Source organism: Pseudomonas juntendi, from assembly GCF_009932375.1.
In the GTDB taxonomy this organism is placed as follows: Bacteria; Pseudomonadota; Gammaproteobacteria; order Pseudomonadales; family Pseudomonadaceae; genus Aquipseudomonas; species Aquipseudomonas juntendi.
Genome location: NZ_BLJG01000078.1, coordinates 1 through 56881, shown reverse-complemented (window position 1 = coordinate 56881; position 56881 = coordinate 1). Strand labels below are relative to the sequence as shown.

Genomic DNA, 56881 nt, shown 5'->3' with positions numbered 1-56881 from the left:
AGCATGCAGAACGCCGCCGGCCGCCGGGTGGCCTTGGGCAGCCTGCTGTACAAGCTGATCGGCCTGGTGTTGATCATTCCCGTACTGCACCCGCTGGTAGGCTGGATGGACTCGCTGAGCTTCAGCCCGCAAGAGTTGGTCATCGGCTTCCACCTGCTCTACAACACCTCCCGTTGCTTGCTGATGCTACCCACGGTCAACCCCATGGGTCGGTTGTGCAATGTGCTGCTGCCCGAGCGGGAACACAGCAACGGCCAGATCCGTGCGCGCCACCTCGACGCGTCCGCACTGGAGACCCCCAGCCTGGCCCTGGCCAATGCCGCACGGGAAACCCTGCGCCTGGGCGACATCGTCGACAGCCTGCTCGAAGCCATGCTGGGGGCCCTGCGGGGCACCCAGACGGCGCTGCCCCAGCAGGTACGCGCCCTGGGCGAAGATGCCGACGCCCTGTACAGCGCGATCAAGCTGTACCTGGCGCAGATGACACGCGAGGACCTCAGCGAGCAAGACAACCGTCGCTGGGCGGAAATCATCGAAGTGGCTATCAACCTCAAGCTGGCCTGCGACCTCATCGAGCGCATGCTGCGCAAGGTCCAGCAGCAGAAGACCAGCCAGCGCCGTGAGTTTTCCCAGGTCGGCCTGGAAGAACTGACCGGCCTGCAGGAACAATTGCTGGCCAACCTGCGCCTGGGCTTGTCGGTGTTCCTCAGCGCCGACCCGGAAAGCGCCCGCTTGCTGCTGCGTGAAAAACGCCGGTTCCGGGCCCAGGAGCGGCGCCTGGCCCACGCCCACGTCAGCCGCCTGCAGCGCAAAGTCATGCAAAGCCTCGAGACCAGTTCGCTACACTTGGAGCTGATCGCCGACATGAAGCGTTTGAACTCTTTGTTCTGTAGCAGTGCCTATGTGGTACTGGGCGGCTCGGACACCGGCGGGTTGATGCTCGACAGTGTGCCAGACGAAGCCAGCCATGATTCTGCCTAGCTGAGGACCCTAGCTCGCCCATGCGTTGCCTGATGTTCGTTTGCATCCTGATCTGCAGCCTGCCCACTTTCGCCCTCGACCGGTCGCGGGTGGAAGGCTACCTGTTGCCCAACGGCCTGCAGGTGATTCTGAAAAATGGCTACGAGCGTGACCATGTGGCGATACGCCTGGTGGTCGGGGTTGGGCTGGATGATTTCGATTGCGAGCAGAAAGAGCTGCCGCACCTGCTTGAGCACCTGCTGTTCAGCGGCATCGATGAAACCGGCGAAGGCGGCCTGGAAGAGCGCCTGCAGGCGCTGGGCGGGGAATGGAACGCCTTTACCAGCAGTGCCGATACCACTTTCGTCATCGAAGCACCGGCGCGCAACCAGCGCAAGGTACTCGACCTGTTGCTGGCGGTCATCCGCGATACCCACATCGATGCCAAGGCCCTGGCCACCGCCAAACGCATCATCGAACGCGAGGATGGCGGCCACTACGGCCACCTGCAGCGCTGGCTCGACCGCCAGGACATCGGCCACCCCGCCAGCGACCAACTGGCCACCGAGCTGGGCCTGAAGTGCCCAGAGCGCTCCAACGTCGACGACATGACCCTGGAACAGGTCCAGGCCCTGCGCGACCGCTGGTACGCCGCCAACAACATGACCCTGATCATGGTCGGTGGCCTGGACCGCCTGTTGCCAGCCTATCTGGAACGCTCGTTTGGCGAGCTGCCGGCCACCGAGCCAGAAGAGCGCCGCAATCTGGATAGCATCACCCAGCAAGCCGAGCAGCGCCGCGATCTGACCCGTGGCTGGCTCGGTGACAGCGTGAAACTGCACTGGCTTTTCATCGAGCCGGTACTGGACAACGACCACCAGGCCACCCTCGACCTGCTGGCACGCTACCTGGACTGGGCCATCTACGACCAGCTGCGCCTGCGCAATGGCTTGTCCTATGGGCCCTCGGTGCAGCGCGAAAGCTTCGGTGACACCGGCCTGCTCAGCGTCAATGCCGACCTGGAGCGCGATGACATCGACAAGGCCGTAGCGGTCATGCAGCGGTTGTTCAAGCACCTGCGCAAAGAGGGGCTGGACCCGGATACGTTCGCCCGCATCAAGGATGCCAGTGTCGCCAAGGAAAGCTGGAGCACCCAAGGCAACAGTGCCTTGGCCGACTACTACTGGGGAGCGCTGAACGACTACACCGACGGCCGCTTCACCAACCCGGTGCGCAAACTGCGCCAGGTCACCCTGGAGCAAGCCAACCAGGCGTTGCGGGAATTGCTCAAGGAAGACGGCTACGTACGCATTGAAAAGCCGCTGCTGGGTTATGACGAATTCTATGGGCTGGGTGCCCTGTTGGTAGGGCTGATCGTGGCCGCGGGACTGTTGCGCTGGCGGCGGCATGGCCCACAGCGGCCGAGCGGTGCTACACGCCGGCGGTGAATCAGCGGTATTCTTTTGCCAGTACTGGCCTCTTCGCGGGTAAACCCGCTCCTACAGGGACCCCACTGTTGCAGAAGCTGTGGTGATCCTGTGGGAGCGGGTTTACCCGCGAAGCGGCCGGCACAGCCACCCAACTCTCTCCCGTTGTAGAGCCAATGCCCCAGATCCCCCGCATCGTCCAGCGCATCATCGAACTGCTCAAACGCTATCCCGGCATCATCGCGCTTGGGGGGTTTCTTTCAGGTATCGGCAGCTTCATCCTGGTCGACCGCCAGGCCGGCCTGGCCAGTTGGGTTGCCGTGCTGATGCTGGTGAGCTGGGTGTGGCTGATGCTGGAAAACACACTCACCGGCCTGTTCGCGCGCACGTTCAACCGCGAAATCCCGCAGCCACTGCTGCGCTACGCCACGCAGATGATCCACCAGGAAACACTGTTCTTCGTTTTGCCCTTCTTCTTCATCACCACGACCTGGAACAGCGGCCAGCTGGTGTTCACGGGCCTGCTCGGCGCTGCCGGCCTGGTGTCGATCATCGACCCGCTGTACTACAAATGGCTGGCTCCGCGGCGCTGGCTGTTCCTGGCGCTGCATACCCTGACCCTGTTCGCTGCGTTGCTCACGGCGCTGCCGATCATCGTCCACCTGACCACCGCGCAAAGCTTCAAGCTGGCGCTGATCATCGCCATGGCGCTGTCGTTTCCCAGCTTGGCCAGCAGTTTTCCGATCAACAACTGGCGCCGGGCTGTGGCCTTGTTGCTGGTCACGCTGTCGGTGGGTGCTGGCGGCTGGTTGTTGCGCTCCTGGGTACCGCCGGCAACCCTGTGGATGACCGAGGTGGCGGTGAGCACCGAAGTGCTGAACCGCCAGCCAGGCGAGTCGCTGCACGAAATTGCCGCCAGCAGCATTCGCAGCAGCGGCTTGTACGCCTATACCGCCATCAACGCACCACGCGGCCTGAATGAGCGGATCTACCACGTGTGGCAGAAGGACGGCCAGGAGGTGGACCGCATTGCCCTCGACATCCACGGTGGGCGCAAGGAAGGCTACCGGGCCTGGACGCACAAGCAGAACTTCCCACCCAACCCGGTGGGCAGGTGGCAGGTACGGGTTCTGACCGAGGATGGCCAAGTGATTGGCGTACTGCGCTTCAAGGTGGTCGACGATGCGCCAGCCGGGTAATCAACACCTGCTGGTACACAGCACATAATCACCAAACAGCCCCGGCCTGCTGCGCTATGATCAGCCCCTGAGCCTTAGCGCCGAGTCAGTTGCATGGAGCCTATGACCACCCCCAGCCTCACTCTGGATACCAGCAGTCAACCGGCCTGCCTGCGCATTGCCGGTGACTGGACCTTGGCGCACTACGCCAGCCTGAAACGCGACAGCGAGCGGCTGCGTGCGCAATACACCCCCGACACCGTCGCCGACCTCAGCCAGCTGGGGCGCCTGGACACGGCCGGTGCGTCGCTGCTGGCCGAACTGCTCGGCACCGAGCGTCTGTCGCGCTGCACCCACGACCTGCCGGAAGCCAGCCGGGCGCTGCTGAAGAATGTCTACCAATCGGTCCAGGACTACTGCATCCCGGTGAAGGAGCCCGAGCGCAACGTGCTGCTGTTGCTGCTGGAGCGTATAGGCTGCGCCGTCGGCACCCTGTGGCAAGACAGCATGCAACTGCTCGGTTTCATCGGCGTCATCCTCGAAACGCTGCTACGCCGTGCCCTACAGCCACACCGCTGGCGCATCACCCCGATCGTCGCCCACATCGAACAGACAGGGCTGGATGCCGCGCCAATCGTGGCCTTGCTGACCTTTCTGGTGGGTGCCGTGGTGGCCTTCCTTGGCGCCACGGTGCTGGCTGACTTCGGCGCAACGGTGTTCACCGTCGACCTGGTGGCGTTCTCGTTCCTGCGCGAGTTCGCCGTGTTGCTCACCGCCATCCTCATGGCCGGCCGCACCGCCAGCGCATTTACCGCGCAGATCGGCTCGATGAAAGCCAATGAGGAAATAGACGCGATCCGCACCCTGGGCCTCAACCCCATGGAACTGCTGGTGGTACCCCGGGTGCTGGCCCTGCTGATTACCCTGCCGCTGCTCACGTTCGTCGCCATGCTTTGCGGCATCGTCGGCGGGGCCGTGGTGTGCGCCCTGTCGCTGGGCATTTCGCCGGCCATGTTCCTGTCATTGCTGCAAAGCGATATTGGCGTGCAGCACTTTCTGGTCGGCCTGGCCAAGGCGCCGTTCTTTGCCTTTCTGATTGCCGCCATTGGCTGCCTGGAAGGCTTCAAGGTCAGCGGCAGCGCCGAGTCGGTCGGTGCACACACGACTTCGGCCGTGGTGCAATCGATCTTCGTGGTTATCGTGCTCGACGCGGTGGCCGCGCTGTTCTTCATGGAGATGGGCTGGTGAACCGACGTGAGAGCGTGATCGAAGCCCGCGGCATCTGTAACCGCTTTGGCCGGCAAGTGGTGCATGAAAACCTCGACCTGGACCTGTACCGCGGCGAAATCCTTGCCGTGGTGGGCGGCTCTGGCAGCGGCAAGTCCGTGCTGCTGCGCAGTATCATAGGCCTGCGCCGCCCCAACGAAGGGCAGATCAAGGTGTTCGGCCAGGACCTGGCCGGCCTGCGCGAAACGCAGCGCTCATTGGTCGAACGGCGTTTTGGCGTACTGTTCCAGAAGGGCGCGCTGTTCTCTTCCCTGACAGTGACCGAGAACGTTGCCCTGCCACTGATCGAGCATGCCGGGTTATCCCGCGCCGATGCCGAGCACCTGGCCGGGGTAAAGCTGGCATTGGCCGGGCTGCCGACCTCGGCAGCCGACAAGTACCCTGCTTCTTTGTCGGGGGGCATGATCAAGCGCGCAGCGCTGGCCCGGGCCCTGGCCCTGGACCCGGACATACTGTTCCTCGACGAGCCGACCGCAGGCCTGGACCCGATCGGCGCTGCGGCCTTCGACCAGTTGATCCTCACCCTGCGCGATGCGCTCGGCCTGTCGGTGTTCCTGATCACCCACGACCTTGACACCCTGTACACCATCACCGACCGCATCGCCGTACTGTCGCAGAAAAAGGTCCTGGTGGCCGGCCCATTGGCCGAGGTCGAACAGACCAACGACGCCTGGATCCAAGAATACTTTCACGGCCCACGCGGGCGCGCAGCCGAACAGGCCGCCACCCGCACTGGCCAGGAGCGCTGAGCAATGGAAACCCGAGCCCATCACGTTCTTATCGGCCTGGTCACCGTCCTGGTGGTAGCCGGTGCCATGCTGTTCGGCCTGTGGCTGACCAAGTCCAGCGTCGACGATGCGTTCAAGGACTACGAAGTCGTGTTCAACGAGGCAGTTTCCGGCCTGTCTCGTGGCAGCCCGGTGCAGTACAACGGGATCAAGGTGGGTGACGTTTCCACCCTGCGCCTGGACCCTAAAGACCCGCGTCGGGTATTGGCACGGGTGCGCCTTAGCGGCGACACCCCAGTCAAAGAAGACACCCAGGCCAAGCTGACCCTGGCCGGCGTGACAGGCAACTCGTTCATCCAGCTCAGCGGCGGTACCCCACAGAGCCCCGAGCTGAAAGGCAAAGACGGCAAGCTGCCGGTGATCATCGCCTCGCCATCGCCCATCTCGCGCCTGCTCAATGACAGCAGCGACCTGGTGACCAACATCAACTTGCTGCTGCACAACGCCAACCAGATGTTCTCCGAGGGCAACATCGACCACCTCAGCAATACCTTGGCCAACCTCGACAAGACCACCGGCGCCTTCGCCGGGGAGCATGGCAGCATCAGCCAGGCGATCGAGCAACTGGTCCAGGTAGGCAAGCAGGCCAGCGCGACCCTGGCCGAAACCCAGGTGCTGATGCGCAATGCCAATGGCTTGCTGGGCACCGAGGGCAAGCAGGCCATCGGCAGCGCCGAGCAAGCCATGCAGTCGTTGGCGCAGAGCACTGCCACCATCAACAGCCTGCTGAAGGACAACAGCGAAGCCATCGGCGACGGCGCCCAGGGCCTGAACCAGCTGACCCCGGCCATCCGCGAACTGCGCGAAACCCTCAACGCACTCAAAGGCATTTCCCGGCAACTGGAAGCAGACCCCAGCGGCTACCTGCTCGGCCGCGACAACAACAAGGAGTTCCAGCCATGAAATCGTCGCTGCGCTTAGTGGCTTTGGCGGTCACGCTTGGGCTGGCCAGCGCCTGCTCGATCCTGCCCACGAGCGAGCCTGTGGACCTGTATCGCTTGCCGGTCAACCAGATCAGCCGCAGCGCGCCGCCGCTGGATTGGTCATTGCGCCTGAACAAACCGCTGGCCAGCGAGGTATTGGCCGGGCCACGGATTGCGGTCATCCCGCAGGGCAATGTGGTCAGCAGCTACAAGGGCGCGCGCTGGAGCGATCCGGCCCCGATGCTGCTGCGCAACCGGCTGCTCGACGGCTTTCAGCGCGACGGCCAGGTGCAGCGCCTGAGCGCCGACGACAGCAATTTGCAGGCTGACTACGAGCTGGCTGGCGAGTTGCAGGCGTTCCAGAGCGAATACCGCGCGGACGGCACCGTGGAGGTGGTGATCCGCTATGACGCACGGCTGGTGCAAGGCCGCACTCAGCGCATTCTCGCCAGCAAGCGCTTCGAAGTCCGCCAGCCGCTGGCAGACAAGCAAGTAGCCGGGGTAGTGGCCGGGTTTGGCCAAGCGTGCGACCTACTCACCGGGCAGGTGGTGGACTGGGCGATTGCCCAGGCTGGCAGCGGCTCAACCCGCTAGGGTTTACCCGTTGATGCGGTGCAGGCCTGCAGATCGTTCAGGCAAAGAACCAGTAACACACGCAGATGGCTGCCACTACACCAGAGAACTCGGCCAGCAGCGCACACCCCACCGCATGCCGCACACGCTGGATGCCCACCGCGCCGAAATACACCGCCAGCACATAGAAAGTGGTCTCGGTACTGCCCTGGATGGTTGCCGCCACCAGGGCAGGGAAGCTGTCCACCCCTTGGCTCTGCATGGTCTCGATCAGCATTGCCCGCGCCGCGCTCCCGGAGAACGGCTTGACCAACGCTGTCGGCAGGCCTTCGACGAAGCGCGTGTCCAGGCCCAACCAGTTGACCGCATGGCGAATACCGTCCAACGCCAATTCCAGCGCGCCCGAGGCCCTCAGCACGCCCACAGCCACCAGCATGGCCACCAGGTAGGGCAGCAGGTTCTTGGCGACGTCAAAGCCCTCTTTGGCGCCCTCGACAAAGGCTTCGTACACCTTCACCTGCCGCAACGCACCGATCACCACGAACAGCAGGATCACGCCAAACAGCGTCAAGTTACCCAGGATCGACGACAAGCTGGCCAGTGCCGCTGCCGACAATGTGCCCAGGAAGGCCATGAAGCCACCCAGCAGCAGCGCACCGGGGATGAAGTAGGCAAGTACGACCGGGTCCCACAAACGCAGGCGTTGCATGACGGCCACCGACAACAGCCCGACCAGGGTCGAGACACTGGTGGCCAGCAGGATCGGCAGGAACACCATGGTCGGGTCGGGCGCGCCTTGCTGGGCGCGGTACATGAAGATGGTCACAGGCAGCAGGGTCAACGAAGAGGCGTTGAGCACCAGGAACAGGATCTGCGCGTTGCTCGCCGTGGTGCTGCTGGGGTTCAGCTCCTGCAACGCGCGCATGGCTTTGAGGCCAATCGGTGTGGCGGCGTTGTCCAGCCCCAGGCCGTTGGCCGCGAAGTTCATGGTGATCAGGCCCAGTGCCGGGTGGCCGGGTGGTACTTCCGGCATCAAGCGCGCAAACAACGGGCCCAGTACCTTGGCCAGCCATTCGACGATGCCGGCCTTTTCGGCAATTTTGAGAAAGCCGAGCCACAGGGTCAGAGTGCCAAACAGCAGCACCATCACCTCGACAGAGAGCTTGGCCATGGCAAAGATGCTCTCGACCATGGTCGCAAAAATGCCCGCGTTGCCGCCTATCAGCCATTGGGCCAGGGCGGACACCGCCGCCACCAGGAAAAAGCCGAGCCAAAGGCCATTGAGCATCCGTGTGTTCCCCCAGAAAAGTGCCCGAATGATAGCGTATCGGGGCGCAAGGCTGCAGACCGCGGCCGCGCAACATCACAGACAACAAAAAGCCCCGACGGGTCGGGGCTTTTTGTCCAGCGGGGTATGAACTCAGCGCTTGGCCGCTTCGCCAACCACCGCAGTTTGCTGTTTGTCAGCCATGAGCGAGGCGTAGTACTGCTCGCCCTTGGCCGCATCGTACATGCCTTCCCAACGCGAGATGACCAATGCCGCCAGTGCGTTGCCGATCACGTTCAGCGCGGTGCGGGCCATGTCCATGATGCGGTCGACGCCGGCGATGAAGGCCAGGCCTTCCAGCGGAATGCCCACGCTGCCGAGGGTGGCCAGCAGTACCACGAACGAAACGCCCGGCACACCAGCAATACCTTTGGACGTGACCATCAGGGTCAGCACCAGCAGCAGCTGCTGGCTCCACGACAGGTCGATACCGTACAGCTGGGCAATGAAGATCGCCGCAATGCTCTGGTACAGGGTAGAACCGTCGAGGTTGAAGGAGTAGCCGGTCGGTACCACGAACGAGCAGATCGACTTCGGTGCACCGTACTTCTCCATTTTCTCGATCACCCGTGGCAGCACGGTTTCCGAACTGGAAGTGGAGTAGGCCAGGATCAGCTCATCTTTCATGATGCGCATGATCTTGATCACCGAGAAGCCAAACAGGCGAGCCACCAGGCCCAGTACCATGAAGGCGAAGAAGGCAATGGCGAAGTACACCAGCAGCACCAGCTTGGCCAGCGGCAGCAGCGAGCTGAAGCCGAAGTTGGCGACAGTCACGGCGATCAGGGCGAACACACCGATCGGCGCGTAGTTCATGATCATGTGGGTGACCTTGAACATGGTTTCCGATACGGCCTGGAAGGTCCGTACCAGCGGGTCGCGCAGCTCTGCCTGCAGGCTCGACAGCCCAAGGCCGAACATGACCGAGAAGAAGATGATCGGCAGCATTTCGCCACGCATCAGCGCTGCGAAGATGTTCGACGGGATCAGGTTGAGCAGGGTCTCGATGAAGGCGTGCTCATGCTGCACTTCGGCCGCGGTCGCCTGATACTTGGAGATATCCACGGTACCCAGCGTGCTCATGTCGATACCGGCACCGGGGTGGAACAGGTTTGCCAGCACCAAGCCGACGACGATGGCGATCGTGGTCACCACCTCGAAGTAGATGATGGTCTTCAGGCCAATGCTGCCCAGTTTCTTCGCATCGCCAACCCCGGCGATACCCACGATCAGCGACGAAATCACGATCGGGACGACGATCATCTTGATCAGGCGAATGAAGATGTCACCGGCGGGCTGGAGGACGTTACTGATCCACCAGGCCTTTTCTGCACTGAAGTGGTTCAGCAGCGCGCCGATTGCAACACCCAGCACCAGACCGATGACGATCTGCCAGGCGAGGCTCAGTTTTGCCTTCTTCATGTCTTTACCCTTTGTTCTAGTGGTCATGACACCGGGTGGAAACAGGCGTGACAGAGCCCTTGGCCAAGTCACACGCAATAACGGTTTCTGTCCGGCGACGTTATGTAAGGACACCGCAGGCGAGCGACAGGGCGCCCTGGCCAGCGAAAAAGGCGGCAACTATTGCGATGGCAGGGGGGGAAATCTAATGCCGGAAACGCATACCCCATGCAGGTTATGCATACCGTTTTCGACCGACGAGGTAGGTTTGCAAGTCATTGATTTATAACGTTCGGAATCCCGAACAAGACGAGACAGCCATATTCAGGCGGAACTGGCACTCTCAAAAGAAGCGACAAATATGTCGTGTTCGACAATCCGAATGGCCGAAATGCCACTTGTGAGGGAGTCGATGCGGAGGGAAAAAATTTGATGTACGGTCGAGACAAAATGTGTCTCGGGGAAGAAAACGCGCAAGGAAAGAGGCGTTTCCTACGTGGCTCCTCGGAAGTCAGGTCGGCTTGGGTATCCCAGCGATACCGCCGACCTGAGGCTTCCGATTCCGCCGTTCCTGACCCGACCCAACGCTGGAGGCACTCCCTGTACCCCTAGGCCACTCCGATCATGTCTCAACCAGAACAGCCCGGCCCCTTGGTCATGTGCAACCCCTCCTCGGGGCGGCGCATCATAGAAGGCTGAACGCTACAAAGGTTCAGCTTCTATTTCGTGTCAGTGGGTGACCACTCACCAGCACTGGCAACCACGGCTCAGTACCAATTCGGGTCACGCTTGAGCTGCTCCTGCAGCATCGTCTTCATGCCGTCATCCGGCTTGCCCAGCCAGCGGTACTGCGCATGTCGGGTTGGCGACTTGTCCTTGGGCAAGCCTTCAGGCACCTCCACGAGCATGCCGTAGGCATCATCCTTGTCCCAGCTGAACGCAACGATCAGGCGCTTGTAGGTGCACTTGTCCTGGGCCTCGCACAGGGGGCCGACCAAGTACTTGTCGCCATCTTCCGTAACAGCAGACATTTGCTGCTCCGAGCTGCCGGTGAGGTTGACCACCCAATCGGGCAGGCGCTCCTCGCCTTTGATCGTGTCCTGCCAGGTTTCCCGATATTCCGGGTCCGAACCCAGCAGCTGGTTGGCACGGACCTGGCCATCATTGGCAGCCAGTGCCGCTGCACTGCTACCCATCAGCAGGGCAGCAGCCAGGGCAGTGTGTAGCTTCCTGCTCATTGTCAACCTCGACCGCGTCCAAAGAAGAAGGAGGCTACAAACAGGACCAGGAAGACAATGAACAGGATCTTCGCAATACCTGTAGCAGCGCCGGCGATACCACCGAAGCCCAGAACGGCAGCGACAATGGCGATGATGAGGAAAGTGATAGCCCAGCTCAGCATGGTGTTTCTCCTTTCTTTTTCAGAACTTCAAACGGTCCGCCTTAGAACACCCAGCGGTCTTGAGGCACGACATGTTCCAGAGTGGCCGGCGACGCCGCCTTGCCCTGGGAGGGCAACGGGTCCGCCGCCTTGACGAAACTGTTGGCCCGGGTCGACTGGATCTGGCTCAGCAGCGCGGTCTGTGCAGCCACCTGGTCGGCCAGACGCGCTGTTTGCCAGCTGTAGTAGAAGAGGCCGGCAGCCAAGGTCAAAACCAGTGCGATCCCTACCGACACCAGGTGGCGCAGTGACAGGGTGGCGACTTGCGAGTGGTTGACGGACTGGCGATTCATGCCGGCTCCTCCTGCTGTAATTTTTGTTCAAACCTGAACAGGTAATTGCAGCCTGCATGCCAGCCTCATAAATAAATAAAAATCCTTTAAAAACAATAACTTAACTATTTAGCCGCGGGCGTGTCAGGACGTATCCTGCACGATGGCCATGCTGGGGTCGTGCGAATTGCACGATCAGCCTTCAACCTTGGTCGCGACCTTCAGCAGATCGGCATCCACCCCCCGCACGCCAATGATCTGCCGGGCTATTTCCACGGCAATGGTTTTTTGCTCCGCACTGACCACTTCGCCGGACAACCGCACCATGCCCTCTTCACTGGCCACTTTAAGGTTCAGCCCATCGAGGTTGCGGCTGTAGCGGTAGCTACTCTGGATCTTGTCGATGATCCAGGGGTCGCTTGGCTGCGGGCCGCTTGGTGTTCCCACAGCGGTTTCCCGCGCTTTGGCCATGGCAGCGCTGTCGAGGCTGACAAGATTGTTCACCAGGTGCACGCCATCGGTTGTGCGCGCCACCACGCCCGCCAGCTCCTTGGCCTCGGCGCTGTCGACTTTACCCCGCAAGGTCACCACGCCCTCGCTGCTTTGCACTTCGATTGCAGCCTTTTCGGTGGTGCGGCTCCACAGCAACCGCGCACGGATCACCGCTGCCAGGGTGGCGTCCTCCAGGCGCTGGGCATAGGCCCGTAGCTCGAGCGGGCGCTCGACCAGTTCAGCGTTGACCTGCAGCTGGTTATCGACCTGCTCGACACCTCGGGTAGCCAAGGCCACGTCTTCGGCCAACCGGCGCTCCACCTCGTTTTCTACCTCGCCGGAAAGCCGCGCCTGTTTGCCGTCTACCTCGACTTTGATACGGAACGGGTTGAGCATGCGGTTCAGCGACAACGCCGTTTGCAGCGCCCCTTCAAGCCGGGCGTCATGCACGGGGTCCGCGAGAGCGGGGGTGAACACGGGAAGCAAAGCGGCTGCTAACACAGCGCTGCGTAGGGCAAAGGTCATGGCGTTACCTCCTTCTGTAGGCAAAAGCTGAAAATCATCGCAACCAATGTGCCACCCTATGCCTCTAAGCAAAGCACCGGGAAATGGGGCCTGAAGGCGTCGTTTAGCCATTGGCTAGCATGCAAAGGACAGAATCCTTCAGAATTGACCATGCAACTTGCCCGATTTTTCCCACACTAAATAAAGATCTACCCTTAAGGAGCGCAGGAAATGGAATCAGCCCAGGACAACCAAGGCCGCATTCTGCTGGTGGATGACGAGTCCGCGATCCTGCGCACTTTCCGCTATTGCCTGGAGGACGAGGGCTACAGCGTGGCCACCGCCAATAGCGCCGCCCAGGCAGAGAGCCTGCTGCAGCGCCAGGTGTTCGACCTGTGCTTCCTGGATTTGCGCCTGGGTGAGGACAACGGGCTTGATGTACTGGCGCAGATGCGCATTCAGGCGCCCTGGATGCGCGTGGTGATCGTTACCGCGCACTCGGCAATCGACACGGCAGTGGACGCCATCCAGGCGGGTGCCGCCGACTATCTGGTCAAGCCCTGCAGCCCAGACCAACTGCGCCTGGCCACCGCCAAGCAACTGGAAGTGCGGCAACTCTCGGCTCGCCTCGAAGCGCTGGAAGGTGAAGTGCGCAAACCCAAGGACGGCCTCGACTCACACAGCCCGGCGATGATGGCCGTGCTGGAAACCGCCCGCCAGGTCGCGACCACTGACGCCAACATCCTCATCCTCGGCGAGTCCGGCACCGGTAAAGGCGAGCTGGCCCGCGCCATTCATGGCTGGAGCAAGCGTGCACGCAAAGCCTGTGTGACCATCAACTGCCCGTCGCTGAATGCGGAGCTGATGGAGAGCGAGCTGTTCGGCCATACCCGCGGCGCCTTCACCGGCGCCAGTGAAAGCACGCTTGGGCGGGTGAGCCAGGCTGACGGCGGCACGCTGTTCCTCGACGAGATCGGCGACTTCCCACTGACCTTGCAGCCCAAGCTGCTGCGTTTTATTCAGGACAAGGAATACGAGCGCGTGGGTGACCCGGTTACCCGCCGGGCGGACGTGCGCATCCTGGCTGCCACCAACCTCAACCTAGAAGAGATGGTGCGCGAAAGCCGCTTCCGCGAAGACCTGCTCTACCGCCTGAACGTCATCACCCTGCACCTGCCGCCCCTGCGCGAGCGCAGCGAGGACATTCTGACCCTCGCCGACCGCTTCCTCGCCCGCTTCGTCAAGGAGTACTCGCGGCCAGCACGCGGCTTCAGTGAAGAAGCCCGCGCGGCGCTGCTCAACTACCGCTGGCCCGGCAACATTCGCGAATTGCGCAACGTAGTGGAAAGAGCCAGCATCATATGCCCGCAAGAGCGGGTAGAAATCAGCCACCTGGGCATGGGTGAGCAGCCGGCTGGCAACGCCCCACGCGTTGGCGCCGCGCTTAGCCTCGACGAGTTGGAGCGTGCGCACATCGGTGCCGTACTGGCCGCCAGCGACACCCTGGACCAGGCCGCGAAGACCTTGGGCATCGACGCCTCCACCCTGTACCGCAAACGCAAGCAATACAACTTATGAAATGGCCACCCATGAAGCTGCGCACGCGGCTTTTCCTCAGTATCTCGGCACTGGTCACCGTGGCGCTGCTCGGTCTGCTGCTGGGCTTGGTCAGTGTTCTGCAGATGGCCACGATGCAACAGCAACTGGTGCGCGACACCACCCACTCATTGGAGGTGGGGCTCAAGCTGCGGCAGAACCTTGGCGAGCAGTTGAACCTGATTCTGGATGACGACACCGCCCCGGAAAACCTGCGATCGCTGCAGGACAACTTCCAGTCCCTTCTGGCCAAGGGGCTGGAGCAAGGCGGCGAGCGCACCGGTTTCAGCAAAGCCAACAGCAACTATCAGGCCTTCCTCCAGGCTTACCGCGACAGCCCGGCCCCTGCCCGCAGCATGGGTGTGGACCAGCCGCTGGGCGCCGCATTCAATCAGGTCCGCACCGACCTGATCGACTCCCACAGGCAGGCCCTGGACCTGATTACCCGCAGCGAGGAGCGCAGCCGTGACCGCGCCTTGCTGGTCAGCGGTGTGCTGGGCTTGATGGGCCTGGTGGTGCTGGTACTCGGCTTTATCAGTGCGCACAACATCGCCCGGCGCTTCGGCCAGCCGATCGAGGCGCTGGCCACGGCAGCCGACCAGTTGGGCAAGGGCAATTTCGACGTCACCCTGCCAGTCACCCAGGCGGCCGAACTCAACCAGCTCACCCGCCGCTTCGGCTTGATGGCCGATGCCTTGCGCAAGCACCAGGCGACCAACGTCGACGAGCTGCTGGCCGGCCAGCAACGCTTGCAGGCGGTGCTGGACAGCATCGACGATGGCCTGTTGATCATCGACCGCCAGGGCCGGCTGGAACACCTCAACCCGGTAGCCCAGCGCCAGCTGGGCTGGAATGACAGCCGGGTAGGCAGCAGCCTTGCCGAAGCGTTGCAACGGCCAGAGCTGGAACAGCAGCTGCGCCAAGTGCTGCGGGGCGGCAGCCTGGACCGGCCACCAGACGACCTGAACATGGAGGTGGATGAAGAATCGCGCCTGCTTACCTACAGCCTGACCCCGGTCAGCCACCCGCAGGGGCCGATTCTTGGCGCAGTGATGGTGCTGCACGACGTAACCGAGCAGCGCGCCTTCGAACGTGTGCGCAGTGAATTCGTGCTGCGCGCCTCCCATGAGTTGCGTACGCCCGTTACCGGCATGCACATGGCCTTCGGCCTGTTGCGCGAGCGCGTCAAGTTCCCGCCAGAAGCGCGGGAGAATGACTTGCTGGAAACCATCGGCGAAGAAATGCAGCGCCTTACCCAGCTGATCAACGACCTGCTTAACTTCTCGCGCTATCAAAGCGGGCTACAGAAACTGGAGCTGGCTCCCTGTGCCATCGACGAACTGGTGGAGCGGGCACGACTGCGGGTTGCCGACCAGGCTGCGCACAAGCAGATCGAGTTGGTGAGCGACCTGGAGCAGCCACTGCCGCGCATCCAGGCCGACCCCGCGCAACTCGATCGGGTGCTGGACAACCTGCTGCACAACGCCATCCGCCATACCCCCAAGGGCGGGCGCATCCGCTTGCACGCCCGCCGCCATGCGGAGCGGGTGATCATCAGTGTCGAGGATAACGGCGAAGGCATCGCCTACGGCCAGCAAGGGCGCATTTTCGAGCCCTTCGTGCAGGTTGGCCGCAAAAAAGGTGGGGCGGGGCTGGGCTTGGCGCTGTGCAAGGAGATCGTGCAACTTCATGGCGGGCGCATGGGCGTGTTTTCGCGGCCGGGGCAGGGCACGCAGTTCTATATGGCATTGCCAGTCTGACGCACGCCTACACCCTACGCGGGTCGTCGCGGCTGATGCCCGCGTGTGACCATCTGGGCAAACTGCCTGGCCGTCAACGGCCGGGCAAATAGCCAGCCCTGGCCGTAGTTGACCCCTTCACCGCGCAACAGCGCCGCTTGGTCCTCACTCTCGATACCTTCGGCAATCACCCGCAGGTGGAGGTCGTGGGCCATGCGAATGATGTGTGGGGCAACGCCACTGCTGGCGGCATCATGGCCAAGAGCGTCTATGAACGCCTTGTCGATCTTCAGGCAGTCCACCGGCAACGTCTGCAGGTAAGCCAGGCTGCAATAGCCAGTACCAAAATCGTCGATCAGCACCTGATGCCCTGCGGCGCGCAGTGCCTGCAGATTTTCGCGGGCCACTACCACGTCGATCAAACCCCGCTCGGTCACCTCGAAGGCAATCTGGCTGGGCGCCACCCGGTGCAACGCCAGCAAGCGCGCCGATACTCGGCCGATGCGCGGCTCCATCACATCGCAAGCCGCCAGGTTGATCGAGATATAAAGGTTGGGGTGCGAACGCAGCAACGGCCCAAGTTGTTCAAGCACACGTTGCAGCACGAAGTCCGTGATCTGGCGGATCTGCCCGGTGTCTTCCGCCAGCGGTATGAACAGGTCGGGGCTGGTCAAGGTACCGTCCGGGCGGCGCCAGCGCACCAGCGCCTCGGCGCCCACGCAACGCCGGCTGCCAAGCTCGATGATCGGTTGGTAGAGCACCTGCAGCTCGCCACGGCGCAGCGCACCCTGCAGCTCTGAGCTCATCGAGCGCCGCTGCAAGATCAGCTGCAACACCAGCCAGCCGATGAAGCAGGCGGCCAATACGCTACCCGGGAACAACAGCCAGAGCATGCCGTTCATGCGCAGGGGCAAGCTGACACGCGGGGCGATCAGCACCAGTTGGTAGTCAGGCGACTTGGTTGGCATGCGGTAGATCAGGCGGTCACTGAGTTCGAGCAGCGACTTGTGGCTATTCGACCAGGCCGAGGGCGGCGGCCATACCGGTGGCGGGCCCAGGACCGGAATGGCGCGGGCACCGTTGTCGAGTACTACCACCAGGCTGCCACCCGGTGGCAGGTCGACCACATCGGTCAGGTGCCCACGTGAGGTCGAGACCAGGAACCTGCCCCGGCCGAGCATCAGCGCGGCGAGGTTCTCGTTCGGCTCGGTGGTGGTGTTGAGCCAGTAGCTGTAGACCGGCCCCTTGATGTCCGGCGGCCGCAAGGGCACGAACGCGCGCTCGTTACCCCGGTTCGAGCAGGCGACATTGCCGTCCACGTAGGCCGCTTCGTAAATGAAGCGCGAACTCAAGCCCACCTGCTGCAAGGCCGCCAACATGGCCGGGCTGCATCCACGCAGCGGCTGTGCCTGCAACAGGTCGACACCCTCGCGCAGCTGGCCGAATACCTGCTCCAGGCGCTCGAGAAAACGCTCGCCCTGGGCGTTCATCTGCTCGGTTTCGCTCTGTTTCAGCTGCTGCAGGGCGATGCCGATGCTGGCAGAAAGCAACAGGGCGGCGCTGGCCAGTGCTGCCAGCGTGGCGAGCATCCAGGGACGGTAGAAAATTTGACGCAGCAAGCCAATGGCAGACGACATGGACGGCATCCAGTTGATAACTAAGGTATAGCAACTGAATCAATAATCACCTGCGCCGTTTAGCGCTTCGCTTGCCCATGCCAGGCCCCGGCCAGCACGGGCAACGCCCCTGTCACCGCGCGCGGCCTGGTGACAGTCAACGGGTCCGGTTGAGCACCTGCAGCATGGCCGCCGTCTGCGCATCGGGCATGCCGTCGAAACGTTGCGGGCGGAAGCGCATCTGGAAGGCAGCGATGACATGCCGGGTGGCTACATCGAGCACGCCTGTTTGCTCGATCTGATAACCAAACCGCGCCAGCTCCTGCTGATACCAGCCAACGCTGGGCGGGTTGACGTTGAAGTATGCTTGTTGCTGCGCCACGGCGTTGGCATCTGGCCAGACCCCCAACCCAGCATCGGCCAGGCGTTTCCACGGGAACAAAGGGCCCGGGTCAAGCTTGCGCAATGGGGCGATATCGCTGTGGCCAATGATATGCCGGGGCTCGATATTGTTACGTTTGACGATGTCCTTGAGCAACGCGATCAGCGCCTGGATCTGCGCCTCGCTATAGGGGTACCAGACCCGCCCGTTGGGTGTATCGGCAAAGCCTGGGTTGACGATTTCGATGCCGATGGACGACGAATTCAGCCATGTGCGCCCCTGCCACTGGCTGTCACCGGCATGCCAGGCGCGACGGCTCTCGTCCACCAACTGGTACACCGTCGCCGGGCCATCACCAATCAGGTAATGGCTACTGACCTCACCGTGGGTGAGCAATGCCAGCGAGCGTTCCAGCGAGGCATTGGTGTAATGCAAAACAACGAACTGGATACGGTTGTCCTGGTTCGCCGAAGGGTGGCTGCGGTCGATGCGCAGGCCCGTGGAGCAACCTGCGACGGTGAACAGCAGAAAGGTGATCAGGGTTTTTTTCAGCGTGGAAAGCACGTCGGAGGCCTCGGCGTAAGAGCGCTACAGTATAACGTGCTCGCCAGCAGCAATGTTTGCCGCGAGTCAGTGGCTGCCCATCAGTTTTGTTCCACGCGATTGCGCCCGAGTTCCTTGGCCCGGTACAACGCGGTGTCGGCGCGCTTGAGCACCTGGTCTGCGCGCTCGCCAGCGCGGAACGCCGCCAACCCGATGGAGGTGGTGATCACCACCCGTTCACCCTTGAAGTGGAACGGGCAGGCTTCGATGGTCGCCCGCAGCAGTTCAGCGGCTTGCGCAGCCGCCGGCGGGGCCGTCTGCGGCAGCAACAGGACAAACTCTTCGCCGCCGAACCGGGCTATGAAGTCACGGCCGCGCAAGCACTTGCGCAACTGGTCGGCAACGATCTTCAGCACTTTGTCCCCGGCCAGGTGCCCATAGCTGTCATTGATGCGCTTGAAATGGTCCAGGTCGAGGATCGCCATTGCCAGATGGCCGCCCTGGGCCTGCCATTCGAGCATTTCCCGGTCCACCCGCTCACTCCAGGCCGCCCGGTTGGGCAGACCGGTGAGCGGGTCGAGCAGGGCCTTTTGCCGCTGCTCTTCCAGGTGTTCACGGTAACCGAGTGCCTCGTGCTCCATGCTTGCCACACGCTCCGACAACCCCTGCAGGCGGTTGGCCAGTTCCTGCTCGCGGCGATCACGCTGGTGCTTGTGCTCGTCCATGGTCACCAACAAGCCTTCCAGGCGGTTCTCCAGGATGTGCTTGAGGCTGTCGACATCGGCGGCACCTTGCACGCTGCTCTGCAACCCGTCTACGTGCTCGCGCAATTGGGTGTCCAGCGCGCGGGCGGCACTGCTGTTGTCGGCATGGCCGGCGCTGGCTTCATGCAGATGGCTCTGGAACCCTTCCAGGCGCTCGTTGAGCTGCTGCAAGTAGGTTTCAAATTCATGCTGCCCACTGTCGGTGATCGCCAGCATCAGCACTGCAAGGTCGTCCAGTACCGGGATCAGCTCATACCAGTTCAGGCCGCGGGCCACCCGCGCACGCATTTCCAAAGCCTGGGCCTTGTGCCGCTCGGGCAGGCTGAGGTCGTCGAGCAGGCCAAGCAAGGTTTGCTCGATGTGTGCAGCGACCTGACTGTACGGCGGTTCCACCGCATCGGGGAGGGCATAAGGGCCGTCTTCGCCGAACGTTGGTTCAAGCTCCGCTAAGGGTGCAGGCGCCGGCAGCGGCTGACTGACCCCGTGTTCGGCGGCCGGCCCTTCACCTGGCTGCGGCACTGGCGATGCGGGTACTTCGGCCGCTTCGATCAGCGCCGGGCCAGCTGCATCTGGCGCTGGCTCTGGCTCGGGCGCTGCGGGCAGCTCGGCGGGCGGTGCAGCAGGTGCTGGCAACGGTTGCAACGCATCGATATCAACATGCGGGTCGGCGTCGGGGCTGGGTGGCGCTGCGTGCGGTGGAGCCTGGGCACCCGGCACCGCTTCGGGCACAAGCGCCGGCTCCGCTTGGGCATCGTCATCGCGGCTGCCGAACAACCGCTGCAGAAAACCAGGGCGGGTTTCTTCACCCGGCTTGCCCAAGGCGGCCAGCGCACGCCCCTGCAAACCGCTCAGCTCACCCAGCAATGGCGGCAGGTCGCGTGACTGGGTAACGCCCCCATCGAGCTTCTTCGCCAGCTTTTTCAGCGGCCGGGCAATATCACCAGGCAGCGGCAGGTTCTGTAATTGGCCCACCAGTGCAGCCAAGGCATCGCCAACCTGGTTCATGCGGTTTTCGCGGCGCTGTTCCGAATCCAGCACCGCCTTCTCCAGGCGCGGAATCAGCCCGGCAAGGCCAGCATCCATGTTGTCGCTGCGAATGACCTCGCGCATTTCTTTCATGCACGCGTCGACCACCTTGTCACTGCCTTCGGCAGCCAGGGTACTGCGCACCAGGCCACGGCGCAGCAAGTCGAGACGGGCGTCCCAACGACGTTCGAGCTTTTCTTGCTGCTCGATGGCTTTGAGGTATTTTTCTTTCCAGCGCTCGGCTTCTTCGGTCATGCCTGGATCCGCGACGGGTGATACATCTGGGGCTGTCTGATTACACGCTGTCGGCGCGCACGCCCAACACTTGAGGGCGTGCGACGCCTTGGCTGATTCAGCTCAAGGCCGGCAGCGTATCCACAGTCAATGCATCAGGCAATCGGATCTCTACCGCCACCGGAAGGTGGTCGGAAATAGGCTGGGCCAACACCTCGACACGCTCCAGTGTAAGGCTGGAACTGAGCAGAATGTGGTCCAGGCACCGCTGGGGTCGCCAACTGGGGAAGGTAGCTTCGACCTGCGGGGCCACCAGGCCCAGGTCACGCAGGGGTGAGTGCTCGAGCAGGTCGGTGGCATGGGTGTTCATGTCGCCCATCAGCACCTGGTGGCGGTAGCCGCCAATCAGCTCGCGGATATAGCCCAACTGCAGGGCGCGGGTCTTGGCGCCGAGGGCCAGGTGCATCATCACCACGATCAGCGCATCCTCGCCTTCGCCGAACCGCACCAGAATTGCCCCGCGCCCGGCGGGGCCCGGTAACGGGTGGTCTTCGAGCAATTGCGGCTTCAGGCGGCTGAGCACGCCGTTACTGTGCTGGGCAAAACGCCCAAGGTTGCGGTTGAGCTGTTGGTACCAGTAGGGGAAGGCACCCAGCTGGGCCAGATGCTCGACCTGGTTCACGAACCCGGAACGCAGGCTGCCACCATCGGCCTCCTGCAGGGCCACCAGGTCGAAGTCGCTCAACAGCTTGCCGATCTTCTGCAGGTTGCCGGCGCGCCCGTTATGCGGCAGCAGGTGCTGCCAGCTACGGGTCAGGTAATGCCGATAGCGTTCGGTGCTGATGCCGACCTGAATGTTGAAGCTGAGCAGCCGCAGGCGACCATCGTCCGGCAGGCCGGGTGCCTGCAGGTGATGCTCGTTGACCTGCGGCTGGTGCAGGCCAATGCCACGCGTAGCTCTGAAGCGGGGCATGGGATACGCCGCTTACTTAGCGGCGCGCTCCTTGGCGATCAGTTGGTCGGCGACATTCAGCACGCCTTCGGGCCCACCTGCGGTACCCAAGTCGAAGCGGTACTTACCGTTGACGACCATGCTCGGTACCCCAGTGATTTCGTACTTCTTCGCCAGTTCCTTGTCCTTGTTGAACTGGCCCTTGACGGCGAAAGAGTCGAAGGTGGACAGGAACTTGTCCTTGTCCACGCCCTGGGTGGCGAGGAAGTCGGCCATGTCTTTCTTGTCGGTCAGGCGCATGTGCTGGTTCTGGATAGCGTCGAACACCGCTGCGTGCACTTTCTGCTCAACGCCCATGGCTTCGAGGGTCAGGAACATCTGGCCGTGGGCATCCCATGGGCCACCGAACAGGGCGGGTACGCGCTTGAAGTTGACATCCTTGGGCAGTTTTTCGACCCAGGGGTTGAGCGTCGGCTCGAAATGGTAGCAGTGAGGGCAGCCGTACCAGAACAGCTCAACCACTTCGATCTTGCCAGGCTCGGAAACCGGAACAGGGTTGCTCAGCTCGATATATTCCTTGCCGGCAGTGGCGGGCTCTGCGGCCTGCACCGCTGTCATACCGAATACGCTGGCGGCGACCAGCGCAGCGCTGAGAATCAGTTTACGCATGCTTTACTCCTGAGCAATCATGGGTCGCCACTACGCGACCTGCCTTGAGACAGGCCGGGAAGGGCTTGAGTTCTGTAGTGTACCGGCTACGCACTGAAAAAAGGGTAGCCCAGCCACCCTTTCATCATTGGCCTGCAACATTAACTGAAAGTTAATGCGAAGCCCCTGAAGGCATGTGCAGCACCTGCAGGACCGCGCCGCCAGTCAGTGCAGGCCCTGGATATAGCTGGCCAATGCCTCGATATCGTGGTTGCTCAGCTTGCCGGCAATGGTGCGCATGGTCATGGCATCGCCGTCGTTGGTGCGGTTGCCTTCACGGAAGTCGGTCAACTGCTTGGTCACGTACTGGGCATGCTGCCCACTCAAGTGCGGGAAACCGGCCAGGGCGATACCCGCGCCATTGGGCGAGTGGCAGCCGGTGCAGGCGGGCATGCCTTTTTCCAGGTCGCCGCCGTTGAACAGCGCGCGGCCGCGCTCGACCAGTTTGGGGTCGGCAGCCCCCACGCTGCCTTTCTGGCTGGCGAAGTAGGCGGCGATATCGGCCAGGTCCTGGTCATTGAAAGCAGCCAGCATGCCGGTCATTTCCAGCACGGTACGTTTGCCCGACTTGATGTCGTGCAGTTGTTTTTCCAGGTAGCGCTGGCCCTGGCCAGCCAGTTTCGGGAAGTTGGGTGCCAGGCTGTTGCCGTCGGGGTTGTGGCAGGCGCCACAGACGGCCGTCTTGGCCTGGCCGGCAGCGGCATCGCCTTTGATAGGTTGCGCAGCAGTGGCCGCACCTGCGACACCCAGGGTCAACAGCAGACTCACGACTAGTTTGTTCATCAGCTAATCCAACACGGCTAAGGGTGAAATGTTATGTATCGGGACTGCCACTCATCCAAAGGATGACCAAACGGTAGTCCTCGGCACTGCAGTCCATGCACAATCCACGCGGCGGCATAGCCTTGAAACCCTGGGTCACATGCCGGACGAGTACATCCATACCTTGCGCCAGCCTTGGCTCCCAGGCTGCCCGGTCACCCTTCCTGGGTGCCTGGGGCAATTGCCCGGTGTGGCAAGCCGCACACGTGCGGTTGTACAACACCTCGGCATCCTGTGTAGCCTGTGCGCTGAAATACGGCAGGAACATACCGACAGCTAGCAGCCATTTCGCCAGGCGAAACGACCTGACAGGGTTGGGGGACGCGCTGCGTTCTGATGCGCAAGCTATAGTTCGGCACCCCATGCCCGTTCCCCTTCGCTGGGAGAATGGGCACACAAAAACTGGGGCATTATATACTTCTGTCAGCCAAACGGAAACGACACCGCTTGCCGGCCTAGGCTTTGGCAACACCCACATCGGATATCCCATGCAAGTCAAGAACCCCATCCTCGGCCTCTGCCAGAAAGCCAAATTCGCCCTCAGCGCAGCCAAGGTCGAACAATGCCCGGACGATCAGGGCTACGAGGTGGCCTTTGCGGGCCGTTCCAACGCCGGCAAATCCAGCGCCCTCAACACCCTGACTCACGCCAGCCTGGCGCGCACCTCGAAAACCCCGGGGCGCACCCAGCTGTTGAATTTCTTCAGTCTGGACGATGAACGGCGTTTGGTCGACCTGCCAGGTTACGGTTATGCCAAGGTGCCGATTCCGCTCAAGCAGCACTGGCAGAAGCACCTGGAAGCTTATCTGGGCAGCCGTGAGTGCCTGCGCGGCATCATCCTGATGATGGACGTGCGCCACCCCATGACCGATTTCGACAAGATGATGCTCGACTGGGCCAAGGCCAGCGGCATGCCGATGCACATTCTGCTGACCAAGGCCGACAAGCTGACCCACGGCGCGGGCAAGAACACCTTGTTGAAGGTGCAATCGGAAATTCGCAAGGGCTGGGGCGACGGTGTCACCATCCAGCTGTTCTCGGCGCCCAAGCGCCTGGGCGTGGAAGAGGCCTATCGGGTGCTGGCGGGCTGGATGGAGCTGGAAGACAAGCCAGTGGCCTGAAGCCTGCAGCGCGGAGCATGGCCTGGGCTTCGCCCAGGCTCAGGCCAAATTGCGGGCAAAAAAAACCCCGGACTTCGTATGGGGAGGGGGAAGTTCGGGGTCCAAGTCCGGACCGCTAGGGCGGGGTCCAGATATCTGCCAACACTTAACACAACATAGGAGCATCGAAAGGCTTCACCAGCCATTCAGTTACTCTGAGTTCCGCTTCACTGGTTTAGTTCCGAAGCCCTGAAAACTATTTGCGATAGTTTCATGAAAGCCCAGCCCCGCGCGCGCCAGCGCTGCCAGGATCCGCGTCACCACGTCGCAGATCCTACACAGCTTTTCCGGTTCAATCAGTGAGCTTCGTCCCAGTTTGCACCAATTCCTGCTTCTACCAGCAGCGGCACATCCAGCTGCGCCGCCTTGCTCATGTGCTGGCGAATTTCATCTTTGACCTGTTCAACCAGGTCCTCGCGCACCTCAAGCACCAGTTCGTCGTGAACCTGCAGGATCACCCGCGCGTCCAGGCCGCTCTCGCTCAGCCAGTTATCCACGTTGACCATGGCGCGCTTGATGATGTCGGCGGCGGTCCCCTGCATGGGCGCGTTGATGGCGGTACGCTCGGCGCCCTTGCGCAGGGCCGGGTTCTTGGCGTTGATGTCTGGCAGGTAGAGGCGGCGGCCAAACAGGGTTTCGACGAAACCTTGCTCGGCAGCCTGGGTACGGGTGCGCTCCATGTAGGCCAGCACCCCGGGGTAGCGGGCGAAGTAGCGGTCGATATAGTCCTGCGACTGCTTGCGGTCGACGCCGATCTGCTTGGCCAGGCCAAATGCGCTCATGCCGTAGATCAGGCCGAAGTTGATTGCCTTGGCTTTGCGACGCTGATCGACGGTGACGTTTTCCAGGGCTACACCAAAGACCTCCGCCGCCGTGGCACGGTGCACGTCCAGGTCATTGCGGAAGGCGTGCAGCAAGCCTTCGTCCTTGGCCAGGTGGGCCATGATGCGCAACTCGATCTGCGAGTAGTCGGCCGCCAGCAGCTTGTAGCCTGGGCTGGCGATGAACGCCTGGCGGATTCGGCGGCCCTCGGCGGTACGGATCGGAATGTTCTGCAGGTTCGGGTCGCTGGACGACAGCCGGCCAGTCGCCGCCACCGCTTGCTGGTAAGAGGTGTGAATACGCCCGGTACGCGGGTTGATCTGCCCCGGCAGCTTGTCGGTGTAAGTGCTCTTGAGCTTGCTCAGGCTGCGATACTGCATCAGTACTTCAGGCAGTGGGTAACCCAGCTCCGCAAGCTCGTCGAGCACCGCTTCGGCGGTAGACGGCTGGCCTTTGGCGGTCTTGCTCAGCACCGGCATGCCCAGCTTGTCGTACAGGATCGCCCCCAGTTGCTTGGGCGAGCCCAGGTTGAACTCCTCGCCCGCCAGCTCGTAGGCGCGCCGTTCCAGTTCGGCCATTTTCTCACCCAGCTCACCGCTCTGGACGTGCAGCAGGGCTGCATCGACCAGTGCGCCCTGGCGTTCGATCTTGGCCAGTACCGGCACCAGCGGCATCTCGATGTCCATCAGCACCGGCTCCAGGCTTGGGGTCTGGGCCAGGCGGGCCTGCAACGCATGGTGCAGGCGCAGGGTGATGTCGGCGTCTTCGGCAGCGTAGGGGCCCGCCTTGTCCAGGTCGATCTGGTTGAACGTCAGCTGCTTGGCGCCCTTGCCGGCGATATCCTCGAAGGCGATGGTAGTGTGGTCCAGATACTTTTGCGCCAGGCTGTCCATGTCATGCCGGGTGGCCGTGGAGTTCAGCACGTAGGACTCGAGCATGGTGTCATAGGCAACACCACGCATCGCGATGGCGGGCGAGCCGTTGGCGAGGATGTTGATATCGTATTTGGCATTCTGCCCGACCTTGGCCTTGGCCGGGTCTTCCAGCAGGGGCTTCAAGGCCAGCAGCACGGCGTCGCGGTCCAGCTGGGCCGGCGCGCCCTCGTAGTCGTGGGCCAGCGGAACGTAGGCCGCTTCATGGGGCGCCACCGCGAACGACAGGCCGACCAATTGGGCCTTCTGGGCGTCCAGGCCGGTGGTTTCGGTGTCGAACGCGAACAGCGGCGCCTGGCGCAGCTTCTCCAGCCAGGCATCGAAGCGTGCCTGGTCGAGGATGGTTTCGTACTTCGGCTCGACCTTGGCCACCGGCTCCGCGACCGGCGCAACGTCATCACCCACCCTGGCAGCCTCCCGCTGCACGTCGGCAACCCAGCTCTTGAACTCCATCTCGGTGTACAGCGCCAGCAGCGCATCGCGGTCAGGCTCGCCGCATACCAGCGCCTCGACCTCGACGTCCAGCGGCACGTCGACCTTGATGGTAGCCAGCTCATACGACAGGAAGGCCGCGTCGCGGTGCTCTTCCAGCTTGGCCGGCAGGGTCTTGGCACCGCGAATGGCCAGTGCCGGCACCTTGTCGAGGTTGGCGTACAGGTCGCTGAGGCCGCCACCAATACCGGTCAGCAGGCCCACGGCGGTTTTCTCGCCCACACCGGGCACCCCGGGGATGTTGTCGACCTTGTCGCCCATCAGGGCCAGGAAGTCGATGATGTGCTCCGGGCCGACGCCAAACTTCTCATGCACGCCCGCCACGTCCAGCACGCTACCGGTCATGGTGTTGACCAAGGTAATGTGGCCATCCACCAGCTGCGCCATGTCCTTGTCACCGGTCGAGATGATGACCGGGCGGCCCAACGCGGCGCTGCTGCGCGCCAAGGTGCCGATCACGTCGTCGGCCTCGACCCCTTCGACGCACAACAGCGGGTAGCCAAGGGCCTTGACGCTGGCGTGCAGCGGCTCGATCTGCACCCGCAGGTCGTCGGGCATGCTCGGCCGGTTGGCCTTGTATTCGGCGAACATGGCGTCACGGAACGTGCCACCCTTGGCGTCGAACACCACGGCAAAGAGGCTGTCGGGGTATTGCTTGCGCAGGCTCTTGAGCATGTTCAGCACACCCTTCACCGCACCGGTCGGCATGCCCTTGGACGTGGTCAGCGGCGGCAGCGCGTGAAAGGCGCGGTACAGGTAGGAGGAACCGTCCACCAGGACGAGGGGCGCTTGGCTCATGAGCAGAATCAACCTTTTCGACGGGTCCGGCGCTAGAATAGCCAGAATCATTGACGACAAAGGGACTAGGTTATCATGCGTACACTCAATCGCCTGTTACTGCTCGGCCTGTTGGCAACCACGCCGGTCGTCACCCTGGCGGCGGAAGACGCTCCCTCGGCCGATCCCGAGGTGACCATTCGCACGGAAGGCGACAAGACCATCCAGGAATACCGGCAGAACGGCTTCCTGTATGCGATCAAGATCACACCGAAAAACGGCAAGCCTTATTTCCTGGTACGCGCCGATGGCACCGATGCCAACTTCATTCGATCCGACCAGCCGGACATGCTGATTCCGTCCTGGAAGATCTTCGAGTGGTAATCTGACGCGCACCGTTCACATCAACCTGGCACTTCCCGGCGGAAGTGCCCGTATGGGCAATTTTTCATCATGTCAGTCTTCACCCCCGTGACCCGGCCTGAGCTGGAAACCTTTCTGGCACCGTACGCGCTGGGCCGCCTGCTCGACTTCCAGGGCATAGCCGCCGGCACCGAGAACAGCAATTTCTTCGTCAGCCTCGAACAGGGGGAGTTCGTGCTGACGTTGATCGAACGCGGGCCCAGCGAGGACATGCCGTTCTTCATCGAGCTGCTCGACACCCTGCACGCAGCCGACATGCCGGTGCCCTATGCCGTTCGTGACCGCGACGGCAACGGCCTGCGCGAGCTGTGCGGCAAGCCTGCACTGCTGCAGCCAAGGCTCTCAGGCAAGCACATCAAGGCGCCCAACGCGCAGCACTGCGCCCAGGTGGGTGAGCTGCTGGCGCATATACACCTGGCCACCCGCGGCCGCATCATCGAGCGCCGCACCGACCGTGGCCTGGACTGGATGCTGGCTTCAGGCGCCGAGCTGCTGCCACGCCTGACTGCCGAGCAAGCCGCGCTGCTGCAACCGGCCCTGAACGAAATCAACGCGCACAAGGCGCAGATCCTGGCGCTGCCGCGGGCCAACCTGCATGCCGACCTGTTCCGCGACAACGTGATGTTCGAAGGCACCCACCTGACTGGCGTGATCGACTTCTACAACGCCTGCTCTGGGCCGATGCTGTATGACATCGCCATCACCGTGAACGATTGGTGCCTGGATGAGCAGGGCGCAATCGACATGCCGCGTGCCCAGGCGCTGCTGGCGGCCTATGCCGCACTGCGGCCGTTCACCGCTGCCGAGGCCGAGCTGTGGCCTGAGATGTTGCGGGTAGGCTGCGTGCGCTTCTGGCTGTCGCGGCTGATTGCGGCAGAATCGTTTGCCGGGATGGATGTGATGATCCATGACCCGAGCGAGTTCGAAGTGCGTTTGGCACAGCGCCAGCAGGTGGCTTTGCACCTGCCATTTGCCCTCTAGCCCTTTTCAGCCTCTTCGCGGGCACCTGTGGGAACGGGCGTGCCCGCGAAGAGGCCGGAACAGGCTTACAACTGCTCCAGGCACCCAGCCAAGTCGCCACCCAGCTTCTCCAGCAAGCGCTCATAGCCCTTGCCATCCACAGGGTCAGTACCACCCAGCGCATCCAGCTCGGCCAGACGCACCGGCAACCCTGCAGTCAAGGTCTCGGCCAGGCGCGGGCGCAGTGGCGGCTCGCTGAACACACAGGTCTTGCCCACTTCCTGCAGGCGCTTGCGCATGGCGGCCACATGCTGAGCCCCCGGCTGCACCTCGGACGCCACGCTGAACACGCCAGTGTGCTTCAGGCCATATTCCGCCTCGAAGTAGTCGAACGCCTCGTGGAACACGAAATACGGCTTGCCAGCGATACCCGCCACCCGCGCTTTGATTCGCTCATCCAGCGCATCCATACGGTCTGAAAAGACCTTCAGGTTGTGCTGGTAGCGCGCCGCATTGGCGGGATCGGCCTGAGCCAGGTCCGCAGCCATTTTCCCCGCGATTACCCGCGCGTTGACCGACGATAGCCACAGGTGCGCATCCAGGCTACCTGGGCGGTGGTCATGGTCATGCTCATCGTGGTCCGCTTCCTCATGGGAATGGCTGTCTTCGCCAAAGTGGCGCAGCTTCATGCCTGGCAGCGACTGCACGGCCACGGTTGCCTTGCTGCGACTGCCCAATACGCGTGGCAGGAAGCTCTCCATGTCCGGGCCGATCCAGTACAGCAGGTCGGCATCGCCCACCCGCCGTACGTCGGATGGGCGCAGGGCATAGTGGTGCGGCGAAGCACCTGGCGGCAGCAATACCTCAGGGCTGCCAACACCCTCCTGCACGGCAGCGGCAATCTGTTGCAGCGGCTTGATGCTGGTCAGCACACGGACATCGGCCTGGGCCGAACAGGCGATGAATGCGACAAAAAGGACTAGAAATCGGGACACGGTGAATACTCGAGTCGTGAGAAACGGGTAACATAATAACGTCTCCATACAGAATCGTCGCTGCCCATGTCCATCACGCCGCTGGCCAACCGTCCCCATGATCACTCCCACTGCGTGCATAGCGCACTGGCTGAAGCTGATGCCTTGTGCACCCGCCAGGGCCTGCGCCTGACCGCGCTGCGCCGCCGGGTGCTGGAGCTGGTATGGCAAAGCCACAAGCCGCTGGGTGCCTACGATATCCTTGCCGTGCTCAGCGAGCAGGACGGCCGCCGCGCTGCACCGCCCACGGTGTACCGCGCACTGGACTTCCTGCTGGAAAACGGCCTGGTGCACCGCATTGCCTCGCTCAACGCGTTCATCGGCTGCAGCCACCCCGAGCACGTGCATCAAGGCCAGTTCCTGATCTGCCGTGCATGCCACGTCGCCATCGAGTTGGAGCAACACAGCATCAGCGAGGCCATCATCGACAGCGCCAAGGGCGTGGGCTTCACGGTCGAGACCCAAACCGTGGAAGTGGTCGGCCTGTGCGGCAATTGCCGGAGCGCGGCATGAGCGATGCCCTGATCCGCCTGGAACAGGTGGGCGTCAGCTATGGCGGCGAGGCGGTGCTCGACAGCATCGACCTGTCGGTGGCGCCCCGCCAGATCGTCACCCTGATAGGCCCCAATGGCGCGGGCAAGACCACCTTGGTGCGCGCCGTGCTCGGGCTGCTCAAGCCGCACCGCGGCACGGTATGGCGCAAGCCCAGGCTGCGTATCGGCTACATGCCGCAAAAAATCCAGGTCGATGCCACCCTGCCGCTTTCCGTGCTGCGCTTCCTGCGCCTGGTGCCGGGGGTAGACCGGGCAGCAGCCGTATCGGCCCTGCAGGAAGTGGGCGCCGAACAGGTTATCGACAGCCCGATCCAGACCATCTCCGGTGGCGAGATGCAGCGCGTCCTGCTGGCGCGTGCCTTGTTGCGTGCGCCGCAGTTGCTGGTACTCGACGAGCCGGTGCAAGGGGTGGATGTGGTCGGCCAGACCGAGCTGTACAACCTCATCACCCGGCTGCGCGACCGCCATGGTTGCGGCGTGTTGATGGTGTCGCACGACCTGCACCTGGTCATGAGCGCCACCGACCAGGTGGTGTGCCTGAACCGCCATGTCTGCTGCTCGGGTCACCCGGAACAGGTCAGCAACGACCCAGCCTTTGTCGAACTGTTCGGGCAGAACGCACCTAGCCTGGCTGTTTATCATCACCATCACGACCACAGCCACGACCTGCATGGCTCGGTGGTCGCCCCCAGCCCCCACGTTCACGGAGAGCACTGCAAGCATGGCTGATTTTCTTCTTTACGCCTTGCTTGCAGGCCTGTCCCTGGCCGTTGTCGCGGGCCCGCTCGGCTCTTTCGTGGTATGGCGGCGCATGGCGTATTTCGGCGACACCCTGTCCCATGCCGCATTGCTGGGCGTGGCCATGGGTTTCGCCCTGGATGTAAGCCCGGCCCTGGCCGTCACCGTTGGCTGCCTGTTGCTGGCGGTGCTGCTGGTGACCTTGCAGCAACGCCAGCCGCTGGCCTCCGACACCCTGCTCGGCATCCTCGCCCCCAGCACCTTGTCACTGGGCCTGGTGGTGCTCAGCTTCATGCACGATGTGCGTATCGACCTGATGGCCTACCTGTTCGGCGACCTGCTGGCCATCAGCACCACCGACCTGGCCTGGATCCTCGGCGGCAGTGCGCTGGTGCTGCTGTTGCTGGGCGTGCTCTGGCGGCCGCTGTTGGCGGTTACCGTGCATGAGGAACTGGCCATGGTCGAAGGCCTCCCCGTAGCCGGCCTGCGCCTGGCGCTGATGCTGCTGATTGCGGTGGTGATCGCCGTGGCCATGAAGATCGTCGGCGTGCTGCTGATCACCTCGCTGTTGATCATCCCCGCTGCTGCGGCGCAGCGCCACGCCCGCTCGCCCGAGCAGATGGCGCTGGGTGCCAGCCTGCTGGGCATCACCGCGGTCTGCGGTGGCCTGGCCATGTCCTGGTTCAAGGACACCCCCGCCGGGCCGTCGATCGTGGTCTGTGCAGCGGTGCTATTCTTGCTGAGCCTGGCCCTGCCAAAGCGCTGATTACAGGGCGTGCTCAGGCACGCCTTGCAACCTTTTCCCGGGTAAAGGGTCTGTAAGACCTGTTTTCGAGCGTGCGCACCTGGGTGTAGACTTGCTCGCTTTTTGCGCAAATAGAGAATCGCAGGAATGAAGCCGTTCGCCTCCCGTTATCTGCTTGTTGCCGCGTTTTCACTGTTCCTGGCTGCCTGTTCCAGTGCGCCGGTGGAACAGGCCACCGCACCTGCCCAAGCCGATGCCTGGCAGCAGTTGCAACAAAACATCGCCAGCAACGAGCTGGCCACCGCCGAAGACCAGCTGGCTGCCCTGCAGGCCCAGGCGCCCGACGACGCACGCCTGGAGCAATACCAGCGCCAACTGGCCGAAGCCTACCTGCAGCGTAGCCAGATCGTGCTGCAAAAAGGTGACGTGAATGCCGCTGCAACGGCCTTGGCCCGTGCCCGGGCGCTGATGCCGCAAGCCCCTGCGGTGACCGGGGGCGACGCCGTGAGCCAGGCGCGCAAGGCCGAGCTGGCCAAAGCCGAAGCGGCGCTGAAGGCCGCCGAGGCCAAGCCCAAGGCGCTGATCATCGACCCGACCGCACCCAGCACCGTGGTGGCCCTGAAAACCACCGACAGCCGCGCCATGCGCCGCCAACTGGATGACATTGCGGCAGACGTGGTGAGCTATGACTGTGAAGTGGTGTTCCAGGTGCCGCGCACCCACGACGCGCCCTGGCTGAAAACCTTGCTGGAGAAGCGCGTGCGCAAGATCGACAGCGGGTTTGAGCTGAAGCAGAAGCATGAAATTCAGCGCTCACTGCCGGCGCAGGTGGTTCTGGTGCCGCATCAGCGCTGAAAACGCTGGGGCGCTGGGGCTGCGTTGCAGCCCTTCGCGGGCACGCCCGCTCCCACAGGGGATCGCGCATTTCTTGAGCTCAGCGCCAAACGTGTGGGAGCGGGCGTGCCCGCGAAGGGCCGCAAAGCGGCCCCAAATTACTTAATTGCCTGCTATTAGGCCGGCACAGCCTCCGCAGCAGCCTCCCGCTCCCAAACCCGATGCCCCTCTACCGCCTTGACGAAGGCATCCATCACTTTCTGGTCATCCCCCACCAGCAGGCCCTTGTCCTCCTTGAGCCCCAGGCCGCTGACCAGGTCTTTGGTCAGCACCATTGCCTTGAGGTGCTTATAGCCTTCCAGCAGGAAGTGCTTGGCCAGGCCGCTGGCCGCCAGCGCATCGGTAGAGGCCTTGCCCGCCGGCACCACAACCCCGTCGAACATGACCGACGGCATACCTTCCATCGACGCATCCACCGGTAGCTGTTTGCCGTCGGCCGCCTTCACCGGCGCCGACGTCGGCCCCAGCAGCATGGGCCGTGCACTGTGGGCCTCCAGCGCTTTCACCAGCTTGTCGACACTGGCCGCGTCCACGCCATCGGCCACCAGCACTGCAATCTTGCGGCCTTTGATGCCTACCGAACCAGGGTGGTTCATTTGGCTCAACGCCTTGGACTGCGCCAGCTTGCTACCTTTCACCTGGACCGTACCCTGCTTGGGTGCGGGCAGCCCCAGGTTCGCCGCGACAGCCGCCGCCAGTTTCAGGTCGATATTGGCAAGAATCTCATTCACTTCCCGCTGGCGAATGCTTTCACGCTCCACCTTGCCCAGCTCGAAGCTGTAGGCCTTGATGATGTGCTGTTGCTCGGTAGGGCTCATGCTCTGGAAGAACAGCCGCGCCTGCGAGAAGTGGTCGCCAAACGAATCGCTGCGCTGGCGGATCTTGTGCGCATCGATGCGCTCCTGGTAGCTCTCGAAGCCACCATCCTGCGCAGCAGGTGGGGTTTCCTTCGGCCAGCCGCCATCGATTGAGTTGGGCTCATACGAAGCACGGCCCTTGTCGATGGTCATGCGGTGCATGGCGTCGCGCTGGCCACTGTGATTGGGCGCCACCGGCCGGTTGATCGGGATTTCATGGAAATTCGGCCCACCCAGGCGGCTGATCTGTGTATCGGTGTACGAGAACAGCCGGCCCTGCAGCAGCGGATCGTTGGTGAAGTCGATACCGGGCACGATATGCCCCGGGCAGAACGCCACCTGCTCGGTTTCGGCGAAGAAGTTGTCCGGGTTGCGGTTGAGCACCATCTTGCCCAGCAGCGTCACGGGCACCAACTCTTCAGGGATGAGCTTGGTAGGATCGAGCAGGTCGAAGTCGAACTTGTGCTCGTCTGCCTCGGGCACGATCTGCACGCCCAATTCCCACTCTGGGTAGTCACCGGTCTCGATAGCTTCCCACAGGTCGCGGCGGTGGTAGTCGGTGTCTTTGCCGGCCAGTTTCTGCGCTTCGTCCCACAGCACCGAATGCACGCCCTGGCGCGGTTTCCAGTGAAACTTGACGAAGCTGGCCACGCCTTCGGCGTTGATCAGGCGGAAGGTGTGTACACCAAAGCCTTCCATCATGCGCAGGCTACGGGGAATGGCGCGGTCGGACATCGCCCAGATCACCATGTGCGCCGATTCGGGCACCAGCGAAACGAAATCCCAGAACGTGTCATGGGCCGAGCCACCGGTCGGCATTTCGTTGTGCGGCTCAGGCTTCACGGCATGCACGAAATCCGGGAACTTGATCGCGTCCTGGATGAAGAAAACCGGCATGTTGTTGCCAACCAAGTCGAAATTGCCTTCATCGGTGTAGAACTTCACGGCAAAGCCGCGCACATCACGCACCGTGTCACCCGAGCCGCGTGGCCCCTGCACAGTGGAAAAGCGCACGAACACCGGGGTGATCTTTTCCGGGTCCTGCAGGAAACCCGCCTTGGTCAGTTCGGCATGGCAGCCATAGCTCTGAAAATACCCGTGCGCCCCGGTACCGCGGGCGTGCACGATACGCTCCGGGATACGCTCATGGTCGAAATGGGTGATCTTCTCGCGCATGATGAAGTCTTCAAGCAGCGAAGGCCCGCGCGCACCCGCCTTCAGGCTGTTCTGGTTGTCGGCGATCTTCACCCCTTGGTTGGTGCGCAACGCCTGGCCGGTAGCATCGCTACGGAACGGCTCCAGGCTCTGCAGCTTGGCATTGGTGTTGGCCCGGTCGGGGGTCTGGGTGCCGGCGGCCTCACTGTGCTTGGGCGCGTCCGTTTTCTTGCTGGGCATGGGTCGGCTCTCCTCGTCAGTCTTCAGGCATGCCCGTTCGGGCTTGTTCTGGTAGTGACTGGAGGGGAGCGGCGAGCGTTCAATCAGGTTTACCGATTGTCGCCATATACCCGAAGGATTGGTGCCTGACGAAATAAATGCTAAGAACAGCCAGGGGAAAAGGCTAAAATGCGCCACCCCAGCTAACCGCTGACCCAAATTCCATGCGCCCCACAAGGTTCGCTACGTGATCGAGTTCCAACAGGTACACAAGACCTACCGCGTTGCCGGTAGGGAAATCCCCGCATTGAATCCGACCAGCCTTACCATCGAAGATGGCCAGGTGTTCGGCCTTATCGGCCACTCCGGCGCCGGCAAGAGCACCATGCTGCGTTTGATCAACCGCCTTGAAGAGCCTTCCGGCGGCAAGATCATCGTCGATGGCCAAGACGTTACCGCGTTCAACGCCAGCCAGCTGCGCGGCTTCCGCCAGCAGGTCGGGATGATTTTCCAGCACTTCAACCTGCTGGCTTCCAAAACCGTCGCCGACAACGTGGCACTGCCACTGACCCTGGCCGGCGAGCTGTCGCGCAGCGAAATCGACAAGCGCGTCACCGAACTGCTGGCCCGCGTCGGGCTCTCGGACCACGCCAAAAAGTACCCGGCGCAGTTGTCGGGTGGCCAGAAGCAGCGCGTCGGTATCGCCCGCGCCCTGTCTACCAACCCCAAGATCCTGCTGTGCGACGAGGCCACCAGCGCCCTCGACCCGCAAACCACGGCTTCGGTCCTGCAATTGCTCGCCGAAATCAACCGTGAGCTGAAGCTGACCATCGTGCTGATCACCCACGAAATGGACGTGATCCGCCGGGTCTGCGACCGCGTGGCGGTGATGGATGCAGGCCAGATCGTCGAGCAGGGCTCGGTGGCCGAGGTATTCCTGCACCCGCAGCACGCCACTACCAAGCGCTTCGTCCAGGAAGACGAGCAGGTCGACGAAGGCGAGCAACGCGACGATTTCGCCCACGTCCCGGGCCGCATCGTGCGCCTGACCTTCCAGGGCGATGCCACCTACGCACCGCTGCTGGGCACCGTGGCCCGTGAAACCGGTGTGGACTACAGCATCCTTGCCGGGCGTATCGACCGCATCAAGGATATCCCCTATGGCCAGCTCACCCTCGCCCTGATCGGCGGTGACATGGAAGCGGCGTTCGCCCACTTCAAGGCAGCTGACGTACATATGGAGGTACTGCGTTGATGGACGCCCTGAATTTCTTTGCCAACGTCGACTGGGCCGAAATCTGGCTGGCCACCGTCGATACCATGATCATGCTGTTCGGCTCGCTGTTCTTCACCGTGCTGCTCGGCTTGCCCTTGGGCGTGCTGCTGTTCCTCTGCGGCCCGAAGCAGATGTTCGAACAGAAGGGCGTGTATGCGCTGCTGTCGCTGGTGGTGAACATTCTGCGCTCGCTGCCGTTCATCATCCTGCTGATCGTGATGATCCCGATCACGGTGCTGATCACCGGCACCTCGCTGGGTGTCGCCGGCGCCATTCCGCCGTTGGTGGTGGGTGCTACGCCGTTCTTCGCACGGCTGGTGGAAACTGCCCTGCGGGAAGTGGACCGCGGCATCATCGAGGCGACCCAGTCGATGGGCGCCACCACCCGCCAGATCATCACCAGCGCGCTGCTGCCTGAGGCCCGTCCGGGTATCTTCGCGGCCATCACCGTCACCGCCATTACCCTGGTTTCGTACACCGCCATGGCCGGTGTAGTCGGTGCCGGTGGCCTCGGCGACCTGGCGATCCGCTTCGGTTACCAGCGTTTCCAGACCGACGTGATGGTGGTCACCGTGGTACTGCTGCTGGTACTGGTGCAAGTGCTGCAAAGCGTGGGCGACAAACTGGTCGTACATTTTTCCCGTAAGTAACCCCAATGGGGTCGGCCTGGCCGACCCGTTCGGGGGCCGTCGCGGCCCTCACAAGGAGTGATCAATGAAGAAGCTGCTTGCTGTTGTCGCCGCTGTCGCGGCCTTCTCGGCCAATGCTGCCGAAACCCTGACCGTCGCCGCTACCCCGGTGCCACACGCCGAAATCCTCAACTTCGTCAAACCGGCGCTGGCCAAAGAGGGCGTGGAACTGAAGGTCAAGGAGTTCACCGACTACATTCAGCCGAACGTGCAGGTGGCGGAAAAGCGCCTGGACGCCAACTTCTTCCAGCACCAGCCGTACCTGGATGAATTCAACAAGGCCAAGGGCACCGACCTGGTAAGCGTGGTAGGCGTGCACATCGAGCCGCTGGGCGTGTACTCGACCAAGATCAAGAAACTGGACGAACTGCCTTCCGGGGCTACCGTGGTCATCCCGAATGATGCCACCAACGGCGGCCGCGCCCTGTTGCTGCTGGACAAGGCCGGCGTGATCAAGCTCAAGGACAACAAGAACATCCTGTCGACGGTGAAGGACGTTGCCGAGAACCCGAAGAACATCAAGTTCCGTGAACTGGAAGCCGCCACCATCCCGCGCGTGCTGACCCAGGTGGACGCGGCCCTGATCAACACCAACTACGCGCTGGAAGCCAAGCTGAACCCCGAGAAAGATGCCCTGGCCATCGAAGGCAGCGATTCGCCCTATGTGAACATCCTGGTTGCCCGCCCGGACAACAAGGACTCGGACGCGATGAAAAAGCTGGCAACGGCGCTGCACTCGCCTGAGGTGAAGCAGTTCATTACCGAGAAGTACAAAGGCGCTGTGGTTCCGGCGTTTTAAGCCTCGCAATCGCGCTGGCTTCTTCGCGGGCACGCCCGCTCCCACAGGGACATCGCTAGCCTCAGGCCTTGTGATATCCCTGTGGGAGCGGGCGTGCCCGCGAAGCTTTCAATACCCCATCAATCCCTTTTGACCAACCCAGGCAACTGCGCCACCAGCTTCTGGTTGTTGAACGGCGCCCGAATGAACCCGCGCTGACGCCCGTCCGGCCCGACGACCGCCAGGTTGCCGCTGTGGTCCACGGTGTAGCCCGGCTTGCTGGTATCTGCCGGAATGAATGGAATGCTCAGGGCATTGGCCAGCTTCTGGGTATCTTCGATCGACCCCGCCACCCCAATGAAGTCCTTGTCGAAATAAGCCAGGTACTGCTTCAGCTGGTTCGGCGTGTCGCGGTTCGGGTCGACGCTCACCAACACCACCTGCAACCGGTCGACAGCATCCTTGGGCAGCTCGCTCTTCACCTGGCGCAATTGGGCCAGGGTAGTCGGGCAGATGTCCGGGCAGTAGGTGTAGCCAAAGAACAGCAGCGACCACTTGCCTTTCAGTTCATCCAACTGCACCGGCTGGCCATCCTGGTTGGTCATGGTTACATCTGCCACGGCGCGGCTTTGCGGCAACAGGATGATACCGGCATCGATCAGCTCGGCAGGGTTGGGCTGGTCGCGACCCTTGAGCACTTTGTTGACGGTAAGGCCCATGATCAGCGCGACCAGGGCAACGAGGACAAAGACGGTTTTCTGGGTTCGGGTCATAGGTTCAGCAACAGGTAGTGGTCGAGAAGCAACGCGATGAACAGCGCGAACAGGTACACGATAGAGTACTTGAAGGTGCCGATCGCTGCGTGCGGCCGGCTGCCACGGTACAACACCCAGGCCCATCGCAGGAAGCGCAGGCCCAGAGCCAGGGCACAGGCCAGGTACAGCGGGCCGCTCATGTGGATGGCGTAGGGCAACAGGCTCACCGCCAGCAATATCAGGGTGTACAGCAGGATGTGCAGCTTGGTGTAGCGCTCACCGTGGGTCACCGGCAGCATCGGAATGTCGGCCTTGGCGTATTCCTCCTTGCGGTGGATGGCCAGGGCCCAGAAGTGCGGTGGGGTCCAGGCGAAGATGATCAGCACCAGCAGCAACGGCTCGGCACTGACCTGGCCGCTGACCGCGACCCAGCCCAGAAGGGGCGGGGCAGCGCCGGCCAGGCCGCCAATCACGATATTCTGCGGCGTGGCACGCTTTAAAAAACCGGTGTAGAGCACCGCATAGCCAAGCAGCGAGGCCAGGGTCAGCCAGGCAGTGAGGGCATTGGTGAAAATCAGCAACAGGGCCATGCCCAGCAGCGCCAGCGCCAGGGCAAACAGCAACGCCGGCAAGGGCTCGACACGGCCTTGGGCCAGCGGCCGCTTGCGGGTACGCGCCATCAGCGCATCGATGCGCCGGTCGACCACATGGTTGACCACTGCCGCGCCACCCGCGCACAGGCCGATACCCAGGTTGCCGAACACCAACACACTCCAGCCCACCCCCGCACGGGTGGCAAGGAACATGCCCGCCAACGAGGTGATCAACATCAGCACGACCACCTTGGGCTTGGTCAACTCCAGGTAATCGCGCCAACTGGCCCGCTGGGTGCTCAGAAGCGTCGCCACGACTCGTTCCTCATATGATGGGAAATGCCAACGCCGTTCACTGGCCGCAGGCGCCAGCCTTGGCCGACACCCACGCGTACCTTGTCGACCACCCGAATGCGGTAGTTCACCAGCACCATGCACAGCAACAGCAAAGCCCCACCGGCGTTGTGCGCCACCGCTATGGCCAGCGGCAGGTGCAGCAGCACATTGCCGATGCCCAGGCCCACCTGCACGGCCAACGCCAACAACACCAGCCGGGCCAGGCCGCCCAAACCACAGCGCTGCAGTTTCCAGCTGAGCATCAGCAGCACGCAGGTGACCACCAACGCACCCAGCCGGTGGCTGACATGGATGGCCGTGCGCGCATCACTGTCCAGCTGCCCCCCCAGGTAGTTGGGGCCAACGTGCTGGGTCAGGTGGAAACCATTGCTGAAGTCCGCCGCCGGCCACCACTGGCCATGGCAGGTGGGCAGGTCGATACAGGCAACCGCTGCGTAGTTGGCACTGACCCAGCCACCCAAGGCGATCTGCCCGATCACCACCAGCAAGGCCAGCGCAGCGACCCGCCGCAGGCTGAGCGGCAATTTGGGCAACGGCGCAAAGGCCCGGGAAAGCCGCAGGGTTAACAGGAACAGCAGGCTCAGCGTGGTAAAGCCGCCCAGCAAGTGGGCCGTGACGACCTGCGGCCAAAGCTTCAGGGTGACCGTCCACATGCCGAACGCCGCCTGGGCCAGCACCACACCCAGCAACAGCACAGGCAGGCGATAGGGTTGCCCGTCGCTGTGGTGCCGGCGCACTGCCTGCAAGGCGAGCAAGGCGATGACCACGGCAAGGCTGCCCGCGAAGTAACGATGAACCATTTCGGCCCAACCCTTGGCCGCCTCTACCGGGTGTTCGGGAAAGTGCAGTTCGGCATGGGCCAGCTGCGCTTCGCTTTTGGGCACGCTGATGAAACCGTAGCAACCGGGCCAGTCGGGGCAACCGAGGCCGGCGTGGGTCAGGCGGGTATAGGCACCGAGCAGCACGACCAGCAGTGCCAGCAGGGTGGCGCACACAGCAAGGCGGAATCCGGGTCTGGCCATGGCAGGCTCCTAGCCGATATTGGACAGCTTGAGCAGATGGCGCAGGTCATCCAGCACATGCTTGCCGTTGACCTTGGCGCCGTAGCGCAGCACCAGGTTGCCGTGCGGATCGACGATCCACAGCTGCGGGGCAACCTCGCCGACCTGCTTGAGGTAGCGCGGCGCATCCAGCGGGTAGCGTTGCAATTGCGGGTATTCGCGCCCGAGCAGGGCCTGGTAGTCGGCGCTCAGCGGCTGGGCGGCGGCCAGCGCATGGCTGGCCCGCCTGGCATCACGGCCCAGGCCGACCTGGATCTGCCGGGCCAGGTACACCAGCCGCTGGCATTCCTCGGCACAGGCCTGCGGCGCGCTGACCAGCAACTGCCAGCGCCCGTCTTCGCCGGCCACGCCCAGGTCGGCACGGCTCTCACCGTTGCCGATCATGGCGCCGTGGTAACTGCGGCCCTCCGGCACCCAGAAGTTGAGTTTGTACATGCTGGTGGCCAGGACCATCGGGCCAAGCACCACCAGAAGAATCAGCAACAGCTGCAAACGCCCGCGGGCTTTGGGTTTGCTACGTTCAGGCACGTCCAGTGGAGTGGCGGTGGCCATGGCTTTTCTCCTTGTTTTGGCGCCAGCCGAAATAGAGGTAGAGCAGCACCAGGGCGATCGCCAGGGCAAACCACTGCACGGCGTAACCCATGTGTTTTTCCGGGCCCATGGCCACGATGGGCCAGCCCAGGCGGTAGCTTGCCGGGCCAGGTTCCAGGCGCAGTTCGTGGGCGAACCCCTCACGCCCGAGCTGCGCCCACAGTTGTGCCGCGTCGATGGCGGTCAACAGGTGCGGCCACTGGCCGCCGACGGGGTCCGGGTGCAGCTGGAATGTGTTGCCGGGTACCACATACACCGAGGCGTCGAGGGCCAAGGCCTGGGCGGGGGTATCGAAGTGCACCGGTACGCGGCGGTCCGGCCAGGGAAGCCAGCCGCGATTGACCAGCAGCCACAGGCCGCTGGCCTGGTCGTGGAAGGGTTGCAGCAATTCGACACCGGCCTGACCGTCGCGCATGCGGTTGTCCAGCAGCACACTGTGCTCGGCGTCGAAGCGGCCATAAAGGTGCACGCGGCGCAAGGCGTTGTCTTCGTTGCCATTCAGCTGGCTGGTCGCCAGCGGCGTTTCGATACGTCGCTCGGCGTAGCTGGCCAGCAATGCGCGCTTTTCCTCGGCCCGGCCGAGTTGCCAGCAGCCAAGCGCGATCAGCCCCGGTAGCAGTGCAAGTACCACCAAGGTGGGTACCCAGCCTGGGCGAAACGGCCTCACGGGCGCCTCGCTATACTTATCCACATCACCGCATCTCCCGGGAGTAGCGCCATGCTCAAGGCCGCGATTGTCCTGATGCTGTTGGCCACGATCGCCAGTCTGTTCAGTGGCCTGGTGTTTCTGGTCAAAGATGATGAAAACTCGACCCGCCTGCTGAAAGCGCTGACGGTGCGGGTGACCCTGGCGGCGCTGACCATAGGGCTGGTCGCCTGGGGCTTCATCAGTGGTCAGCTCGTATCTCACGCCCCTTTCTGAGGTTTTCACCTCGCCCTGGGGGAGCGGGCATGCCCGCGAATGCGATGTTGAATGCACCGGCGCATTCGCGGGCGCGCCCGCTCCCACAGGGTTCGCTAGTCACAGCACATACACAAAGATGAAGAGCCCCACCCACACCACATCCACGAAGTGCCAGTACCAGCTGGCCGCTTCGAAGCCGAAGTGTTTCTGCGGGTTGAAGTGGCCACGCAGAATACGCACGAACATCACAATGAGGATGATCGTGCCCAAGGTCACGTGCGCGCCGTGGAAACCCGTAAGCATGAAGAACGTAGCGCCATAGATGCCCGAGCCCAGCGTCAGCCCCAGCTTGGTATAGGCCTCGTGGTACTCGAAGGCCTGCAGCGCGATGAAGCTGATGCCCAACACGATGGTCAGCGCCATCCAGCCTTTCAGCGCCCCGCGGTGGTCGCGGCGCAACGCATGGTGGGCCAGGGTGATGGTCACGCTGGAGCTGACCAGCAACAGGGTATTGATCAGCGGCAGGTGCCACGGGTCGATCACTTCCTTGGGCGGCGGGAACAGCTTCGGGTCCGGCGTGTGCAACAGCGGCCAGGTGAACTCGAAGCCGGGCCAGAGCATATGGGCAACACCCTTGGCCCCTTCGCCACCCAGCCACGGCCCCGCCAGCACGCGCACGTAGAACAGCGCGCCGAAGAAGGCCAGGAAAAACATCACTTCCGAGAAGATGAACCAGCTCATGCCCCAGCGGAAAGAGCGGTCCAGCTGCGCGCTGTATAGCCCTGCACGGCTTTCCTTGACCACCGCCCCGAACCAGCCGAACAACATGTAGGCCAGAAACAGAGCACCCACGAAGAAAATCAACGGCCCGTGCGACTCCGGGTGCCCGGCCTTCATGTCGTTGAACCAGGTACCCAGGCCGAACACGCTGATGAACATGCCGAGGGTAGCGATGATCGGCCACTTGCTCTGCGCCGGAACATAGTAATGCTCATGACTTGCCATTGCTGTTCTCCTTCCCTTAACGGGCGCCCTGGACGGCCTGGGCCGCAACTTGAGCGACCGGCGGGTGGCGAGCGGTGATGTCGAACAAGGTGTAGGCCAGCGTCAGGTGCTTCACGCTGGCCGGCAGGTCGCGGTCGACGATGAAGCGCACCGGCATTTCGATGCGTTGGCCGGGTTGCAGCACCTGCTGCGTAAAGCAGAAGCACTCGGTCTTGTGGAAGTACGCCGCGGCTTCGGCGGGGGTGATGCTGGGTATCGCCTGGGCACTCATCGGCCGGTCGGTCGGGTTATGGGCAATGAAGATCATCTGGTTGACCGCACCGGGGTGGACCTCCAGCTGATCGGCGCTGGAGTAGAAGTCCCAGACCATGTCGCTGGCGTTGGTCGACATGAACTGCACCCGGACCGACCGCGAGGGGTCACTGACCTGGCTGCCCTCGTACTGCCCGCCGGTCTTGCCATTGATGCCGAAGGCCTTGCACATCACGTCGTAGATCGGCACCAGGGCAAAGCCGAAGGCGAACATCACCACCGTCAGCATCAGCAGGCGCGTTACCAGGCGCTTCAGCGAAAGGCCTGTCATGGCGGCGCTCCTACTTCACTTCCGGCGGTGTCTGGAAGGTGTGGTAGGGCGCAGGCGAGGGGATGGACCACTCCAGGCCTTCAGCGCCGTCCCAGGGTTTGGCCGGCGCAGGGGCGCCGCCACGGATGCACTTAATGACGATGAACAGGAAGAAGATCTGCGTGGCACCGAACATGAACGCGCCGATCGAAGACACCATGTTGAAATCGGCGAACTGCAGGTTGTAGTCGGGTATGCGCCGCGGCATACCGGCCAGCCCCACGAAATGCATGGGGAAGAAGGCCAGGTTCATGCCGACGAACGACAGCCAGAAATGCAGCCTGCCGAGGGTTTCGTCATACATGTGGCCGGTCCACTTCGGCAGCCAGTAGTAGGCCGAGGCGAAGATGCCAAAGATCGCCCCCGGCACCAGCACATAGTGGAAGTGCGCCACCACGAAGTAGGTGTCGTGGTACTGGAAGTCGGCCGGTGCAATCGCCAGCATCAGCCCACTGAAGCCGCCGATGGTAAACAGGATGACGAAGGCGATGGCGAACAGCATCGGGGTTTCGAAGGTCAACGAGCCTTCCCACATGGTGCTGACCCAGTTGAACACTTTCACGCCGGTGGGCACCGCAATCAGCATGGTGGCGTACATGAAGAACAGCTCGCCGACCACCGGAATACCGACCACGAACATGTGGTGCGCCCACACGATGAACGACAGGAAGGCGATGGCCCCGGTGGCGTACACCATCGAGGTGTAGCCAAACAGGGGCTTGCGCGAGAATGCCGGGATGATCGAGCTGACCGCGCCAAAGGCGGGCAGGATCATGATGTACACCTCGGGGTGGCCGAAGAACCAGAACACATGCTGGAACAGCACCGGGTCACCACCGCCAGCCGCACTGAAGAAACTGGTGCCGAAGTGGATGTCCATCAACATCATGGTCACCACCCCTGCCAGCACCGGCATCACTGCAATCAGCAGGAACGCAGTGATCAACCAGGTCCAGACGAACAGTGGCATTTTCATCAAGGTCATGCCGGGGGCACGCAGGTTCAGGATGGTCGCGATCACGTTGATCGCCCCCATGATCGAGCTGACACCCATCAGGTGGATGGCGAAGATGAAGAAGGTGACGCTGGCCGGGGCATAGGTCGTCGACAGCGGGGCGTAGAAGGTCCAGCCGAAATTCGGCCCGCCACCGGGGCTGAACAAGGTTGAAACCAGCAGCAGGAACGCCGCCGGCAACAACCAGAAGCTGAAGTTGTTCATGCGCGGCAGGGCCATGTCCGGCGCGCCGATCATCAGCGGGATCATCCAGTTGGCCAAGCCGACGAAGGCCGGCATCACGGCGCCGAAGACCATGATCAACCCGTGCATGGTGGTCATCTGGTTGAAAAACGCCGGTTCGACGATCTGCAGCCCCGGCTGGAACAGCTCGGCGCGGATCACCATGGCGAACGAGCCACCCAACAGGAACATGAGGAAGGCGAACCACAGGTACAGGGTGCCGATATCCTTGTGGTTGGTGGTCAGCACCCAGCGCATCAGGCCCTTGGCCGGGCCGTGCGCATGGTCATGGCCGTGGGCGTGGTCGTCGATCACTGCACTCATGTCCTGTCTCCTGCAATCCACTGATTGCCGCGAGTAACCCGGTTCACTTGGCTTCTGCCTGCTTCAGCGCCAGCACGTCCTTCGGCGTGACCATGTCGCCCTTGTTGTTGCCCCAGGCGTTGCGTTCGTAGGTCACCACGGCAGCGATATCGACCTCCGACAGTTGCTTGCCGAAGGCGGCCATGGCGGTACCGGGTTTGCCGTGGAAAACGATGCTCAAGTGACCTTCCTTCGGCCCGGTAGCGATCTTCGAGCCTTTCAGCGCCGGGAACATCGGCGGCAGGCCCTGGCCTTCGGCCTGGTGACAGGCCACGCAGGTGGTGTGGTAGACCTTGTCGCCGCGCGCCACCAGCTCGTCAAGGGTCCATTCCTTGCTGGTCAGCTCCTTGAGCTTGGCCGCCTCTGCCTTGCGCTCGCCAAGCCAGGTGTCGTAGTCGGCCTGGGACTTGACCTCGACGACCACGGGCATGAAACCGTGGTCCTTGCCGCACAACTCGGTACACTGGCCGCGGTAGATGCCTGGCTTCTCGATGCGCGTCCAGGCTTCGTTGACGAAGCCGGGAATGGCGTCGCGCTTGACCGCGAAGGCGGGCACCCACCACGAGTGAATCACATCGGCCGCCGTCACCAGGAAGCGCACCTTGGCACCCACCGGCAACACCAGCGGTTGGTCGACCTCCAGCAGGTAGTGCTCGTCTTTGGGCGCCTGGTTGTGAATCTGCTCGGCGGGGGTGGCCAGGTTGCTGAAGAACTCCACGTCCTGGCCCAGGTATTTGTAATGCCACTTCCACTGGTAGCCGGTGACCTGGATGTCGATATCCGACTCGCTGGCGTCATAGATGTCGATCAGGGTCTTGGTGGCCGGTATGGCCATGGCCACAAGGATCAGGAACGGGACCACGGTCCAGAGGATTTCCACCCAGGTATGCTCGTGGAAATGCGCGGCTTGCTGGCCGGTGGAGCGGCGGTGGATGACCATGGACCAGAACATCGCGCCGAACACCACGATGCCGATGACCACGCAGATCCAGAAGATGGTCATGTGCAGATCGAAGACGGCGTTGGAGACTTCCGTCGCCCCCGGGTGCATGTTCACGGTCCAGGCAGCGTTGGCCTGACCCAGAACCGACCACAACAGCAGGCCCATCCAGACAGGTGGATGTCGCATCATTGCGGGTTCCCCTTCTCGTTCTTGTTTTCCCGGAGGCGTGGCCTGCGGCAAGAGGGAACGGCGGTCAAGACTGCCTGGCTTCAACGACCGAGCCCCTGCTAAAAGCAGTCGGGCCTCATCAACGAATCACGTTCACCGGGAGTATAGACAGCGACCAATACCGCGCAACGAAGGCAATGAAATGAACTTCACGAAACAGCTATACCCCCTGAAAACCGCAGGCTTGAGGGGGTATGGCCAAATAGTGGCCATGCTATATTCCAGGTAACGCAGAAGTTGAACTCATCTATAACAAATTCGTCTTAGGTATGCCGTATACCGAGCTAATTTAGTGTCTTCCGTTTGAAACGTAATGTCCCTGGAGTTGTCATGAACATCGCTGCTGTACGCGAGCAGGTAAGCCAAGCCCATCAACATGAAGGCCAGACTGGCCAATTGAAACAGCGTCTCGAGCTGCAACTGCCCCACCTGCACCCCTCGATCCAACTGCCTGAGCAGGACGCACAGGGTACTTTGGCGCGCTTCGTCAGCGCCTACATCGAACAGGTTCCGGAACTGCTGGAGGCGGCCCATGAAGTCGCCCTCGAGGCCGGCATCGAGTCGCAGATCAAGCCTGTATTGAAAATTGCCGAGGCTTACTTCCTGCAGCCACCCGAGGTCATGAACGGGCATGTGGGGCTGGACTGCCTGCTAGATGAGGCGTACCTGGCGCACCGCCTGGTGGAGGAGGTGAATGACTTGTACATCCGTCACTTCCAGCAGCCGCTGATCCCGGTCGACACCACCGTCGCCAACCTGATTGCCCACCAGTTGATCGGCGAAGAATTTGCCAACCAGCTGGATGAAGTGGTGCACCACTCGGTGGATGAGATGCTCAACGACGCAAGCTTTGCGGCTGAGTCGGTGGAAGCCTACCGCGAGACGCTGACTAGCCCGGCAACCGGTGAAGCGTGGAAGCGCTGGCCGTGCCTGTCGCGTCAGCTGGGTGTCGAGCTGGGTCAGCCGACCTGATAATCCTGTGCCTGCCTCTTCGCGGGTTCACCCGCGAAAAGGCCAGTTCAGGCACTACAGAACTTCAACCTCAGGCCCCCACACCCGCCGTAGTCCGTAACCGCCCCTCGATTCGCCGCTTCAACCGCCGCTGTTCGATCAGCAACCGCGAGCCATTGGCAGCATTGCTGCGCCCCCAGTCCTCCAGCAATTCAAGGCACGAGTGGTCGATATAGCTCAGGTTACCCAGTGGCACATGCAACGTGGTGCCCGCCGGCACGCCATCGAGCACCTGGGTCAATGCCGGTACCTTGAGGAAGGTCGCGGCGCCACTGAGCCGCAATTCCATGTGCCCAGGCTTTGCCAGATCGACCAGGTTGATCTTCAACCGTGCCGCCCTGAATGCCAGCTTCAGCAAGGTCAGGGCAAAGCCGAGCAACACGCCAGTCAGCAGGTCGGTAAAGATGATCGCCAGCGCCGTCGCCGCATAGGTGAACATCGGCATGCGGCCATAACGGCCCAACCCACGGAACGCCTTGAAGTCGACCAGCTTGATCCCCGTGAACACCAGCACACCTGCCAGGCTGGCTACCGGTATCTGCTGCAGCACACTGCTCAACGCCACCACGAAAGCCAGCAGCCACAAGCCATGGAAAATGGCCGATGCGCGTGTTTGCGCACCTGCCTGCACGTTGGCCGAGCTACGTACGATCACCCCGGTCATCGGCAGTGCACCCAGCACCCCGCAGAGCATGTTGCCAATGCCCTGTGCGGACAGCTCACGGTCGAAGTCCGAACGCTGGCCACTGTGCATGCGGTCGACCGCAGCCGCGGACAGCAAGGTTTCGGCACTGGCAATGAATGCCAGGGCAAAGGCGGCGGCGAGCAGGGCAGGGTCGGCCAATTGCATCAAGTCACCGGGGCGGAGCCAGTCGATGGCTTCGGACAAGTCAGCCGGTACTTCCACGCGGTTCACGGGCAAGGCCAACCACATGCTGATGATGGTCATGCTCGCCACACCCAGCAGGGCGCCTGGCACAAAGCGCAGGCGCTGCGGCCGCAAACGTTCCCAGCCCCACATGATGGCGATGGTGCCCAGGCCCAGCGCACCGGCTATCCAGCCAGCGCCGGCGCTTTCGTGCGGCATGGCCGCAGCGAGGGTCGCCGGAAACTGCACAAGGTTCTGCATACCCGATGGCTGCGGTGCGGTGTCGAACATCACATGCACCTGCGACAGCACGATCAACACGCCAATGCCTGCCAGCATGCCGTAGACCACCGCCGGCGCGGTGACGCGGAACCAGCAGCCAAGGCGCAGGCGCCCGGCCAGCAATTGCAGCAAACCGGCCAATAGCAGGATCGGCCCGAGCATGGCCATGCCGTGCTGGCGTACCAGCTCGAAGACCAGCACCGCAAGGCCCGCCGCCGGACCACTGACTTGCAACGGCGAACCGGCGAGGAAGCCGACCACGACCCCGCCGATAATGCCGGTAATCAGGCCCTTGGCCGGCGGCATGCCCGAGGCGATGGCAATGCCCATGCACAAGGGCAGGGCCACCAGAAAGACCACCACCGAAGCCAGCAACTCACGCGGCAGGGCCGCTTTCAGCTGTGTAATGTTCACCATGTTTCTCCTTTCTCTAGTCGCACGGCCATTCCCCTGGCCATGGGCACGTTGGGTCCCCGACAAGCGCGCAGGCGCGGGCCGCCAGCGGGCTCGCCGGCAGGGCAGTCAGGGTATTCAGGGCAGCCGAAGGCCGCGCCACACCCTTACAGGGTGCAGCCGGCTATCAAGGTTCTAACGGCGGACGGGTCGCTTAGTAGCGGCCTCTCGGAGTGGCGCATGGCACCGGTTGGCCTGCGGCCAGGGGCATGAAGCTGTCGCTGGCAGCGTCGTAGGCTTCGATCCTGCTGGTCTCGATGTCGTAGATCCAGCCATGGATGTACAGCTGACCCGCTGCAAGCCCCGAAGCCACCGAAGGGTGGGTGCGCAAGTGGTGCAGCTGGGCAATGACGTTCTCTTTGGTCAGCACTTGCATGCTTTCATGTTCGCTGCCGCACGAGCAGTTGTTCTCGACCACGGTGCGGGCCACTTCGGCGTGGCGCAGCCAGGCGCCAACGGTTGGCATCTTGGTCAGCGATTGCGGGTTGAGTACCGCACGCATCGCGCCACAGTCGGAGTGGCCGCAGATGATGATGTGGTGCACTTTAAGTGCCATCACCGCGTACTCGATAGCGCTGGAAACGCCACCGTTCATCTGGCCATAAGGCGGTACTACGTTACCTACGTTACGGGTCACGAACAGGTCGCCTGGCGAACTTTGCGTGATCAGTTCGGGCACGATGCGAGAGTCGGCGCAGGTAATGAACATGGCGCGCGGTGTTTGCGCAGTGGCGAGCTTCTTGAACAGCTCTTGCTGTTCTGGGAAGACGTCATGGTGAAAGCGCAGGAAACCGTCGACGATGTGCTTCAGGGCAGCATCGGCGCTTTCAGCGGGGACCTGCGGTACGACCTTGGATGGGTCCTTGACGGGCATGATTCATCCTCTTGACGGTGTGTAGGTAAATCCATTTTACCGGTTAAAGATTCTGGCTATGCAGGGTTTTAGATGACACGCACAGCCCATAGATCACAGTCGGTGTGGATTGGTTGCCTACGCTAACCGGGAAAACTTAACTGAAACTTAATTCGAGGGCTCTAGAACGGGCGTTCCAGATATAAAAGGCGGGATCTGAATAATAGCAAAAAAACATCAACTGCCAATATGTATTAGCGTAATTATTGGCTGCCATTAGTGAGGCTTTCTGTAGGGCGTGTTTACCTTGGCTATCAGAACAGTGCCATCTGCTCGCCCGGCGGGGAAAAGGCCGAGCAATCCAGCACCTGTGACTCGCGCCCTTCGAACGCCAGGCGTTTCATCGCCTTGGCGAAACGCTGCGCCAGCAACTCGGCAAATACCCCCTCACCCCGCATGCGTGTGCCAAAGCGGCTGTCGTACAGCTCGCCATCGCGGCTCTGGCGGATCAGGCTCAGCACATGCGCAGCGCGCTGTGGGTAATGGTCGTGCAGCCACTGCTCGAACAGCGGCGCCACCTCCAGCGGCAAGCGCAGCAGCATGTACGCCGCGCTCTGCGCCCCGGCCGCCTTGGCCGCTTCCAACAGGCGCTCCAGTTCGCTGTCGTTGATCATCGGTATCATCGGCGAGCACAACACGCCCACCGGCACGCCTGCTTCGCGCAGCACACGAATGGCCCGCAACCTCGCCCCTGGTGCTGCCGCCCGGGGCTCGAGTACCCGCTTGAGGTCATCGTCCAGCGTAGTCAGGCTGATCATCACCCGCACCAGGCGCTGGCGGGCCATGTCGGCGAGCAGGTCGAGGTCGCGCAGCACCAGGGCCCCTTTGGTGACGATGGTCACCGGGTGGCGAAAACGCAGCAGTACCTCAAGCAGGCGCCGAGTCAGCAGTTGCTCGCGCTCGATGGGCTGGTACGGGTCAGTGTTGGAGCCCAGGTTGATCGGTGCACACTTATACCCAGGTTTGCTCAACTGCTGCACCAGTACCTCGGCGGCGTTGGTCTTGGCGATCAGCTTGGTTTCGAAGTCCAGGCCTGGGGACAGATCCCAGTAGGCATGGGACGGGCGGGCATAGCAGTAGATACAGCCGTGCTCGCAACCGCGGTAGGGGTTGATCGAGCGGTCGAAGGGCAGGTCAGGGGAAGTATTGCGCGCGATGATGGTCTTGGCGGTTTCAGCCCTGACCTCGGTGCCTTGGGTGACGGGCACCTCCTGATACCAGCCATCGTCTTCGAGCACCGACTGGCGTGGTGCAAAACGATTGTGTGGGTTGTGGCGGGTACCACGACCGCGAACAGGATCCATGCTGTTAGCCCCTAACTGGTTATGCATACAGTATATTACCAGCAGCGCCTTCACCCTTGTTGTCAGGGAGACAAGTGGCGCCTTGCATACGGCTCCAGCGACATGGGCCTGCCGGCGAATGCGTTGAAAGACGCCGTCATCCGGCGCATCCCGCCCTTGGCCAGGATTTCGTCGCGCAGGCGGCGGCCCAGCGCCCGATGATCGGCGTCGGCCGCCTCGAATGCGCTGAACGCGTCAATGGCATGGACCTGCGCCCACTTGTAGCAGTAATAACCCGCTTCATAACCCGTGACCATGTAATCGAACCCTTCGGCAAACCTGTCCTGGGCGAAGGCTTGCGGCAAGCCGACCTGCTGGGTTGCGGCAACCGCCAGTTGGCGAAGGTCGTGGCGGGCGCGATCGTCGCAATGCGCGACGAGATCGAACCAGCACAGCCGCAGTTGCTCGGCTTCCGCCACCGCCTGGAAACGACGTTTGCCAGCGAGCCACTGCTGCATCTGTGGCAATGACACTGGCGGCGCACCCGTTTCCGGCTGCGGCAAGGCCAACAGTGCCGGGGCAGACCAGCACCACTGTTCGAGCAAGGTGCCGACGAATTCGCAGGCATCGGCGCCCAGCGCGGAAGTGGCGGTGCGATTGAGGCGCCGGTGCTGGTTGGTGACCAGCAACTGATGCAGGGCATGGCCCGCCTCGTGGAACAGCTTGCAAAGGTCTGCGTGGTCCAAGTTGGGCGTGACTTGCCCAGGCTGCAGCTCGAAACAGCAGGAAAGCAGAACGGCGGGCAACGTCACCACACCGTCGGCCTCCACATGGCGCTGGCGCATGGGATAACTGTACGGCCAGGGCAGCTTGCCTGGGCGTTGGTAGGCATCCAGGTAGATATGCCCCAGGCGGGCATGCCCGTCCATTACCTCCAGTACCTGCACATCGGGGTGCCAACCTGCCACATCGCACGCCACGATACGCACGCCAAGCACCTGTTCATGCAGTTGCCACAGCCCCTGCAGGACGCTGCTCAGGGGGAAACGCTCGCGCAGGCTGGCGTCGATCGCCTCGTTGCCTTGCAGCCGCAGCTTTCGGCCAAGGTATGCCACGTCCCACGGGGCAAGCGCCTCGATACCCAATTCGCTACCCAGCACCTGCATCGCCTTCAGCTCCTCCTGCAGGCGCGCGCTGTTCTGCTGGATCAAGGCGTTGATGAAGGCCTCGACCTGCGAGGTGTCACGCGAGTCCTTGGCTTCAAGGCTCAACTGCGCCGCGTTGGCCAGGCCCAACAGCCGCGCACGCTCATGACGCAGCCGCAACAGCGCCTGCAGCACCGGGCCATTGTCCAGGGCGTAGTTGCCACCCAGGTCGCAAGCCAGCTGCCGTGAGGCCTGATAAACCTCTTTACGCAAATCACGCGCGTCGGCCCACTCAAGGACCACTTGCACCGTGCGCTCGTCAAGGTCGAGCAGCCAACCCGCCTGGCCCTGCGCCGCAGCCTTGACTGCCAGCCGATCACGCTCAACGCCTGGCAGGCCGGCCAGGCGCGCCTCGTGCGGCACCAGGCAAGTCCAGGCCTCACGTGCCTGGATCAGGTTACTCATGAATTGCTGCTCAAGCCCGACGATCGCCTGCTCGGTGGTGTGCAGTTGCTTGCGCGCGCTAGCGCCCAAACCATGGCCGGCGTGGCGGAACGCCCTGAGGATCAGTTTGAGCACAGTCTGGCGCTCGTCATCCAGCTGCGCGGGATCGAGGCGCTGGTAGGCTTCATACAACCTTGAGTGCTCGTGCTTGTATCGCGCCCAGTCGAGCAGCAACTGATTACAAGCATCGACTTCCACAGCCCATGCCTGGCTTTCGTACACCAACGGCACGAGCATGTGCAGCAGGTCTTCCAGCCGCTGGTCAAGCTGCTCGACGGCCAGCACCAAGCTATCCCAACCTGGCGCCGGGCCGCTGTGTTCGATGATCTGTTCGAGCGCCGCGACATTGGCGTCGCGAATGGACAAGAAGGCGGGTTGGAGCTGTTCGGGCCGTAGCGACGGGTAGTCGAGCAAGCCATGGGCAATTCGAGCAAGGCCGTGATTCACGAAGCACCTCAGGGGCAAGTCAGGGGCCGACACTGTAGCCAGCCCCCTGTTACCCCGCAGAAGCTCTATGTAACGCCCTGTACCCTTACTCTGTGGGTTTCTTCAACTTCGGATTAGGGAAGAACTGCACCGTCTGTACCTTGGCCGCAGGGGTTTTCGGTTCGAGGTGGTTGACCCGTGTCCCCAGCTCCTTGGGCACCGACAAGCCCTGTTCGTTGAGCGTATCGGTAAAGCCGCAGGCCACGCACTCACGGTGCGGTACGTCGTCTTCGCTCCACATCATCAGTTTGTCGGGCTGGCTGCATGCCGGGCATACAGCCCCGGCAATAAAGCGCTTCTTGGTCTTGTTCACGGCTACCTCACTCATGCCGCAGCGGCCTCGGCCAAGCCACTGTGGCGCAGCAATGCATCAATGGAAGGCTCACGGCCACGGAAGTCGACGAACAGTTCCATGGGCTCGCGCGAACCGCCACGGGCCAGGATCGCTTCGCGGAAGGCGCGGCCGGTTTCGGCATTCAGCACGCCTTCTTCCTCGAAGCGCGAGAAAGCGTCGGCCGACAGCACTTCAGCCCACTTGTAGCTGTAGTAACCCGCTGCGTAACCGCCAGCAAAGATGTGCGCAAAGCTGTTGGGGAAACGGTTGTACGCCGGCGGGCGCATGACCGAGACCTCATCGCGTACGCCTTCGAGCACCTGCAGCACGTTGCGGCCGTCGCCATGGCTGGCATGCAGTTCGAAGTCGAACAGCGAGAACTCCAGTTGGCGCACCATCATCATGCCCGACTGGAAGTTCTTCGCCGCCAGCATCTTGTCCAGCAGGTCCTGTGGCAGGGCCGCACCGGTTTCATAATGCCCCGAAATAAGCGCCAGGCCTTCCGGCTCCCAGCACCAGTTTTCCATGAACTGGCTAGGCAGCTCGACCGCATCCCAGGCCACGCCATTGATGCCGGAAACCCCGGCATGCTCGATGCGCGTCAGCATGTGGTGCAGGCCGTGGCCAAATTCGTGGAACAGCGTGGTGACCTCATCATGGGTCAGCAGCGCCGGCTTGCCAGGCGTAGCCGGGGTGAAGTTGCACACCAGGTTGGCCACCGGGCTTTGCAACTGGCCGCTGGCAGTGCGGCGCCGGTCACGGGCGCCGTCCATCCAAGCACCCCCGCGCTTGTTGGCGCGGGCATACAGGTCGAAGAAGAAGCGCCCGACATGCTGGCCGTTTTCCTTGATTTCGAACAGGCGGACATCCGGGTGCCAGCTGTCGAAGCCCTTCAACTCGGCGATTTCGATGCCATACAGGCGCTGCACGATGCTGAACAGGCCGCTAAGTACCTTGTCGATCGGGAAGTAGGCGCGCAGGGCCTCCTGCGACACGCTGTAGCGCTGTTCGCGCAGCTTTTCGCCATAGTACCCGGCGTCCCAACTGGCCAGCTCTGGGCAGCCTTGCTCGGCGGCATAGGCCTTGAGCTGCTGCAGGTCCTGCGCGGCGAACGGCTTGGAGCGTTGAGCCAGATCGCGCAGGAAGCTCAGTACCTGGTCGCTGGACTCGGCCATCTTGGTCGCCAGGCTCAGCTCGGCGTAGTTCTTGTAGCCCAGCAGCTCGGCCAGTTCCTGACGCAGGTCGAGGATTTGCTCCATCACCGGCCCGTTGTCGTGCTGGCCAGCGTTCGGGCCCTGGTCCGAAGCGCGGGTGCAGTAGGCCGCGTACACCTCTTCGCGCAGGGCGCGGTCGCTGGCGTAGGTCATCACGGCGTAGTAGCTGGGGAATTCCAGGGTGATCAGCCAGCCGTCGAGGCCCTTGGCCTGCGCTGCAGCGGCCATTTGCGCCTTGGCCGAATCGGTCAGGCCGGCCAGTGCGGCCTCGTCGGTCACATGCTTGGTCCAGGCCTGGGTGGCGTCCAGCAACTGGTTGGAGAAGCGGCTGCCCAGCTCACTGAGCTTGCTTTGCACATCGGCATAGCGCTGCTGCTTGTCCGCTGGCAGGTCGATACCCGACAGACGGAAGTCACGCAGGGCATGTTCGAGTATGGTTTTTTGCGCCACATCGAAACCGGCGGCCTCCGGGCCGCTGATCAGCGCCTGGTAGGCTTCGAACAACGCACGGTTCTGGCCCAGTTCGGTAGAGTAGGCGCTGAGCGCTGGCAGGCACGACTCGTAAGCCTCGCGCAATTCGACGCTGTTGCACACCGCGTTGAGGTGGCTGACCGGGCTCCAGGCCGCACCCAGGCGGTCGTTCAGTTCGTCCATGGCCAGCACCAGGCCGGCCCAGGTGGGATTGCTGCCTTGCTTTTCGAGGATCTCGGCAATGGCTTTACGGTTGTCGGCCAGGATCGCTTCGATCGCCGGCAACACGTGTTCGGCACGGATTTGCGAGAAGGGCGGCAGATCGTAGGACTGCAGAAGCGGGTTGTTCGCACTCACGGTTCGGATACCTTGGCAGAAGAAACACTGCCCCATCTTAATTACAATCGACGCCGACCGCAGCAGGCAGCCTGCCTATCGACACAGATGAGAGACGCTATCATGGCCATTCGCAGCTTCCAGCAACACACTCCGAAAGTGGGGCCCAGGGCATTCGTCGACCGTTCGGCGGTGGTGCTGGGCGACGTTGAAATCGGCGAAGACAGCTCGGTCTGGCCACTGACCGTGGTGCGCGGCGACATGCACCGCATCCGGATTGGTGCGCGCACCAGCGTGCAGGACGGCAGCGTGCTGCATATCACCCACGCCGGCCCGTTCAACCCGGACGGCTTCGCGCTGATCATCGGCGACGAAGTGACCATCGGTCACAAGGTGATGCTGCATGGCTGTACGTTGGGTAACCGCATTCTGGTCGGCATGGGCAGCACGGTCATGGACGGTGCGATCGTGGAGGATGAAGTGATCATTGGCGCCGGCAGCCTGGTGCCGCCAGGCAAACGCCTGGTCAGCGGCTACCTGTACATGGGCAGCCCGGTGAAACAGGCGCGGCTGCTCAATGACCAGGAGCGGGCGTTTTTCGCCTACAGCGCCAGCAACTATGTGAAGCTCAAGGACCAGCACCTGGCCGAAGGCTTCGATCAACCTGAATGAGCGCATTCGCGTGGAACCTTGTACATGCACCAGCAAAACATCCTGTTCGACCTCGACGGCACCCTGACCGACCCACGCCTGGGCATCACCCGCTCTATCCAGTATGCCTTGGCAAAGCTGGGCATCGATGAGCCAGACCTGGCCCGCCTCGAGCACTTCATCGGCCCACCTTTGTTGCAGGCGTTCATGCAGTTCTATGGTTTCGACGAAGCCAAGGCGTGGGAGGCGGTGAACTACTACCGCGAGCGCTTCCGCGTGACCGGGCTGTACGAAAACCTGGTGTTCGCCGGCGTGCCGGAGCTGCTCCAAGCCCTGAACAGCCAGGGCCGCACGCTGTATATCGCCACCTCCAAACCGTGGGAGTTTGCCCGCGAAATTGCCCGGCACTTCGCCTTCGACCACCACTTCAAGGTGATCTACGGCAGCGAACTGGACGGCACGCGCACCAACAAGGTTGAGCTGATTCGCCATTTGCTGGACGAAGAAGGGCTGGACCCGGCGCAGACGCTGATGATCGGTGACCGCAAGCATGACCTGATCGGCGCGCGCAGCAATGGTTTGCAGGCCGTGGCGGTGGGCTATGGGTTTGGTAGCCGGGAGGAGTTGATGGCCGAAGCACCGGCTTTCCACTTCGCCACGCTGGCCGAGATGCATCAGGCATTTACCAAGGCCTGAGGGCCTTCAGGGCTGCTTTGCAGCCCATGCGGTCACTGTGGGAGATTCTATGGTTTCTGGCAAGGGTAGCCGCAGCACCTTCAGCGCCTGTGAGATCGAGCGCCGCCCGCGCGGC

At 62.6% G+C, this 56881-nt stretch carries 54 protein-coding genes (1 of these 54 cut by a window edge); 23 read left to right on the top strand and 31 right to left on the bottom strand.

Going from position 1 to position 56881, the window contains the following annotated elements:
- The 7 genes from GYA94_RS11705 to GYA94_RS11675 all read left to right on the top strand — a co-directional run.
- Positions 1–981: the 3' portion of a Na/Pi cotransporter family protein gene (locus tag GYA94_RS11705; protein ID WP_009683566.1), read on the top strand. 684 nt of this gene lie to the left of the window's left edge; the window shows 981 of its 1665 coding nt (coding positions 685–1665); the start codon falls outside the window, past its left edge; it ends in the stop codon at positions 979–981.
- Positions 982–1001: 20 nt separating this feature from the next.
- Complete coding sequence (locus tag GYA94_RS11700) at positions 1002–2408, top strand: M16 family metallopeptidase (protein ID WP_009683567.1); 1407 nt, start codon at positions 1002–1004, stop codon at positions 2406–2408.
- Between the two features lie 155 nt (positions 2409–2563).
- The gene (locus GYA94_RS11695) at positions 2564–3586 is read left to right on the top strand and encodes a DUF5924 family protein (RefSeq protein ID WP_009683568.1); all 1023 of its coding nucleotides are present in this window, start codon (positions 2564–2566) and stop codon (positions 3584–3586) included.
- Positions 3587–3679: 93 nt separating this feature from the next.
- Positions 3680–4813, top strand: coding sequence for an ABC transporter permease (locus tag GYA94_RS11690; RefSeq protein WP_110679167.1), 1134 nt, complete (start codon positions 3680–3682; stop codon positions 4811–4813).
- The gene (locus tag GYA94_RS11685) at positions 4810–5601 is read left to right on the top strand and encodes an ABC transporter ATP-binding protein (protein ID WP_161892356.1); all 792 of its coding nucleotides are present in this window, start codon (positions 4810–4812) and stop codon (positions 5599–5601) included. Before GYA94_RS11690 ends, GYA94_RS11685 begins: the two co-directional genes overlap by 4 nt.
- A gap of 3 nt (positions 5602–5604) precedes the next feature.
- The gene (locus GYA94_RS11680) at positions 5605–6543 is read left to right on the top strand and encodes an MlaD family protein (protein WP_009683571.1); all 939 of its coding nucleotides are present in this window, start codon (positions 5605–5607) and stop codon (positions 6541–6543) included.
- Positions 6540–7157, top strand: a complete 618-nt coding sequence (locus GYA94_RS11675) for an ABC-type transport auxiliary lipoprotein family protein (RefSeq protein WP_161892355.1) — start codon at positions 6540–6542, stop codon at positions 7155–7157. Before GYA94_RS11680 ends, GYA94_RS11675 begins: the two co-directional genes overlap by 4 nt.
- 37 nt (positions 7158–7194) lie before the next feature.
- On the opposite strand, the gene GYA94_RS11670 is transcribed toward GYA94_RS11675, so the two are convergent.
- The 6 genes from GYA94_RS11670 to GYA94_RS11645 form a co-directional block, all read right to left on the bottom strand.
- The gene (locus GYA94_RS11670; RefSeq protein WP_161892354.1) at positions 7195–8424 is read right to left on the bottom strand and encodes a nucleoside recognition domain-containing protein; all 1230 of its coding nucleotides are present in this window, start codon (positions 8422–8424) and stop codon (positions 7195–7197) included.
- A gap of 132 nt (positions 8425–8556) precedes the next feature.
- A complete protein-coding gene (gene gltP, locus GYA94_RS11665; protein WP_009683574.1) occupies positions 8557–9885 on the bottom strand; it encodes a glutamate/aspartate:proton symporter GltP in 1329 nt (442 codons plus the stop codon).
- Between the two features lie 746 nt (positions 9886–10631).
- Complete coding sequence (locus GYA94_RS11660) at positions 10632–11102, bottom strand: inhibitor of vertebrate lysozyme family protein (RefSeq protein WP_029885353.1); 471 nt, start codon at positions 11100–11102, stop codon at positions 10632–10634.
- Between the two features lie 2 nt (positions 11103–11104).
- Entirely contained in the window at positions 11105–11266 is a 162-nt protein-coding gene (locus GYA94_RS11655) for a DUF1328 domain-containing protein (protein ID WP_003252966.1), read from the bottom strand.
- Between the two features lie 41 nt (positions 11267–11307).
- Positions 11308–11598: a hypothetical protein gene (locus tag GYA94_RS11650; RefSeq protein WP_029885352.1), complete on the bottom strand. Its 291-nt coding sequence runs from the start codon at positions 11596–11598 to the stop codon at positions 11308–11310.
- A 174-nt stretch (positions 11599–11772) separates the two neighbouring features.
- Positions 11773–12594 (bottom strand): BON domain-containing protein, encoded by an 822-nt coding sequence (locus GYA94_RS11645; protein ID WP_144187334.1) that lies wholly within the window; start codon positions 12592–12594, stop codon positions 11773–11775.
- A gap of 210 nt (positions 12595–12804) precedes the next feature.
- Here GYA94_RS11645 and algB point away from each other — a divergent pair, with 210 nt between their 5' ends.
- On the top strand, positions 12805–14151 hold the full coding sequence (gene algB, locus GYA94_RS11640; protein WP_029885350.1) for a sigma-54-dependent response regulator transcription factor AlgB: 1347 nt from the start codon (positions 12805–12807) through the stop codon (positions 14149–14151).
- The gene (locus GYA94_RS11635; RefSeq protein WP_110679171.1) at positions 14148–15929 is read left to right on the top strand and encodes a KinB sensor domain-containing domain; all 1782 of its coding nucleotides are present in this window, start codon (positions 14148–14150) and stop codon (positions 15927–15929) included. Before algB ends, GYA94_RS11635 begins: the two co-directional genes overlap by 4 nt.
- Before the next feature lie 14 nt (positions 15930–15943).
- Here GYA94_RS11635 and GYA94_RS11630 read toward each other — a convergent pair whose 3' ends face one another.
- The 7 genes from GYA94_RS11630 to GYA94_RS11600 all read right to left on the bottom strand — a co-directional run bounded on the left by GYA94_RS11630 (position 15944) and on the right by GYA94_RS11600 (position 23250).
- Positions 15944–17545, bottom strand: coding sequence for an EAL domain-containing protein (locus GYA94_RS11630; RefSeq protein ID WP_110679172.1), 1602 nt, complete (start codon positions 17543–17545; stop codon positions 15944–15946).
- A 136-nt stretch (positions 17546–17681) separates the two neighbouring features.
- Positions 17682–18470, bottom strand: a complete 789-nt coding sequence (locus GYA94_RS11625) for an N-acetylmuramoyl-L-alanine amidase (RefSeq protein WP_029886308.1) — start codon at positions 18468–18470, stop codon at positions 17682–17684.
- Between the two features lie 80 nt (positions 18471–18550).
- Complete coding sequence (locus tag GYA94_RS11620) at positions 18551–20494, bottom strand: GGDEF domain-containing protein (RefSeq protein WP_110679173.1); 1944 nt, start codon at positions 20492–20494, stop codon at positions 18551–18553.
- Positions 20495–20591: 97 nt separating this feature from the next.
- On the bottom strand, positions 20592–21446 hold the full coding sequence (locus GYA94_RS11615; RefSeq protein ID WP_054904504.1) for an endonuclease/exonuclease/phosphatase family protein: 855 nt from the start codon (positions 21444–21446) through the stop codon (positions 20592–20594).
- A gap of 12 nt (positions 21447–21458) precedes the next feature.
- Positions 21459–22094: a thiol:disulfide interchange protein DsbA gene (dsbA, locus tag GYA94_RS11610; RefSeq protein WP_110679174.1), complete on the bottom strand. Its 636-nt coding sequence runs from the start codon at positions 22092–22094 to the stop codon at positions 21459–21461.
- Positions 22095–22298: 204 nt separating this feature from the next.
- Entirely contained in the window at positions 22299–22916 is a 618-nt protein-coding gene (locus GYA94_RS11605; RefSeq protein ID WP_009683585.1) for a c-type cytochrome, read from the bottom strand.
- Between the two features lie 31 nt (positions 22917–22947).
- Positions 22948–23250 carry a c-type cytochrome gene (locus GYA94_RS11600; RefSeq protein ID WP_161892362.1) on the bottom strand — a complete coding sequence of 101 codons (303 nt, stop codon included), beginning with the start codon at positions 23248–23250 and terminating at the stop codon, positions 22948–22950.
- Positions 23251–23443: 193 nt separating this feature from the next.
- Between GYA94_RS11600 and yihA the strand changes: the two genes are divergently transcribed.
- Positions 23444–24076 carry a ribosome biogenesis GTP-binding protein YihA/YsxC gene (gene yihA, locus GYA94_RS11595; protein ID WP_009683587.1) on the top strand — a complete coding sequence of 211 codons (633 nt, stop codon included), beginning with the start codon at positions 23444–23446 and terminating at the stop codon, positions 24074–24076.
- A 335-nt stretch (positions 24077–24411) separates the two neighbouring features.
- On the opposite strand, the gene polA is transcribed toward yihA, so the two are convergent.
- Positions 24412–27159, bottom strand: a complete 2748-nt coding sequence (gene polA / locus GYA94_RS11590) for a DNA polymerase I (RefSeq protein WP_161892353.1) — start codon at positions 27157–27159, stop codon at positions 24412–24414.
- Positions 27160–27234: 75 nt separating this feature from the next.
- Here polA and GYA94_RS11585 point away from each other — a divergent pair, with 75 nt between their 5' ends.
- Positions 27235–27522: a DUF2782 domain-containing protein gene (locus GYA94_RS11585; protein ID WP_009683589.1), complete on the top strand. Its 288-nt coding sequence runs from the start codon at positions 27235–27237 to the stop codon at positions 27520–27522.
- A gap of 69 nt (positions 27523–27591) precedes the next feature.
- A complete protein-coding gene (locus GYA94_RS11580) occupies positions 27592–28542 on the top strand; it encodes a homoserine kinase (RefSeq protein WP_009683590.1) in 951 nt (316 codons plus the stop codon).
- Between the two features lie 65 nt (positions 28543–28607).
- Here the strand turns inward: GYA94_RS11580 and GYA94_RS11575 are convergent, their stop codons facing one another.
- Positions 28608–29564, bottom strand: coding sequence for a zinc ABC transporter substrate-binding protein (locus tag GYA94_RS11575; RefSeq protein ID WP_110679176.1), 957 nt, complete (start codon positions 29562–29564; stop codon positions 28608–28610).
- Positions 29565–29582: 18 nt separating this feature from the next.
- On the opposite strand from GYA94_RS11575, the gene zur reads away from it, so the two are divergent.
- The 4 genes from zur to GYA94_RS11555 all read left to right on the top strand — a co-directional run bounded on the left by zur (position 29583) and on the right by GYA94_RS11555 (position 32447).
- Positions 29583–30068, top strand: a complete 486-nt coding sequence (gene zur, locus GYA94_RS11570; RefSeq protein WP_054911449.1) for a zinc uptake transcriptional repressor Zur — start codon at positions 29583–29585, stop codon at positions 30066–30068.
- A complete protein-coding gene (gene znuC / locus GYA94_RS11565) occupies positions 30065–30838 on the top strand; it encodes a zinc ABC transporter ATP-binding protein ZnuC (RefSeq protein WP_110679177.1) in 774 nt (257 codons plus the stop codon). The genes zur and znuC overlap by 4 nt, the downstream gene beginning before the upstream one ends.
- Positions 30831–31613 carry a zinc ABC transporter permease subunit ZnuB gene (znuB, locus tag GYA94_RS11560; protein ID WP_009683594.1) on the top strand — a complete coding sequence of 261 codons (783 nt, stop codon included), beginning with the start codon at positions 30831–30833 and terminating at the stop codon, positions 31611–31613. Before znuC ends, znuB begins: the two co-directional genes overlap by 8 nt.
- 126 nt (positions 31614–31739) lie before the next feature.
- Positions 31740–32447 carry a PA5502 family lipoprotein gene (locus tag GYA94_RS11555; protein WP_054904498.1) on the top strand — a complete coding sequence of 236 codons (708 nt, stop codon included), beginning with the start codon at positions 31740–31742 and terminating at the stop codon, positions 32445–32447.
- Between the two features lie 155 nt (positions 32448–32602).
- Here the strand turns inward: GYA94_RS11555 and katE are convergent, their stop codons facing one another.
- Complete coding sequence (gene katE / locus GYA94_RS11550; RefSeq protein ID WP_255326923.1) at positions 32603–34915, bottom strand: catalase HPII; 2313 nt, start codon at positions 34913–34915, stop codon at positions 32603–32605.
- Positions 34916–34964: 49 nt separating this feature from the next.
- Between katE and GYA94_RS11545 the strand changes: the two genes are divergently transcribed.
- The 3 genes from GYA94_RS11545 (at position 34965) to GYA94_RS11535 (ending at position 37481) form a co-directional block, all read left to right on the top strand.
- Complete coding sequence (locus GYA94_RS11545; RefSeq protein ID WP_161892352.1) at positions 34965–35972, top strand: methionine ABC transporter ATP-binding protein; 1008 nt, start codon at positions 34965–34967, stop codon at positions 35970–35972.
- Complete coding sequence (locus tag GYA94_RS11540) at positions 35972–36643, top strand: methionine ABC transporter permease (protein ID WP_009683598.1); 672 nt, start codon at positions 35972–35974, stop codon at positions 36641–36643. Before GYA94_RS11545 ends, GYA94_RS11540 begins: the two co-directional genes overlap by 1 nt.
- A gap of 64 nt (positions 36644–36707) precedes the next feature.
- The gene (locus tag GYA94_RS11535; RefSeq protein ID WP_009683599.1) at positions 36708–37481 is read left to right on the top strand and encodes a MetQ/NlpA family ABC transporter substrate-binding protein; all 774 of its coding nucleotides are present in this window, start codon (positions 36708–36710) and stop codon (positions 37479–37481) included.
- Between the two features lie 119 nt (positions 37482–37600).
- Here GYA94_RS11535 and GYA94_RS11530 read toward each other — a convergent pair whose 3' ends face one another.
- The 5 genes from GYA94_RS11530 to GYA94_RS11510 are packed head-to-tail and all read right to left on the bottom strand — an operon-like array spanning position 37601 to position 41484.
- On the bottom strand, positions 37601–38233 hold the full coding sequence (locus GYA94_RS11530; RefSeq protein ID WP_054904495.1) for an SCO family protein: 633 nt from the start codon (positions 38231–38233) through the stop codon (positions 37601–37603).
- Positions 38230–39123, bottom strand: coding sequence for a heme o synthase (cyoE, locus tag GYA94_RS11525; protein ID WP_009683601.1), 894 nt, complete (start codon positions 39121–39123; stop codon positions 38230–38232). Before cyoE ends, GYA94_RS11530 begins: the two co-directional genes overlap by 4 nt.
- The gene (locus tag GYA94_RS11520) at positions 39108–40187 is read right to left on the bottom strand and encodes a COX15/CtaA family protein (RefSeq protein ID WP_161892351.1); all 1080 of its coding nucleotides are present in this window, start codon (positions 40185–40187) and stop codon (positions 39108–39110) included. The genes cyoE and GYA94_RS11520 overlap by 16 nt, the downstream gene beginning before the upstream one ends.
- A gap of 9 nt (positions 40188–40196) precedes the next feature.
- Positions 40197–40778 carry a PA_0111/PP_0108 family redox-active disulfide protein gene (locus tag GYA94_RS11515; protein WP_161892350.1) on the bottom strand — a complete coding sequence of 194 codons (582 nt, stop codon included), beginning with the start codon at positions 40776–40778 and terminating at the stop codon, positions 40197–40199.
- Positions 40747–41484 carry an SURF1 family protein gene (locus GYA94_RS11510; protein ID WP_161892361.1) on the bottom strand — a complete coding sequence of 246 codons (738 nt, stop codon included), beginning with the start codon at positions 41482–41484 and terminating at the stop codon, positions 40747–40749. Before GYA94_RS11510 ends, GYA94_RS11515 begins: the two co-directional genes overlap by 32 nt.
- A gap of 51 nt (positions 41485–41535) precedes the next feature.
- Between GYA94_RS11510 and GYA94_RS11505 the strand changes: the two genes are divergently transcribed.
- Positions 41536–41739: a twin transmembrane helix small protein gene (locus GYA94_RS11505; protein ID WP_003258925.1), complete on the top strand. Its 204-nt coding sequence runs from the start codon at positions 41536–41538 to the stop codon at positions 41737–41739.
- Positions 41740–41838: 99 nt separating this feature from the next.
- On the opposite strand, the gene GYA94_RS11500 is transcribed toward GYA94_RS11505, so the two are convergent.
- Genes GYA94_RS11500 through coxB form a run of 4 tightly spaced genes read right to left on the bottom strand, consistent with a single transcriptional unit; the run spans position 41839 to position 46080 of the window.
- Positions 41839–42726, bottom strand: coding sequence for a cytochrome c oxidase subunit 3 (locus GYA94_RS11500; protein WP_029886292.1), 888 nt, complete (start codon positions 42724–42726; stop codon positions 41839–41841).
- A 16-nt stretch (positions 42727–42742) separates the two neighbouring features.
- Positions 42743–43309, bottom strand: coding sequence for a cytochrome c oxidase assembly protein (locus GYA94_RS11495; protein WP_029886291.1), 567 nt, complete (start codon positions 43307–43309; stop codon positions 42743–42745).
- A gap of 10 nt (positions 43310–43319) precedes the next feature.
- Positions 43320–44909 (bottom strand): cytochrome c oxidase subunit I, encoded by a 1590-nt coding sequence (gene ctaD, locus GYA94_RS11490; RefSeq protein WP_054911456.1) that lies wholly within the window; start codon positions 44907–44909, stop codon positions 43320–43322.
- A 43-nt stretch (positions 44910–44952) separates the two neighbouring features.
- Positions 44953–46080, bottom strand: coding sequence for a cytochrome c oxidase subunit II (coxB, locus tag GYA94_RS11485; RefSeq protein WP_054911457.1), 1128 nt, complete (start codon positions 46078–46080; stop codon positions 44953–44955).
- A gap of 369 nt (positions 46081–46449) precedes the next feature.
- Here coxB and GYA94_RS11480 point away from each other — a divergent pair, with 369 nt between their 5' ends.
- Positions 46450–47091, top strand: coding sequence for a hypothetical protein (locus tag GYA94_RS11480; RefSeq protein WP_029886289.1), 642 nt, complete (start codon positions 46450–46452; stop codon positions 47089–47091).
- 70 nt (positions 47092–47161) lie between these two features.
- On the opposite strand, the gene GYA94_RS11475 is transcribed toward GYA94_RS11480, so the two are convergent.
- The 6 genes from GYA94_RS11475 to prlC form a co-directional block, all read right to left on the bottom strand.
- Positions 47162–48697, bottom strand: coding sequence for a SulP family inorganic anion transporter (locus tag GYA94_RS11475; RefSeq protein WP_438826234.1), 1536 nt, complete (start codon positions 48695–48697; stop codon positions 47162–47164).
- 190 nt (positions 48698–48887) lie between these two features.
- A complete protein-coding gene (locus GYA94_RS11470) occupies positions 48888–49607 on the bottom strand; it encodes a carbonic anhydrase (RefSeq protein WP_009683612.1) in 720 nt (239 codons plus the stop codon).
- Positions 49608–49900: 293 nt separating this feature from the next.
- Positions 49901–50950: a PA0069 family radical SAM protein gene (locus tag GYA94_RS11465; protein WP_009683613.1), complete on the bottom strand. Its 1050-nt coding sequence runs from the start codon at positions 50948–50950 to the stop codon at positions 49901–49903.
- Between the two features lie 62 nt (positions 50951–51012).
- Positions 51013–53025 (bottom strand): M3 family metallopeptidase, encoded by a 2013-nt coding sequence (locus GYA94_RS11460; RefSeq protein WP_255326922.1) that lies wholly within the window; start codon positions 53023–53025, stop codon positions 51013–51015.
- Between the two features lie 85 nt (positions 53026–53110).
- Positions 53111–53392 (bottom strand): YheV family putative zinc ribbon protein, encoded by a 282-nt coding sequence (locus tag GYA94_RS11455; protein ID WP_161892348.1) that lies wholly within the window; start codon positions 53390–53392, stop codon positions 53111–53113.
- A complete protein-coding gene (gene prlC, locus GYA94_RS11450; RefSeq protein WP_161892347.1) occupies positions 53389–55476 on the bottom strand; it encodes an oligopeptidase A in 2088 nt (695 codons plus the stop codon). Before prlC ends, GYA94_RS11455 begins: the two co-directional genes overlap by 4 nt.
- A 66-nt stretch (positions 55477–55542) precedes the next feature.
- Here prlC and GYA94_RS11445 point away from each other — a divergent pair, with 66 nt between their 5' ends.
- Positions 55543–56091: a gamma carbonic anhydrase family protein gene (locus GYA94_RS11445; RefSeq protein ID WP_029886284.1), complete on the top strand. Its 549-nt coding sequence runs from the start codon at positions 55543–55545 to the stop codon at positions 56089–56091.
- Between the two features lie 24 nt (positions 56092–56115).
- Entirely contained in the window at positions 56116–56766 is a 651-nt protein-coding gene (locus tag GYA94_RS11440; protein WP_110679182.1) for an HAD family hydrolase, read from the top strand.
- Positions 56767–56881: the final 115 nt, after the last annotated feature.

What these genes read in the sequence shown, in the direction of transcription:
- GYA94_RS11700 (WP_009683567.1), top strand. Translation starts at nt 1,002, where the DNA reads ATGCGTTGCCTGATGTTCGTTTGCATCCTGATCTGCAGCCTGCCCACT.
- GYA94_RS11695 (WP_009683568.1), top strand. Translation starts at nt 2,564, where the DNA reads ATGCCCCAGATCCCCCGCATCGTCCAGCGCATCATCGAACTGCTCAAA.
- GYA94_RS11690 (WP_110679167.1), top strand. Translation starts at nt 3,680, where the DNA reads ATGGAGCCTATGACCACCCCCAGCCTCACTCTGGATACCAGCAGTCAA.
- GYA94_RS11680 (WP_009683571.1), top strand. Translation starts at nt 5,605, where the DNA reads ATGGAAACCCGAGCCCATCACGTTCTTATCGGCCTGGTCACCGTCCTG.
- GYA94_RS11675 (WP_161892355.1), top strand. Translation starts at nt 6,540, where the DNA reads ATGAAATCGTCGCTGCGCTTAGTGGCTTTGGCGGTCACGCTTGGGCTG.
- GYA94_RS11670 (WP_161892354.1), bottom strand. Translation starts at nt 8,424, where the DNA reads ATGCTCAATGGCCTTTGGCTCGGCTTTTTCCTGGTGGCGGCGGTGTCC.
- gltP (WP_009683574.1), bottom strand. Translation starts at nt 9,885, where the DNA reads ATGAAGAAGGCAAAACTGAGCCTCGCCTGGCAGATCGTCATCGGTCTG.
- GYA94_RS11660 (WP_029885353.1), bottom strand. Translation starts at nt 11,102, where the DNA reads ATGAGCAGGAAGCTACACACTGCCCTGGCTGCTGCCCTGCTGATGGGT.
- GYA94_RS11655 (WP_003252966.1), bottom strand. Translation starts at nt 11,266, where the DNA reads ATGCTGAGCTGGGCTATCACTTTCCTCATCATCGCCATTGTCGCTGCC.
- GYA94_RS11650 (WP_029885352.1), bottom strand. Translation starts at nt 11,598, where the DNA reads ATGAATCGCCAGTCCGTCAACCACTCGCAAGTCGCCACCCTGTCACTG.
- GYA94_RS11645 (WP_144187334.1), bottom strand. Translation starts at nt 12,594, where the DNA reads ATGACCTTTGCCCTACGCAGCGCTGTGTTAGCAGCCGCTTTGCTTCCC.
- algB (WP_029885350.1), top strand. Translation starts at nt 12,805, where the DNA reads ATGGAATCAGCCCAGGACAACCAAGGCCGCATTCTGCTGGTGGATGAC.
- GYA94_RS11635 (WP_110679171.1), top strand. Translation starts at nt 14,148, where the DNA reads ATGAAATGGCCACCCATGAAGCTGCGCACGCGGCTTTTCCTCAGTATC.
- GYA94_RS11630 (WP_110679172.1), bottom strand. Translation starts at nt 17,545, where the DNA reads ATGTCGTCTGCCATTGGCTTGCTGCGTCAAATTTTCTACCGTCCCTGG.
- GYA94_RS11620 (WP_110679173.1), bottom strand. Translation starts at nt 20,494, where the DNA reads ATGACCGAAGAAGCCGAGCGCTGGAAAGAAAAATACCTCAAAGCCATC.
- GYA94_RS11615 (WP_054904504.1), bottom strand. Translation starts at nt 21,446, where the DNA reads ATGCCCCGCTTCAGAGCTACGCGTGGCATTGGCCTGCACCAGCCGCAG.
- dsbA (WP_110679174.1), bottom strand. Translation starts at nt 22,094, where the DNA reads ATGCGTAAACTGATTCTCAGCGCTGCGCTGGTCGCCGCCAGCGTATTC.
- GYA94_RS11605 (WP_009683585.1), bottom strand. Translation starts at nt 22,916, where the DNA reads ATGAACAAACTAGTCGTGAGTCTGCTGTTGACCCTGGGTGTCGCAGGT.
- yihA (WP_009683587.1), top strand. Translation starts at nt 23,444, where the DNA reads ATGCAAGTCAAGAACCCCATCCTCGGCCTCTGCCAGAAAGCCAAATTC.
- polA (WP_161892353.1), bottom strand. Translation starts at nt 27,159, where the DNA reads ATGAGCCAAGCGCCCCTCGTCCTGGTGGACGGTTCCTCCTACCTGTAC.
- GYA94_RS11585 (WP_009683589.1), top strand. Translation starts at nt 27,235, where the DNA reads ATGCGTACACTCAATCGCCTGTTACTGCTCGGCCTGTTGGCAACCACG.
- GYA94_RS11580 (WP_009683590.1), top strand. Translation starts at nt 27,592, where the DNA reads ATGTCAGTCTTCACCCCCGTGACCCGGCCTGAGCTGGAAACCTTTCTG.
- GYA94_RS11575 (WP_110679176.1), bottom strand. Translation starts at nt 29,564, where the DNA reads ATGGAGACGTTATTATGTTACCCGTTTCTCACGACTCGAGTATTCACC.
- zur (WP_054911449.1), top strand. Translation starts at nt 29,583, where the DNA reads ATGTCCATCACGCCGCTGGCCAACCGTCCCCATGATCACTCCCACTGC.
- znuC (WP_110679177.1), top strand. Translation starts at nt 30,065, where the DNA reads ATGAGCGATGCCCTGATCCGCCTGGAACAGGTGGGCGTCAGCTATGGC.
- znuB (WP_009683594.1), top strand. Translation starts at nt 30,831, where the DNA reads ATGGCTGATTTTCTTCTTTACGCCTTGCTTGCAGGCCTGTCCCTGGCC.
- GYA94_RS11555 (WP_054904498.1), top strand. Translation starts at nt 31,740, where the DNA reads ATGAAGCCGTTCGCCTCCCGTTATCTGCTTGTTGCCGCGTTTTCACTG.
- GYA94_RS11540 (WP_009683598.1), top strand. Translation starts at nt 35,972, where the DNA reads ATGGACGCCCTGAATTTCTTTGCCAACGTCGACTGGGCCGAAATCTGG.
- GYA94_RS11535 (WP_009683599.1), top strand. Translation starts at nt 36,708, where the DNA reads ATGAAGAAGCTGCTTGCTGTTGTCGCCGCTGTCGCGGCCTTCTCGGCC.
- GYA94_RS11530 (WP_054904495.1), bottom strand. Translation starts at nt 38,233, where the DNA reads ATGACCCGAACCCAGAAAACCGTCTTTGTCCTCGTTGCCCTGGTCGCG.
- GYA94_RS11520 (WP_161892351.1), bottom strand. Translation starts at nt 40,187, where the DNA reads ATGGCCAGACCCGGATTCCGCCTTGCTGTGTGCGCCACCCTGCTGGCA.
- GYA94_RS11515 (WP_161892350.1), bottom strand. Translation starts at nt 40,778, where the DNA reads ATGGCCACCGCCACTCCACTGGACGTGCCTGAACGTAGCAAACCCAAA.
- GYA94_RS11505 (WP_003258925.1), top strand. Translation starts at nt 41,536, where the DNA reads ATGCTCAAGGCCGCGATTGTCCTGATGCTGTTGGCCACGATCGCCAGT.
- GYA94_RS11500 (WP_029886292.1), bottom strand. Translation starts at nt 42,726, where the DNA reads ATGGCAAGTCATGAGCATTACTATGTTCCGGCGCAGAGCAAGTGGCCG.
- GYA94_RS11495 (WP_029886291.1), bottom strand. Translation starts at nt 43,309, where the DNA reads ATGACAGGCCTTTCGCTGAAGCGCCTGGTAACGCGCCTGCTGATGCTG.
- ctaD (WP_054911456.1), bottom strand. Translation starts at nt 44,909, where the DNA reads ATGAGTGCAGTGATCGACGACCACGCCCACGGCCATGACCATGCGCAC.
- coxB (WP_054911457.1), bottom strand. Translation starts at nt 46,080, where the DNA reads ATGATGCGACATCCACCTGTCTGGATGGGCCTGCTGTTGTGGTCGGTT.
- GYA94_RS11480 (WP_029886289.1), top strand. Translation starts at nt 46,450, where the DNA reads ATGAACATCGCTGCTGTACGCGAGCAGGTAAGCCAAGCCCATCAACAT.
- GYA94_RS11475 (WP_438826234.1), bottom strand. Translation starts at nt 48,697, where the DNA reads ATGGTGAACATTACACAGCTGAAAGCGGCCCTGCCGCGTGAGTTGCTG.
- GYA94_RS11470 (WP_009683612.1), bottom strand. Translation starts at nt 49,607, where the DNA reads ATGCCCGTCAAGGACCCATCCAAGGTCGTACCGCAGGTCCCCGCTGAA.
- GYA94_RS11465 (WP_009683613.1), bottom strand. Translation starts at nt 50,950, where the DNA reads ATGGATCCTGTTCGCGGTCGTGGTACCCGCCACAACCCACACAATCGT.
- GYA94_RS11455 (WP_161892348.1), bottom strand. Translation starts at nt 53,392, where the DNA reads ATGAGTGAGGTAGCCGTGAACAAGACCAAGAAGCGCTTTATTGCCGGG.
- prlC (WP_161892347.1), bottom strand. Translation starts at nt 55,476, where the DNA reads ATGGGGCAGTGTTTCTTCTGCCAAGGTATCCGAACCGTGAGTGCGAAC.
- GYA94_RS11445 (WP_029886284.1), top strand. Translation starts at nt 55,543, where the DNA reads ATGGCCATTCGCAGCTTCCAGCAACACACTCCGAAAGTGGGGCCCAGG.
- GYA94_RS11440 (WP_110679182.1), top strand. Translation starts at nt 56,116, where the DNA reads ATGCACCAGCAAAACATCCTGTTCGACCTCGACGGCACCCTGACCGAC.